This window comes from Citreicoccus inhibens (genome assembly GCF_019039035.1).
In the GTDB taxonomy this organism is placed as follows: domain Bacteria; phylum Myxococcota; class Myxococcia; order Myxococcales; family Myxococcaceae; genus Citreicoccus; species Citreicoccus inhibens.
In genome coordinates this window covers 342,119-393,359 of the sequence record NZ_JAHNZT010000005.1, presented here as the reverse complement: position 1 = coordinate 393,359, position 51,241 = coordinate 342,119, and the positions used below count along the sequence as shown (strand labels likewise).

General features: G+C 70.7%; 37 protein-coding genes and 2 pseudogenes (1 of these 39 only partly in view). 18 read left to right on the top strand and 21 right to left on the bottom strand.

The window, feature by feature from the left end; all coding sequences use genetic code 11:
• The 3 genes and pseudogenes from KRR26_RS09980 to KRR26_RS09970 form a co-directional block, all read right to left on the bottom strand.
• Nucleotides 1-335: pseudogene (locus KRR26_RS09980) on the bottom strand (extensin-like protein); the annotation flags it as partial.
• Nucleotides 336-346: 11 nt separating this feature from the next.
• Complete coding sequence (locus KRR26_RS09975) at nucleotides 347-1,300, bottom strand: ParA family protein (RefSeq protein WP_120204925.1); 954 nt, start codon at nucleotides 1,298-1,300, stop codon at nucleotides 347-349.
• Nucleotides 1,301-1,342: 42 nt separating this feature from the next.
• Nucleotides 1,343-3,463, bottom strand: a complete 2,121-nt coding sequence (locus tag KRR26_RS09970; protein WP_217079688.1) for a HEAT repeat domain-containing protein — start codon at nucleotides 3,461-3,463, stop codon at nucleotides 1,343-1,345.
• Between the two features lie 566 nt (nucleotides 3,464-4,029).
• Here KRR26_RS09970 and KRR26_RS09965 point away from each other — a divergent pair.
• The 3 genes from KRR26_RS09965 (at nucleotide 4,030) to KRR26_RS09955 (ending at nucleotide 6,330) form a co-directional block, all read left to right on the top strand.
• Complete coding sequence (locus KRR26_RS09965) at nucleotides 4,030-4,401, top strand: helix-turn-helix transcriptional regulator (protein WP_120204322.1); 372 nt, start codon at nucleotides 4,030-4,032, stop codon at nucleotides 4,399-4,401.
• Between the two features lie 199 nt (nucleotides 4,402-4,600).
• Nucleotides 4,601-5,503: a fatty acid desaturase family protein gene (locus KRR26_RS09960; protein ID WP_217079687.1), complete on the top strand. Its 903-nt coding sequence runs from the start codon at nucleotides 4,601-4,603 to the stop codon at nucleotides 5,501-5,503.
• A complete protein-coding gene (locus KRR26_RS09955) occupies nucleotides 5,443-6,330 on the top strand; it encodes a helix-turn-helix domain-containing protein (protein ID WP_328707101.1) in 888 nt (295 codons plus the stop codon). Before KRR26_RS09960 ends, KRR26_RS09955 begins: the two co-directional genes overlap by 61 nt.
• Before the next feature lie 18 nt (nucleotides 6,331-6,348).
• On the opposite strand, the gene KRR26_RS09950 is transcribed toward KRR26_RS09955, so the two are convergent.
• Nucleotides 6,349-7,707: a sensor histidine kinase gene (locus KRR26_RS09950; protein ID WP_328707100.1), complete on the bottom strand. Its 1,359-nt coding sequence runs from the start codon at nucleotides 7,705-7,707 to the stop codon at nucleotides 6,349-6,351.
• Nucleotides 7,708-7,824: 117 nt separating this feature from the next.
• Nucleotides 7,825-8,433, bottom strand: a complete 609-nt coding sequence (locus KRR26_RS09945; RefSeq protein WP_120204317.1) for a phospholipase D-like domain-containing protein — start codon at nucleotides 8,431-8,433, stop codon at nucleotides 7,825-7,827.
• A gap of 110 nt (nucleotides 8,434-8,543) precedes the next feature.
• Between KRR26_RS09945 and KRR26_RS09940 the strand changes: the two genes are divergently transcribed.
• From KRR26_RS09940 to KRR26_RS09925, 4 genes are all read left to right on the top strand, one after another.
• Nucleotides 8,544-9,227, top strand: coding sequence for a TetR/AcrR family transcriptional regulator (locus KRR26_RS09940; protein ID WP_120204315.1), 684 nt, complete (start codon nucleotides 8,544-8,546; stop codon nucleotides 9,225-9,227).
• A 12-nt stretch (nucleotides 9,228-9,239) separates the two neighbouring features.
• Nucleotides 9,240-10,706, top strand: a complete 1,467-nt coding sequence (locus tag KRR26_RS09935) for an aldehyde dehydrogenase family protein (RefSeq protein ID WP_120204313.1) — start codon at nucleotides 9,240-9,242, stop codon at nucleotides 10,704-10,706.
• Between the two features lie 60 nt (nucleotides 10,707-10,766).
• On the top strand, nucleotides 10,767-12,206 hold the full coding sequence (locus KRR26_RS09930) for an aldehyde dehydrogenase family protein (RefSeq protein WP_217079685.1): 1,440 nt from the start codon (nucleotides 10,767-10,769) through the stop codon (nucleotides 12,204-12,206).
• A gap of 129 nt (nucleotides 12,207-12,335) precedes the next feature.
• Nucleotides 12,336-12,590: a hypothetical protein gene (locus KRR26_RS09925; RefSeq protein WP_217079684.1), complete on the top strand. Its 255-nt coding sequence runs from the start codon at nucleotides 12,336-12,338 to the stop codon at nucleotides 12,588-12,590.
• A gap of 555 nt (nucleotides 12,591-13,145) precedes the next feature.
• Here KRR26_RS09925 and KRR26_RS37810 read toward each other — a convergent pair.
• The 3 genes and pseudogenes from KRR26_RS37810 to KRR26_RS09910 form a co-directional block, all read right to left on the bottom strand.
• Nucleotides 13,146-13,265 (bottom strand): annotated as a pseudogene (locus KRR26_RS37810) (hypothetical protein); the annotation flags it as partial.
• A gap of 1,644 nt (nucleotides 13,266-14,909) precedes the next feature.
• Nucleotides 14,910-16,532: an ABC-F family ATP-binding cassette domain-containing protein gene (locus tag KRR26_RS09915; RefSeq protein WP_120204306.1), complete on the bottom strand. Its 1,623-nt coding sequence runs from the start codon at nucleotides 16,530-16,532 to the stop codon at nucleotides 14,910-14,912.
• A gap of 143 nt (nucleotides 16,533-16,675) precedes the next feature.
• Nucleotides 16,676-17,038, bottom strand: a complete 363-nt coding sequence (locus tag KRR26_RS09910; RefSeq protein ID WP_120204305.1) for a cupin domain-containing protein — start codon at nucleotides 17,036-17,038, stop codon at nucleotides 16,676-16,678.
• 118 nt (nucleotides 17,039-17,156) lie between these two features.
• Between KRR26_RS09910 and KRR26_RS09905 the strand changes: the two genes are divergently transcribed.
• A complete protein-coding gene (locus KRR26_RS09905) occupies nucleotides 17,157-17,783 on the top strand; it encodes a phenylalanine--tRNA ligase beta subunit-related protein (protein ID WP_120204921.1) in 627 nt (208 codons plus the stop codon).
• Nucleotides 17,784-17,923: 140 nt separating this feature from the next.
• Here the strand turns inward: KRR26_RS09905 and ileS are convergent, their stop codons facing one another.
• Nucleotides 17,924-21,670: an isoleucine--tRNA ligase gene (ileS, locus tag KRR26_RS09900; RefSeq protein WP_217079683.1), complete on the bottom strand. Its 3,747-nt coding sequence runs from the start codon at nucleotides 21,668-21,670 to the stop codon at nucleotides 17,924-17,926.
• A gap of 105 nt (nucleotides 21,671-21,775) precedes the next feature.
• Between ileS and KRR26_RS09895 the strand changes: the two genes are divergently transcribed.
• Complete coding sequence (locus KRR26_RS09895) at nucleotides 21,776-22,132, top strand: PadR family transcriptional regulator (protein WP_233576767.1); 357 nt, start codon at nucleotides 21,776-21,778, stop codon at nucleotides 22,130-22,132.
• Between the two features lie 24 nt (nucleotides 22,133-22,156).
• Nucleotides 22,157-24,805 (top strand): ABC transporter permease, encoded by a 2,649-nt coding sequence (locus tag KRR26_RS09890; protein ID WP_120204301.1) that lies wholly within the window; start codon nucleotides 22,157-22,159, stop codon nucleotides 24,803-24,805.
• Nucleotides 24,806-24,859: 54 nt separating this feature from the next.
• On the opposite strand, the gene KRR26_RS09885 is transcribed toward KRR26_RS09890, so the two are convergent.
• Entirely contained in the window at nucleotides 24,860-25,357 is a 498-nt protein-coding gene (locus tag KRR26_RS09885) for a gluconokinase (protein ID WP_217079682.1), read from the bottom strand.
• Nucleotides 25,358-25,520: 163 nt separating this feature from the next.
• Between KRR26_RS09885 and KRR26_RS09880 the strand changes: the two genes are divergently transcribed.
• The 4 genes from KRR26_RS09880 to KRR26_RS09865 all read left to right on the top strand — a co-directional run bounded on the left by KRR26_RS09880 (nucleotide 25,521) and on the right by KRR26_RS09865 (nucleotide 30,611).
• A complete protein-coding gene (locus KRR26_RS09880) occupies nucleotides 25,521-26,600 on the top strand; it encodes a DNA ligase (protein WP_120204298.1) in 1,080 nt (359 codons plus the stop codon).
• A gap of 165 nt (nucleotides 26,601-26,765) precedes the next feature.
• Nucleotides 26,766-28,157 (top strand): serine/threonine-protein kinase, encoded by a 1,392-nt coding sequence (locus tag KRR26_RS09875; RefSeq protein WP_217079681.1) that lies wholly within the window; start codon nucleotides 26,766-26,768, stop codon nucleotides 28,155-28,157.
• A 126-nt stretch (nucleotides 28,158-28,283) separates the two neighbouring features.
• Nucleotides 28,284-29,426 carry a hypothetical protein gene (locus tag KRR26_RS09870; protein WP_217079680.1) on the top strand — a complete coding sequence of 381 codons (1,143 nt, stop codon included), beginning with the start codon at nucleotides 28,284-28,286 and terminating at the stop codon, nucleotides 29,424-29,426.
• Between the two features lie 24 nt (nucleotides 29,427-29,450).
• Nucleotides 29,451-30,611, top strand: coding sequence for a collagen-like protein (locus KRR26_RS09865; RefSeq protein ID WP_217079679.1), 1,161 nt, complete (start codon nucleotides 29,451-29,453; stop codon nucleotides 30,609-30,611).
• A gap of 3 nt (nucleotides 30,612-30,614) precedes the next feature.
• Here KRR26_RS09865 and KRR26_RS09860 read toward each other — a convergent pair whose 3' ends face one another.
• The 4 genes from KRR26_RS09860 to KRR26_RS09845 all read right to left on the bottom strand — a co-directional run bounded on the left by KRR26_RS09860 (nucleotide 30,615) and on the right by KRR26_RS09845 (nucleotide 37,558).
• Nucleotides 30,615-32,672, bottom strand: a complete 2,058-nt coding sequence (locus KRR26_RS09860) for a neutral/alkaline ceramidase (RefSeq protein ID WP_217079678.1) — start codon at nucleotides 32,670-32,672, stop codon at nucleotides 30,615-30,617.
• 153 nt (nucleotides 32,673-32,825) lie between these two features.
• The gene (locus KRR26_RS09855; protein ID WP_120204289.1) at nucleotides 32,826-34,967 is read right to left on the bottom strand and encodes a GAF domain-containing sensor histidine kinase; all 2,142 of its coding nucleotides are present in this window, start codon (nucleotides 34,965-34,967) and stop codon (nucleotides 32,826-32,828) included.
• 147 nt (nucleotides 34,968-35,114) lie between these two features.
• The gene (locus KRR26_RS09850) at nucleotides 35,115-35,774 is read right to left on the bottom strand and encodes an acyltransferase (protein WP_120204288.1); all 660 of its coding nucleotides are present in this window, start codon (nucleotides 35,772-35,774) and stop codon (nucleotides 35,115-35,117) included.
• 44 nt (nucleotides 35,775-35,818) lie between these two features.
• Nucleotides 35,819-37,558, bottom strand: coding sequence for a histone deacetylase family protein (locus KRR26_RS09845; protein WP_217079677.1), 1,740 nt, complete (start codon nucleotides 37,556-37,558; stop codon nucleotides 35,819-35,821).
• Nucleotides 37,559-37,786: 228 nt separating this feature from the next.
• On the opposite strand from KRR26_RS09845, the gene KRR26_RS09840 reads away from it, so the two are divergent.
• Nucleotides 37,787-38,716 carry an esterase/lipase family protein gene (locus tag KRR26_RS09840; RefSeq protein ID WP_217079676.1) on the top strand — a complete coding sequence of 310 codons (930 nt, stop codon included), beginning with the start codon at nucleotides 37,787-37,789 and terminating at the stop codon, nucleotides 38,714-38,716.
• Between the two features lie 82 nt (nucleotides 38,717-38,798).
• The gene (locus tag KRR26_RS09835; protein ID WP_328707099.1) at nucleotides 38,799-39,854 is read left to right on the top strand and encodes a lipase secretion chaperone; all 1,056 of its coding nucleotides are present in this window, start codon (nucleotides 38,799-38,801) and stop codon (nucleotides 39,852-39,854) included.
• Here KRR26_RS09835 and KRR26_RS09830 read toward each other — a convergent pair.
• The 6 genes from KRR26_RS09830 to KRR26_RS09805 form a co-directional block, all read right to left on the bottom strand.
• Nucleotides 39,778-40,503 (bottom strand): phosphatase PAP2 family protein, encoded by a 726-nt coding sequence (locus tag KRR26_RS09830; RefSeq protein WP_217079675.1) that lies wholly within the window; start codon nucleotides 40,501-40,503, stop codon nucleotides 39,778-39,780. The two genes, KRR26_RS09835 and KRR26_RS09830, sit on opposite strands and share 77 nt — an antisense overlap.
• A 174-nt stretch (nucleotides 40,504-40,677) precedes the next feature.
• A complete protein-coding gene (locus tag KRR26_RS09825) occupies nucleotides 40,678-41,418 on the bottom strand; it encodes a tetratricopeptide repeat protein (protein WP_217079674.1) in 741 nt (246 codons plus the stop codon).
• Nucleotides 41,415-43,487, bottom strand: coding sequence for a serine/threonine-protein kinase (locus KRR26_RS09820; protein WP_217079673.1), 2,073 nt, complete (start codon nucleotides 43,485-43,487; stop codon nucleotides 41,415-41,417). Before KRR26_RS09820 ends, KRR26_RS09825 begins: the two co-directional genes overlap by 4 nt.
• A gap of 48 nt (nucleotides 43,488-43,535) precedes the next feature.
• Entirely contained in the window at nucleotides 43,536-44,453 is a 918-nt protein-coding gene (locus KRR26_RS36705) for a hypothetical protein (RefSeq protein WP_236068442.1), read from the bottom strand.
• A gap of 93 nt (nucleotides 44,454-44,546) precedes the next feature.
• Entirely contained in the window at nucleotides 44,547-45,293 is a 747-nt protein-coding gene (locus tag KRR26_RS09810; protein WP_199723718.1) for a hypothetical protein, read from the bottom strand.
• Between the two features lie 218 nt (nucleotides 45,294-45,511).
• Entirely contained in the window at nucleotides 45,512-47,236 is a 1,725-nt protein-coding gene (locus KRR26_RS09805) for a sigma 54-interacting transcriptional regulator (RefSeq protein ID WP_217079672.1), read from the bottom strand.
• A gap of 138 nt (nucleotides 47,237-47,374) precedes the next feature.
• On the opposite strand from KRR26_RS09805, the gene KRR26_RS09800 reads away from it, so the two are divergent.
• Entirely contained in the window at nucleotides 47,375-48,784 is a 1,410-nt protein-coding gene (locus tag KRR26_RS09800; RefSeq protein WP_217079671.1) for an NAD-dependent succinate-semialdehyde dehydrogenase, read from the top strand.
• Between the two features lie 9 nt (nucleotides 48,785-48,793).
• Here KRR26_RS09800 and KRR26_RS09795 read toward each other — a convergent pair whose 3' ends face one another.
• Entirely contained in the window at nucleotides 48,794-49,906 is a 1,113-nt protein-coding gene (locus tag KRR26_RS09795; RefSeq protein WP_328707098.1) for an AAA family ATPase, read from the bottom strand.
• Nucleotides 49,907-50,062: 156 nt separating this feature from the next.
• On the opposite strand from KRR26_RS09795, the gene KRR26_RS09790 reads away from it, so the two are divergent.
• Nucleotides 50,063-51,241: the 5' portion of a sigma-54-dependent transcriptional regulator gene (locus tag KRR26_RS09790; RefSeq protein ID WP_217079670.1), read on the top strand. It continues 1,722 nt past the right edge of the window; only the first 1,179 of its 2,901 coding nucleotides appear in the window; its start codon is at nucleotides 50,063-50,065; the stop codon falls past the right edge of the window.

Below are 51,241 nucleotides of genomic sequence, written 5' to 3'. Positions count from 1 at the left end.
GTGGATAGTGTGTGGGTTATGGGTGTGGGTATTGTTGGTGTGGGGGTGGTGGGTTTGGTGGTTTGGGTCAGCAGGGCGGACGGCACGGCCGGCGCGCGCAGGGCGGCCTCCATCGCCTCGGCGGCGGTGGGGCGCGGGGCGCGGTTGCGCTCGATGCGGGCGCGCACCTCGGCGGAGAGGTCCGGCGCCTCGGCCACGGGCGGCGGGAGGACGGCGGCGACCTCGGGCTCGGGCTGCGCGGCCAGGGACTCCACCGGGTCGAGCGCACCGGTCAGCGCCCCCAGGCGGAGGCGCGGCTTGGCGCGGGACACGTTCTGTTCGAAGGCTTTCTTCATCACGGGAGGTCTCAGCCAGCGTGGGTGGCGCCGTTCTTCGCGGCGGCGCCCGCTACCAGGCGGGGAAGGACATTGTCGAGCATGGCCTGGATATCAGTCGCGCCCTTGGAAGTGGGGTCCGCGACGAATACCGGCCGTCCTTCGCTGGAGGCCTGGGCGAACTTGGTGCACTGCCGGATGATGGTCGGCAGCAGGTACTCCGGGTAGTGCGTCTGGAGGGCCTCCAGCGCTTCCTTGGCCAGCTTGAAGGTCGCGTTGAAGGCGTTGACCACGATGTAGACGTGGTCGAGCACGTGGTTCAGGTCCTCTTCCAGGCTCTGCACGGTCTCGAAGAGCAGCTTGAGGCCGTGGAAGGACAGGAAGTCCGCCAGCACCGGAACGAACAGGTCGTTCGCTGCCATCAGGGCGTTGAGGTTGAGCAGGCCGAAGGACGGCGGCGCGTCGAAGATGATGAAGTCGTACTGCGCCTCGACGTCCTTGAGCGCGTTGCGCAGCTTGAACTCGCGGCCGGCCATGGGCATCAGCGCGAGGTCCATGGTGGACATGCTGAGGTTGGACGGGACGAAGTCCAGGTTGGGCAGGGAGGACTTCTGGATGACCTGCACGAGCGGCGTCTTGCGGACCAGCACGTCCAGGAGCGTCTTCTCGAACTCGTCGCCCTCGTAGCCCAGGCACTTGGTGGCGTGGCCCTGGCTGTCGAGGTCGATGAGGAGGACCGCGTAGCCCAGCTCCGCGAGGCGCCAGGCGTAGGACGTGGAGAGGGACGTCTTGCCGGTGCCCCCCTTGAAGTTGAGGAAGAGCTGGCGGCGGTGGCCCACGCGGGGCGGGAAGCGGTCCAGCGTGGTCCGCAGCTCCCAGATGTCATCCGGACCGTACACGTCCTTCCGCATCCCCTCGGGAATCTCCTTGGGGGACACGCCGAGCATCTCGGCCACCTGCTTCGAGCTGTACGTCGGCGCTTCCATGGACGACCCTTCGGATGAGGTGCGCGGCACCTGCAACTTGCCTCAAGCGGCGAAGTATTTGTGCCCCCTTCGCACAATGGCCCCCCGTGCCACCAGCAGGGCGAGAGCCTCCTGCGTCAACTCCGCGGGCGAGGACAGGCCGCCCGCCAGCTCCACCAGCGAGCGTCCCCGGACGGCCACGCGGACCTCCGACAGCATCGCGGCGCAGAGCGATTCGACCGGGGACGGGCCCGGGCGGGACTCCGGAGCACGTGGCTCGGGAGCGGGAGCGCGCACCACGGGGGGCGTGGCCCCCATCGCGACGAGCGCCGCCTGAACGGGGGACAGCCGCGCGGCCGGCGACCGCTGTGCGCCACCCGACATCGGGACGGGCTGCGCGGGGGCGGGCGGCAGGGAGCTGCCAGCAACGGGAGGCCGCGCACCGGCGTTCGCGTGCGGAGGAACCGCGCCCGCCCGAGGTGCGCCCGGAGCAGCCACGGAGGGCGCCTGGGACATGACCGCATGCGAGCCCTGGGCAGGCATCCGGGCACCCACCGCCGCGCCCAGCATCCCCGCAGCGGGAGCCTGCACCGCACCTGCGACGTGCGCCCCCTGCGCATTCGCAACAGGAGTCTGCGCACCCACCGCATGAGCGCCCTGCATCATCGCAGCGGGCGCCTGTGCCGAAACCGCGTGCGCGCTCTGCACCATCGCAACGGGAGCCTGGGCTCCCACCGCGTGCGCGCCTGCGGGCACTGAGACAGTGGCCTGAGCCATGACCGCCTGCGCGGCAACCGGCCGCCCAGCGCCTCGCGCGGCCTCGGCCTGCGCGCTGGCAGGCGCCTCGACGCTCGCGGCGCCCTCGCTCACGCCCAGCGGAGCACGCTTCGCGATCAACGGCGCTTCGAGACGCGCGCGCACCGGGCGAATCGGCAGCGTCGCCAGCCGACGAATCTCCCGACGACGGTGGGCATCGTCCAGCGCGACCACGAAGGACACATCCTGGCCCAGGATGCGCGAGAGGCTCTGGGCGGCGGCCTTGCGCACGCGCGGCTCGGCGTCATCCAGCGCGCCCAGCAGGAGCACCCGGGCGTTCTCCCCTGCCCCCGCCCCCAGCGCGAGCGCGGCCAGCGAGCGCACTTCCGTGTCGGCGTCGTGGATCGCCTCTTCGCCCAGCCGCCGCGCCGTCTCGCCCTCCAGGCCCAGCGCCAGGAGCGACGCGCGACGACGCACCGAGCGATCCGGATCCTTCATCGCCTGCGCCAGATGAGGCGCGGCATCCCGGGGCGCCAGCGTGAGCATCGCCTTGAGCGCCGCGATGCGCACCTCCGGCACCGGCGACGACAGCAGCGGCGACACCACCGACGCGCCCTGCTCCTTGCACAGCCCCGCGAACGCCTGGAGCAACGCGACCTGAGCCGCGGGGTCCGTCTCGGCATGGAGCGCCGCGGCCAGCGCGGGCGCGGCGGCGGGCTGCGCCAGGGCCTTCAGGCGCTCAGCGGCACGAACCCGGGCGGCGCCGTCCGTCGCGGACAGCTCGCGCACCGAGAACCCGAACAACGTTTCATCAGAAGAACCCGCGAAGCCACCGTGCGCGCTCAGCTCGGCGAGCTGCTCCGCGCTCACCCGCAGCCGGCCTTCCTGCAACAGTCGCTGCGCCTCGCGAGCCACGGGCGACAGGGCCACCGCTGCGTTGCCGGATGCCGGCGCGGGCGCCACGGCATCAGGGACCGGGCCCCAGGGAACGGCCGCGCCCTTCGCGGCGGGCACGAGCACCGGCGCCGTCTCACCGCGCAGGATGGCCTCACTGCGAAGCTGCGAGATGAACGACGCGAGATCAAACCCCAGCTCGTCGTCCACGTCCCGCGACATGCCCGAGGCGTGGATGCGGCTGGCATCCAGCAGCTTGCCCATGAGCTGATCGCGCTCCAGGCGCAACGCCTGATTCAAGCGGGACAGCTCGTCGCGCTCGGCCTGCATGCGGCCCGTGCGCACTTCCAGTTCGGCCAGCTCGCGGCGCATCTCCAGGTCGCGCTGGCGCGCCTCGGCCAGCTCGCGCTTGAGGTGTTCAATCTCCTCGCGCGTGCCGTCGAGCTCCCCGTGGAGTTGCTCCGCACGGGCCTCGAAATAGACGATCTTTTCGAGTGCGCTCCTCAGCAGCGCGTCGGGACGCTCGTCACTCACGACCTGGACTGGCCTCCCCGCGAAGCGCCTCACGCGCCCCCGGTTCGCGTTGCCGGATGGGGCTCCGGACACCCGGCACACACCGGGGTTGGGCACCTTACGTCAGGGGGACGTGCGAGGTAAACCCCGGAAACACCAGGGGTTTTCCGTTCAGGCCCTCCGGAAAGATTGACAACGCGTCCCAGGCCGACTTTTCGGCCCCGCGCAGACCCGGTGGATCTCACGCCACCCCTGCACATCCCGCCCGCGCCACCCCACGCACGCCCGTCCCGGCGACAGCCGCCGCGCCACGGCTGGCCTGCCCGCGCACCCCACGCGATGCCCCGCCGCGCCTCCGCGCCGGACCTCGCCACGACTCCAGGAAGCCAAGAAACCCAGGTGCGACAGAAAGGGTCCGCGCACTGCGTTTTCACCGCGGTACGCACGCCTGCCCGCACGCGCCGAGATGTCAGACCCCGCTCGTAATGTCTGTGTCACGAGGTAGCGCACCACCTCCACTTCGCCCCGGAACCTCTCCGCTCTTTTCGCGGGGGGCGAAGGCCCTCTTTTCCCAGGTTTCCCACGCCATGGAACAACGACTGGCAACCATCATTGGAAACGCTGTTCGCGCGGCCCGTCAGCGATTGGAGCTGACCCAGGCGGACGTGGCTGAACGCGTTGGTATCGCGACCGAGGTGTATGGACGCCTCGAGCGCGGCCACATGCTGCCCAGCGTCCGCACGCTGCGGAAGCTGTGCCTCGTCCTCAACGCCTCGTCGGACGTGCTGCTCGGCTTGAGCGCGACGGCGACGGTCGAAGGCGGCGCGCCCCAGCTCGCGGAGGATCCGCCCGAGTACCGCGAGCGTCCCGAGGTGCGCCGGCTGATGCGCACCGTGCGAAAGCTCGATTCTCCCCGGCTGCGGCTGCTGGGTCAGGTGGCGCACGCACTGGAGCGATGAGCCCGCCCGCCGCCTTGCGACGCCCTCGCCGCGAGCCCTTCGTTCGCGCCGAGACAGCGCGGAAGAGACGCGCGCGGCGAGGGCAGGTCGTGAGCGCGACAAGACGGTCTGCGGGCGAAAAGAACGAGTTGCGCGCTGGCGCAATCGCTTGGCGTCCGGAGTGAAGCGAGCACCGCGGTGAGTCCGTACCCTGGAACGCATGCCGCGCGTCCGCTCGACCCCGCCTCGGTTTGACGTTCCTCAGCTCACGGCGCATGCGCTGTGGTGGCTGTGGTTCCTGGCCTTCACGGGAGGCTGGGCACGGCTGTCGTCGTCCGCGCGCGGGGGCCTGTGGCTCGTGGGCGTGGCGCTGGTGTTCTGGAACTACGCCGTGCTGCACAATCACATGCATGTGGCCATCGCCCGTCCACGCGCGGTGCGTTGGCTGGTGAGCCGGACGTTGGGGCTCGCGTGTGGCTTTCCCTATCGCGGCTACGTCATCCACCACCTCAACCATCATCGCTTCAGCGATGGCCCGGGGGATTGGGGCCAGCGGCGGCGCGGCGAGGGCGCGTTCGGCTATTGCGTGCGCTCGGTGTTCGCGCCGTGGCTGTGGCCGTTCGCGCTGATGAAAGCGGTGTGGCGCTCGGCCGCGCGGCACGGTCAGCGCGCGGAGCTGCTGCTCGACTTCGCGGTGGTGGATGGAACGCTGCTGGGGCTCATCATCTGGCGGCCAACGCTCGGCCTGTCCTTCTGGGCGCTGTTGCTCACGGGACAGATATGTATTCACTGGCTGAACCTCGCGGCCCACTTCGGGACGGACCCCACCTGCCGAGACGCCTTGGCGGTGACCTCCACGTCCCGGCTCTACAACCATGTGTTCTTCAATGCGGGGTACCATCAGGCGCACCACGTGAGACCTCATGTGCCGTGGTTCGAGCTGCCGTCATTCACTCGTGAACTCGCGTCGCGGGGGCAGGTTCGTCCAGGACTGGTAAGCCCGTTCGCGCCGATCCACCCGCGATGGGTGGCGCGCGTGGCAAAGCAGTATTCTGCTCGGCTGTGCGACGCGCGGACGGACTCGACGACTACTTCCGAAGCCCCCTCGGTCGATATCTCGTAGGGGACTGTTTCCTTCACTGGTATGCGGCGGCGGACCTCTGCGGGTTCGCGGTGTGGGGACGGCCGGGGGAGCAACAAGCCCAGCGCATCGTCCAGGCGCTGGACGTGGAGCTGGAGCCCGCGCTGCCGCACGACTCGCTCGTCGACTTGCGCCGCGTGGAGGGAATCGACGCGGACGCCTTCGGCGTGATGAAGGACTACATGCAAGCCCACGCCAGCCAGTTCGCGCGCACGGTGCGCCGGCAGGTGCTGCTGCGTCCGGACGGGCTCGCGGGCGCCATCGTCGGAGGCTTCTACGAACTGGTGCAGGGCGGCTATCCCCACAAGGTCTTCACCGACGCCGCCGAGGGGCTGAGCTGGCTGGGTCGCGACGCGGACATGATTGGTCCGCTGGTATCGCGCCTCAACGCGCTGGTGGCCGAGGCCACCGGCCAATCCCCGCTGCTGCGCGAGCTGCATCAGGTGCTGCGCGGAAAGCTGCCCGGCGCGAGCCTGGCGGACGTGGCGCGCACCCTGGGCATGTCGGAGCGCACCCTCCAGCGCCGGCTCAAGGAAGCGGACACGTCCTTCCAAACGGAGCTGAACACGGTGCAGGTGCGCACCGCGCAAGGGCTCCTGTTGGAGACGGACATGAAGCTCACCGCCGTCGCGGTGGAGGTGGGCTGCGCCTCGCTCCAGCACTTCAGCAGCTTGTTTCGCAAGTGGGTGGGCGAGACGCCCAGCGGCTGGCGCGAGCGGCACCGCGGGGGCCCCCCGACGCCGGAGGGCAGCGCGGCCCCCCGCGCGGCGGAAGAGGTCCCACCCCAGGGAGAGCGCCCGCGCACGTGATGGCCCACGCGAACGGGCTCACGCGTCCGCGCACGGAATCCCCGCGGGCGGCGTGACGGGCGTTGGCACGGCGTGCGGCAGGTGGAGGACGAAGCACGCGCCGCCCTCCGCGCGGTTCTCCGCGTCGAGCGCGCCGCCCACGCGCGCCACGTACTCGCGGCACAGCGCGAGCCCCAGGCCCGTGCCCTTGCCCGGGGGCTTGGTGGTGAAGAACGGCTCGAAGAGGCGCGCCCTCACGGACTCGGAGAGGCCAGGGCCGTTGTCCTGTACCTCCACGCGCACCGCCCCCGGCAGCCCACGCGCGCGGAGCAACACACGAGCGGGGCGCGGAGGACTCGCGGACTCCGTCGCGTCGGCGGCATTGAGCAAGAGGTTCACCAACACCTGGACCAGGTGACGCGGCGCCATGCGCACGCGCGGCAGACCGGGCTCCACGTCCTGCGTCACCTGGCCCAGGCTGCGCAGCCGGACCGAGGCGAGGCGCCGCGCCTCGTCCACGCCCTCCGCCACCGAGCACGCCTCCTCGCCCACCACCTCGTCGCGCGAGAAGCGCTTCAGGTCGGTGACGATCTGCTGGATGCGCAGCACGCCCTCCTGCGTCTCCTCCACCACCCGCCGGGCTTCTTCCGCGTCCAGCGCTCCTGGATGAAGCAGCTCCTGCTCCAGGTAGCCCAGGTTGGACTTCACATAGGCCAGCGGGTTGTTGACCTCGTGGGCCACGCCGGCCGCGAGCTGCCCCACCACCGCGAGCCGCTCCATGTCGGCGCGCTGGCGCTCGGCACGGGCGCGGCGGCGCTCGCTCTCCGCGAGCTTCTGCATCGCCTCCATGCGCTCGTGATGCGCGGCCTGCTCCGCATCGCGCAGCCGTCGGTACGTCTGCGCGCCGTACGCGGACACGAGCGCCACGATGGAGAACGACATCACCTGCGACACCAGCGTGCGCGTGTCCACGCGGCCCAGCACCCCGATGAGCCCCATGCAGGCCAGCGTCAGGACGATGGCCACCCAGACCGGGAGCCGGTCCTCCGGGGTGAACACCGCGACGATGAGCGGCAAGGTGTAGAGGACCGGGAAGAACGGGCTGGCGAGCCCACCGGTGAGGTGGATCTCCAGCGTGAGCAACACCAGGCTGCCCACCGTCGCCACCACGCCGCCCGCCGAGCCGCGCAGCCAGGACGCGCCCACCGCGACGCCGAGCGCGACGAAGACCGCGGCCCAGACGAGTTCGAGGATGGCGAGCGAGGGCGCGAACCGCCCGACGACCCACGGGTGCAGCAGCGGGCTCAGCGCGAGGATGCCACCACAGGAGAAGTAGATGCGCCGCTTGAGCCGCAGGGCCGCGGCGGACTCGGGCGGAGGAGAGACGGACAGGGGCACGGCGAACCCAACAGGTGCGGCGAGATGACCCACGGGGTGTGGGAACGGCCACCTCGCGCTCAGGGCATCAGGACGCGGGCACCAGCGGGAACGGGGTGTCTCATGCGCGAACTCCGGTCAGCGCCGCATGCGGCGGGACTTCCCCAGGCGGACGCCGTCTCGGGGTCTCCGCTTCTTCGCCTGTCCGACGCCAGCGGGCAAGATGGGGTCCGGGCACACCGACCGCAGCTTGCATGCCCTGCACTCGGCCCCGCTCCACACCGCCTCGTACAGCGCCGTCACGCGGTCGATGACGTCGAAGTCCTCGGTGGCGAAGCCCAGCTCGAAGTTGCGCGAGTCCTCGCCCTTCGCTCCCAGTCCGGCCCCCGTGAGGTTGGCGCTCCCCAGGTACGCCCACGCGCCATCCACCAGCACGGTCTTGAAGTGCACCCGGGGACAGACCTTCAGTGCCAATCCGCCCGACACCAGCCGCGCCCGCGCATCGAAGGCCGCGCGAAACGGGCGGCTCGGCAGCTCGGCGTGCAGGAGGCGCAGGGACACGCCGCGCGCCGCCAGCCCGTCCAGCACCTCCACCAGCGGCACGAACTTGCCCTTCTGCTCCACGTACATGGCCTTGACGTTGGCCGTGGCAATCCAGACGGACTCGCGCGCGTGGGCCAGCTTCTCCAGCACCACCTCCCGGTACAGCGCGCTGCCGGACAGCAACTCCGCGTCGATGGGGCGCATGACTCCGAGGAGCGTCCCACACAATCCTACAGTCCGCCAGTGCGCGCCCTGTCCAGAACTGACCTTCAGTCAGTTGACGACTGACCCGCGGTCACCTAGCTATATGACCCATGGTCAGCAACACGGCGGGCAAGGCGAGGCGGGCGGTGGCGCCCCAGCGGGCGCGCAAGGCCTCGGACAAGGAGGCGCGCAGGCGGCGCATCCTGGATGAAGCGCTCGCGCTCTACCGGAGCACCACCTACGCGGAAGTGAAGATGGCGGACGTGGCCGAGCGCTCGCGACTCGCCAAGGGCACGGTGTTCCTCTACTTCCCGACGAAGGAGGCGCTGTTCCTGGCGCTGCTGGAGGAGCAGCTCTTCTCCTGGTTCGAGCGACTGGACGCGCGGCTGACGCACGGCGAGGGGCGATGGACGGGCCCTCGCGTGGCGCGCACCGTGGCGGAGTCGCTCGAAGGCGAAGAGACGCTGACGCGACTCCTGGCGCTCTTGCAAACCGTGCTGGAGATGAACGTCACCCTGGAGCGCGTGCTCCAGTTCAAGGAGCGGCTGCTCGCGGCGATTGGACACACCGCGGAGCTGCTCGCGCGGCGCCTGCCCTTCCTCACGCTCGGGGACAGTCAACGCCTCATGCGTCACCTGTATGCATTGGTCACCGGGTTGCGGCAGATGGCGGACCTGGCGCCCGTGGCGCGCGAGGTGCTGGCCCAGCCGCACCTGGCCCCGTTGCGCGTGGATTTCTCGGCCGAGCTGACGGCCTCGTTGACCCACCTGTTGCGCGGGCTCGAAGCCCGCTGAAGGAGACGTGCCATGTCGCCCCAGAGCAGCAGCGCGCCTGTGATTGAGCTTCCTGTCGCCCACGCGCCGGACCTCGCGCGGATGCGCGCGGTGTTCGACGCCCAGCGCGCGCACCGCTGGACGATGTCTCGCACCACCGCGGCCGAGCGCATCGCGCGCCTGAAGAAGCTGCGCGAGGCGATTCTTGCTCGCCGTGAGCAGCTCGCGGACGCCATCCACCGCGACTTCAAGAAGCCCGCCGTGGAGGTGGAGCTGACGGAGATCCACCCCACGCTGGAGGAGCTGAACCACACGGTGAAGCACCTCAAGGGCTGGATGAAGCCGACCCGCGTGGGCCAGCCGATGCTGCTCGCGGGCGCGTCCAGCCACGTGCGCCATGAGGCGCGGGGCGTGGTGCTCATCCTGTCGCCGTGGAACTACCCGTTCCAGCTCCTGGCCGCGCCGCTCATCGCCGCCATCTCGGCGGGCAACTGCGTGGTGCTCAAGCCCAGCGAGAAGACGCCGAACACGTCTCGCTTCATCGCGCAGCTCATCCGCGACGTGTTCCCGGAGAACGAGGTCGCGGTGTTCGAGGGCGGCGCCGAGGTGGCGGAGGGCCTGCTCCAGCTCCCGTTCGACCACTTCTTCTTCACGGGCAACCCGCGCATCGGCCGCAAGGTGATGGAGGCCGCGGCGAAGCACCTGGCCAGCGTGACGCTGGAGCTGGGCGGCAAGTCACCGGTCATCATCGACGAGTCGGCGGACCTGGCCGCCACCGCCGAGCGCGTGGCGTGGGGCAAGTTCATCAACGCGGGCCAGACGTGCGTCGCGCCGGACTACATCTTCGTGCCCGCCTCGAAGGAGCGGGCGTTCCTGGACGCGCTCAAGGGCGTGCTCACGCGCTTCTACGGGGACACCGAGGCGGAGCGTCAGGCCAGCCCCGACCTCGCCCGGCTGGTGGACCCGGTCGCCTGGCGGCGGGTCAAGGACGTGCTCGACCGCTCGGTCGAGGCGGGAGCGAAGGTGGAGACGGGCGGGACGGCGGATGGGCCGTCGCGCTACCTGGCGCCCACGGTGCTGTCCGGGGTGACGCCGGACATGCCCATCATGGAGGGCGAGATTTTCGGGCCGGTGCTGCCGGTGATGACGTACCAGCGGCGCGAGGAGGTGTACGCCCACATCAACGGGGGCGAGAAGCCGCTCGCGCTCTACGTGTTCAGCCAGGACAAGCGCGCCGTGGAGGAGGTGTTCCAGCACACGACCTCCGGCGGGGCCGTGGTGAACAACGTGCTCATCCACGTGGCGAACCCGAACCTGCCGTTCGGCGGGGTGGGCATGAGCGGCTTGGGGAACTACCATGGGCACTTCGGCTTCAAGACCTTCAGCCATGAGCGAGCCGTGTCGGTTCAATGGATGAAGTCGCTCGTGGCGGTGTTCTACCCGCCGTACCGCGGAAAGACCCAGGAATGGGCCTCCCGCGCGACCCGGATGCTGGAGTAGGCAGGCGGCCGGGCTGGGAGCGCGCGCCCACGGTGGGCGCGCCTTCGCGGAGGAGCCGGCATGCGCGTGGTGAAACAGGAAGAAGCCCTGGTGCCGAGCGGACTTCAGGAGTCGTTCGACCGCCTGAGGGCCCATCGCTGGGAGCTGGCGCGCACCGGCGCTCGGGAGCGGCTGGCGCGGCTGGACACACTCAAGGCGCTCATCCTGGAGCGGCGCGAGGCCCTCGCGGACGCGCTGCACCAGGACCTCCGCAAGCCCGCCGCGGAGGTGGAGGCGACCGAGGTCCTCCCCGTCCTGCTGGAACTGGCGCACGTGCGCAGGCACCTCAAGGGCTGGATGAAGCCGCGCCGCGTGGCCGCGCCCCTGTTGCTGGCGGGGACGGTGAGCGAGGTGCACCGCGAGCCCAAGGGCGTGGTGCTGGTGCTCGCGCCCTGGAACTCGCCGTTCCCGCTGCTCATGTCGCCCGTGGTGGCGGCGGTGGCGGCGGGCAACGCCGTCCTCTGCAAGCCGAGCGAGAAGACGCCCCACACCTCGCGCTTCCTGGCCGAGCTGGTGCGCGATGCGTTTCCGCCCGAGGAAGTCACGCTGGTGGAGGGCGGCCCGGAGGTGGGCGAGGCGCTGCTGCGCCTGCCGTTCGACCATTTCTTCTTCACGGGCGGGACGCGCGTGGGGCAGCGGGTGATGGCTGCGGCGGCGCGGCACCTGGCGGGCGTGACGCTGGAGCTGGGCGGCAAGTCACCGGCCATCGTGGACGCGACCGCGGACGTGGAGACAGCCGCCGAGCGCATCATCTGGGGCAAGTTCCTCAACGGAGGGCAGACCTGCGTGGCGCCAGACCACGTGTTCGTGCACGCGTCGCGAGAGGAGGCGCTTCTGGACGCGATGAAGGCGGCGCTGGAGCGCTTCTACGGGAAGACCGAGGAGGCGCGGCGGATGTCGCCCGACCTCTGCCGGCTGGTGGATGACGCCGCGTTCACGCGCGTGCGCACGCTGCTGGACCAGGGCGTGGCGGCCGGGGCGAGGGTGGCGACGGGCGGGGTCGCGGACGCGGAGGCGCGCTATCTCGCCCCCACGTTGCTGACGGATGTGACGCCGAACTCACCCGTGATGGGCGAGGAGATACTGGGGCCCGTGCTGCCGGTGCTGCGCTTCGAGTCGCTCGACGAGGTGGTGTCCGAGGTTCGCGAGGGAGGCAAGCCGCTGGCCCTCTATGTCTTCAGCCAGGACGAGCAGACCGTGCAGCGCTTGCTCCAAGAGACGAGCGCGGGCGGCACGGTCATCAACAACGTGGCGCTGCACGCGGCGAACCCCAACCTGCCGTTCGGCGGTATCGGGCGCAGCGGCGTGGGCGCGTATCACGGGGAGACGGGCTTCCTGACCTTCAGTCACGAGCGCGCGGTGGTTCGACAGGGGCGGACCACGTTCCTGCATCTGTTCTTTCCCCCCTACCGAGGCAAGGCGCAGAAGCTGGCGCGGCTCGCGAGCAAGATGTTCGAGTAACTCCAGACATTCCAGAACAAGGCATCATCAGATTCGCGGAATCCAAGAGACACTTCCGGGGAAACGACGTGAGAGGCTTCACTCTCAAGGCGTGGCATCTCCCCTGGCGGGCGTGGTCACATTCACCCCATGCGATCTCTTCTCGTGTGTCTTCTGGCGATTCCGATGTTGGCGGCTTGTGGTGGGGATGACTCCGACAAGCCCGATTCCTGTGGCAACAACACCGCGCCCACGACGTACAAGGGCGGCGCGATGAAGAGCTGTTCGGGGACGGACAAGGATGCCGTCGCGTGCTGCGTGTACCTGGCCGACACCTGCGCGTACTCCGTCTGCCGCGAGAGCACCTGCGGCAAGTGGGAAGAGAAGGCCTGGAGCTGCGACTGATTGCAGTCTCGGATGAGCGCGGGAGCCGAAACTAGCGGCTCCCGCCGCTCTCCTGGAGCAGGGCGTCACACGCGTAGAGCGGAAAACAGACTTCCGCTCGAAGATTCACCAGACACTGGAAAGCCGGCGCGGAGACCGAACGCCGCCCAGGCCTTCTGCGCCTGTGCGGATGTCGCGCGAGCATTTTGCCGAGCCGCAGGATGGCCTCATCAACCCCAGCCACCGTCAGTCGGGTTGACATGCATACCCGAGACCATCCGTCTCATACACACATCGAAAGCCCGTCGGACAGTCGGCACTCGTCCAACACAAATATTCGCACGTCCTAGCAAACCCATACCCCACATCACCCACCTCTCTCGCGACCATCCCCCAAGACCAGACGCAATCCATCCCTTTCGGACACTCCCAATCAGACCAACACACCCCTTCAGACTTGGCCAATCGGTACGCGAAATAACCACCACACAATGAACCAGCAGCCCCCACAATCAGGATGGCTGCCCAAGCAACCCGTCTCACAGTTCACCCCTCTCGGCCCCATGGTCATAGGTCTCACTCAAGCGGTCCACGTCGAACCAGATCATCCTCCGTACCCATTCGACCATCGAACCCAGATGAGCGCACCTCGCCCTCTCCCGCATCAACCGTCAACCTGTACGAGTGCCTCCACGGGTCTGTCGGTACTCACTGGAACACACAGGGGTCGGGAGGACACGTCGGCTCAGACAAATCGCGAATGTCGCCAGGGTTCACACCTCTCCGAGCGCGATATCTGCTGGTGCCAATCATCAACTGGCACAAGTCACCCTCAGCCATCATCTGGCGTTTCCCGCACTCCGGAACGCACGCCATCTGCCCAAGAGCCACTCCCAACAATAGATTCATTGGCAGCCGCATTCGGGATGCCCTTCTAGATAGTGTTCTCGCAGCGGCTGCCTCCTGATTGTGCTCGGACTGCTGCTTCCAGCGTTCAGCGGCTCGGGCCTGCCCGCCGAGAGCCCCGAGAAAGAAGAACACCGCCTGACCGCGCCCTGAGCCCCACCGCCCTTCTCCGGCAGAACACCATCGAGCGCACCCCAGCGCACACCAATTCACATATCAACACCCGCTCAGCGATTGCGATCAACTTTACAGACAGGAACTACAGGACCATGGTCAGTGCTCGCACACCGATATCCCACAGAACAGTCCGAGTTTTTGCTACATGGCCGCTCACAGGTTCGATACGACGTTACGAGCGCCGAGATCCCGCCACCACTCCACTTCACTTCACGCATTGCTCGCCCTTCCCGCAGTTTGAATCAAAAACACAATCAGACTCCTGAATAACGCAACCACAAAAAGAGAGGCAAAAAACAAAGAAACCGATTCGCCCAGCAAACATGCGCCACCGCCCATTCAACAAACAAACGCCTCAATGAAAGAAGCTCCCAGCCACATCCACAGCCCATGGTCCGCCAAATTTCTCCGCGAAGGCATTGGGCGGTTCCAGCGCATAGGTCGAGTACTCCGTCTCATAGAACCCGCCTTCCTTCACCAGATACACTGACAAAGAACGCTGCTGGCCGAGTAGCCTCCATCCCAATTGGCACCTCGAACCATTGCGCAAGCAGCCCAAGCCCTCCTCCAATGTCCCGACTCCCACCAGGACGTGGATCACCCATTTGCGAGGTACCGCCACTGACGCAGTAGCAACAGCGAGCATCAGGCACGCAACGGCATCCAATAGCCGAGGGAGTCACAGCCACTGCACGTCACTGATAGCCCAGGCAAAGAACTGCCAGAGCACCAAGCCACACGCGCACCAGAAAACCCTGCCCACGCGCAATCGACGTGCTGCCCAAATCAAGCCGAGACAGGCGAGCGAGTGCAGTGCCAGCGACGAGGTAGAACGGTACGACTTTGGCTCCAGGGCGACTGCACCACGATTGCCAAAACCACCCCCACACCTGCCACCATCGGTGCCGCATGATGCCCCCACCGTCTGCTCGACGAATCGAGACGTTCGTTGGGTTCGCAGGTCTCCGTCAACCCATTCGCTCATCGAGTTCAATATCGCAGCCACAGTCACCGCATGGGCATCGGAATTCCCGTAGGGCGAGATCCGGTGCAATGACATTCGGGAGTCGAAAGTGGAGGCATCGCCAAGCTTGCAGTGGAGACACCGAATTCAGCTCGACCGTGCATGCATCTAGGTCCCTCCGACTGGGACACGTGAGCGGGATGCGCATGCAGGTGAGTGACCCGGCGCGGGCCTTGGGGTTCCGGAGACGGGCTCGGTGAACGTTGCCGAGCCCGCCTCGACGGAGGTCAATCTTAGCTGCGGAGGCCGGGGGCCTCGTGGCCCGTGCGCGCCACGTACTCCGTGTAGCCACCGCCGTACTTGTGGATGCCGTCCGGCGTCAGCTCCAACACCCGGTTCGACAACGCCGCCAGGAAGTGCCGGTCGTGCGAGACGAACAGCATCGTGCCCTCGTAGCGCGAGAGCGCCGTGATGAGCATCTCCTTCGTCGCCATGTCCAGGTGGTTCGTCGGCTCGTCCAGCACCAGGAAGTTCGGCGGATCGAACAGCATCTGCGCCATCACCAGACGCGCCTTCTCACCGCCCGACAGCACCCGGCACTTCTTGTCCACCTCGTCGCCGCTGAACCCGAAGCAGCCCGCCAGCGCTCGCAACGAGCCCTGACCCGCGCGCGGGAACGAGTCCGTCAGCGACTCGAACACCGTCCGCTCGCCGTTCAAGAGGTCCATGGCGTGCTGCGCGAAGTAACCCATCTTCACGCTGCCACCCAGCGCCACCGAGCCCTCGTCCGCCTGCGTCGAGCCCGTCACCAGCTTCAACAGCGTGGACTTGCCCGCGCCGTTCACGCCCATCACGCACCAGCGCTCCGTGCGCCGCACGAGGAAGTCCAAGCCCTCGTAGATGGTCCGCTTGCCGTAGCCCTTGTGCACGCCCTTCAGGCTCACCACGTCGTCACCCGAGCGCGGGGGCGGCTGGAACTCGAACAGCACCGTCTGGCGGCGCTTGGGCGGCTCCACCTTCTCGATCTTCTCCAGCTTCTTCACGCGGCTCTGCACCTGCGCCGCATGCGAGGCCCGCGCCTTGAACCGCTCGATGAACTTCAACTCCTTGGCGAGCATCGCCTGCTGGCGCTCGTACTGCGCTTGCTGCTGCGCCTCGTTCTGCGCGCGCTGCCCTTCGTAGAAGTCGTAGTTGCCCGAGTAGGTCGTCAGCGTGCCGCCGTCGATCTCCACCACCTTCGTCACGATGCGGTTCATGAACTCGCGATCGTGCGACGTCATCAGCAGCGCGCCCTCGTACCCCTTGAGGAAGCCTTCCAGCCAGATGAGCGACTCGAGGTCCAGGTGGTTGCTCGGCTCGTCCAGCAGCATCGCGTCCGGACGCATGAGCAGGATTCGCGCGAGCGCCACGCGCATCTTCCATCCACCGGAGAGCGCGCCGACGTCGCCGTCCATCATCTCCTCGGTGAACCCGAGGCCCGCGAGAATCTCCCGCGCGCGCCCCTCCAGGGCGTAGCCGCCCAGCTCCTCGAAGCGGCCCTGCACCAGGCCGTAGCGCTCGACGAGCTTCTCCATCTCGTCCGCCTTGTCCGGGTCGGCCATGTCGGCTTCGAGCGACTTCATCTCGGCGGCGACCTCGCTCACCGGACCCGCGCCGTTCATGACCTCGGCGACGGAGCTGCGGCCCTCCATCTCGCCCACGTCCTGGCTGAAGTAGCCAATGGTGACACCGCGATCGACGGCCACCTGGCCCTCGTCCGGGTGCTCCTGGCCCGTGATCATGCGGAAGACGGTCGTCTTGCCCGCGCCGTTCGGGCCCACCAACCCCACCTTCTCACCACGGTGGAGCGCGGCGGACGCCTCCACGAAGAGGAGCTGCTGACCGTGCTGCTTGCCGATGTTGTCGAGACGAATCATGTGGGTTCGTGGGGCCTGAAGCGTTCGGGGGCGCCCTTATGCCACGGGCGGCGTCCAGGCGGGACTGTTCCGAACCCACGGCGCCTCCCGGCCCTTTCACCCGGCCGGGCAGGCAGCCCCCTTTCGCCCTTCTCCGAGGGCCATCAGGCGTCCCGATGGACCGTTCCCGGAGAGAAGGCCGGCATGCAGATGGCGACGTACTCGGCGCCCTCTTCGTCCGGCGTGCTGTAGCGGACCCACTCTCCGGGCTCGCAGATGACCGCCTGTCCCGCCAGCACGTCGAGCGTCCCGCCCTTGTGCTCCACCCGCAGGAGGCCATCCAGCACCAGGGTGATTTCACGGAACTCGGGCGTCTGGCCGGGCTCCTCCCACCCACCTGGGCTGCGCATGTGGGCCACGCTGAGGTGGGTCGTCTTCGAGTTCCGCCGACCGATGTATTCGTCGATGAGCTTCGGCTTGTTGCCCACCGCCGTGACACGGGTGGGGGCTGGAATCAGCGTCGGCATGACTCACTCCGGAGACGGGATGTCTCGTCCTCCCGAGACCCTACCAGTGCCTCGGCTCGCCGAGCAGGGTGCGCTCGGCCCCGCTCGACGCCCATCGGGATGTCATAGAGTGCCGCGCGTGCTGACCGTCGATCCCCATCCGCTCCTCGACCTCGTCGCCTTCACCTCCACGTTCCCCGCCCCGCTGAGCGCCCTGCCCTCTCCCGAGTGGCTGGCGGCCCTCCTCAAGGGCGATGCGTCCGCGCCGCTCACATCCGATGACGCCGTGCGAGGTGCTGTGAGGGACCTGCTGCGCCACGGCGGCTACAAGCCCACCGGCCGAGGTAAACCCGCCTCCGAGTATCTGGTGCGCGCGGCGGGAGACGGCTCGCTGGGCTCCATCAACGCCGCGGTGGACGCGTGCAACGCCGTGTCACTGCACAGCGGATTGCCCATCAGCGTGGTGGACCTCGACCGAGCCCAAGCGCCCTTCCGGGTGGGCACCGCCATCACGGGTGACCAATACGTCTTCAACGCCTCGGGTCAGACCATCGACCTGGAGGGTCTGCTCTGTCTGTTCGATGCCGAGGGTCCCTGCGCCAACGCCGTCAAGGATGCGCAGCGCACCAAGACGAACGCGGACACGCGCCGCACGATGACGCTGCTCTGGGGCTCGAAGGAGCTGGGCAACCGCACCGAGCGCGCCTTCACGTGGTACCGCGAGCTGCTGGAGCGCCTGGGCGCCACCGTCGAACGGCTGCCCTGACGTCCCTCGCTGTATGCCTTTGATTGGGCTGAACCCCAGACCCAAACGCGCTCAGCCCGCCCAAAGCCTTCCGCAATGACTGACACGGGAGAGCGTCCGCGTGAACCCGACGCGAACGCTCTCCCTGCTTGTTCAACGACTCAGGCTCGCTCCACCCGGATTCGCGCGGGCAGGCCATTGAGGTTGAACTCCTCCTCCTGGCCCGTGAAGCCCTCGGGCCCCACGTGGATTTCGGCCGCGAGCGTCTCGGCCGCGATGAGGTCGTGGGACTCGCGCGTGACTCGCTTCACGCGCTCGTCGCCGTCCACCCACAGCCGGACCCGGTCCGCGTAGCCCAGGTTCATGTCCTTGCGCGCGGCCTGCACGCGGGCGAGCAGCTCGCGCACGAGCCCCTCGTCCACCAGCGCCTCGGTCAGCTCCGTGTGCAGCACCACCACGCCGACTCCCGCTCCCGCGGCGGCGTAGCCCGGGTTCGCCTCGACCAGCGTCTCCAGGTCGTCCCCCGAGAACGACAGCGACTCGTCCCCAAGCGTGATGACCACCTTGCCCGTGGTCAGCAGTTCGCGGTGCAGCGCCCGCGCGTCGCCCGTGTCGAACGCCTTGCGCACCGGCGCCAGCTTGGGCCCGAGCCGTCCACCCACCGCGCGCAGGTTGGGCCGCACCCGGAAGCGCACCACGTCCGCCTCCGCGCTCCCCGGCTCCACGAACTGCACCGCGTGCACGTTCAGCTCATCCGCGATGAGGTCCCGGTACACCGCCACGCGCTCGCGCAGCTCGCTCCGCGCCAGGATGACGTCCGCGCGCCCCAGCGGCTGGCGCACCTTCAGCCGGTTGTCCGTGCGCACCTTCAAGCCCAGCGACACCAGCTCGCGCACCGCGCCCATCTCCGACGCGAGCGCCTCGTCGATGAGGCTCGCGTCCACCTCCGGGAAGCGGGCGAGGTGCACGCTCTCCGGCTGCGCCGTGGGCCACGGCTTGCGCACCAGGTTCCCCCACATCTCGTCCGCGAAGAACGGGATGAAGGGCGCGGCCATGCCGGTAAGGGTCGTCAGCGCCTCGTACAGCGTGAAGTACGCGTCGCGCTTGTCCTGCTCGAAGCCCGGCGCCCAGAAGCGCGAGCGCCCCCGGCGCACGTACCAGTTGGACAGCGCGTCGACCAACGCCACCATCCGCTGGGCCGCGTCGTACACCTGATACGTGTCCAGCGCCTTGGTCACCTCGCGCAGCGTCAGGTGGACCTCGGAGAGAATCCAGCGGTCCAACACCGGCCGCGCCTTCACCTCGCGCCAACCCTGGCTGCGCGCCAATGCCTTCCACGGCATGTCCGCCGCGTCCGCGTTGCCCGCCGCCGGGTTGAAGCCATCCAGGTTCGCGTAGATGGTGAAGAATGAATAGACGTTGCGCAGCTTGACCTGGAAGTCCTTCTGCAACATGCGCACGTTCGACAGCGAGTGGCGCGTGTTCGACCACGTAGGGCTCGCCGCGTAGAAGAACCACCGGAACGCGTCCGCGCCCGGCGCCGTGCTGGCCGGGTCCTGCATCGTCACGCGCTCGGAGGCCGCCAGCCGGGGCACCTCCACCGGCATGACGTCCGCCCCGCGCTTCGACGGCGCCACGCTCAGCGCCGTCAGCTCGGCCGGGGCCAGCAACGCCACGCGGCGCTTGAGCTTCTTGTGCACCTTCACCGTCACGGAGACGGCGACGTCCGGCCGGTCCGGGCGGAACAACTTCACCCGCGCGCCCTCCTGGAGGTCCAGGCCCTCCAGGTCCTCGCGCGCGATGAGCGCCACGCCGGCCTCGCCCTGCGCGCCAACCTCGGCGGCGGACAGCACCGCGAAGTCCATCCGCACGTCATCCAGGATGATTTCCGGCGGCGTGTAGTTGCCCTTGGACTTGGACTCCTTCTTGCCCTCCTTGTCCGAGACGTGGCCGAGCACGATGCAGCTCTTGTAAGGAATCGGCAGGTCGCGCGGCGGCGTCACGCCGATGCGCTCCTGCGTCTCCTTGTCGAAGAGCAGCGTGCTGACCATGAGCAGCGAATAGAACCAGCCGCGCGTCTGGTCGATGGCCTCGGAGATGAAGTCCGCGGGGAACGCGCGGTTGAACGCCTCGCGCGAGCCCGGCGCGTGCGGGAAGCCCCACTGCGCGAAAGGCATACAGCCCGAGTCAAACCAGACGTCCACCACCTCGGGCACGCGCTGGAAGCGCCCCGGCGTGCCCGGCTTCTCGTACGTCACCTTGTCGATCCACGGCTTGTGGACGATGAGGTGCTCGGCGTTGGACTCGTGCGGCTTGTCCTTCAGGAACGCGTGCAGCTCGGCCTCGACCGCCGCCAGGTTGTTGCCCGGCTTCGAGCGCAGCTCCTGGAGCGAGGGAATGGACTCCACCTCGCCCGTCTCCGAGTGGATCCACAGCGGCAGCGTGGTGCCCCAGTAGCGCTCGCGCGACAGGGCCCAGTCCACGTTGTGCGCCAGGAAGTCGCCGAAGCGGCCCTCCTTGATGTGCTCCGGGACCCAGTTGACCTGGCGGTTGTTGGCCTTGGCCTCCTCAATCACAGACGTGGTCCGGATGTACCAGGCGGGCCGCGCGTACTGGATGAGCGGATCCTCGTCCGCGCGCCAGCAGAACGGATACTCGTGCCGGTACTGCTCGGCGAGCACCAGCAGGCCGCGCTCCTTCAGGTTGCGCTGCAGGTCCTTGTCCGCGTCCTTCACGAAGCGGCCCGTGACGAGCGGCACCTCCTCGGAGAAGGTGCCGTCCGGCTTCACCGCGCAGAACAGCTCCGCGTCATCCGGCTGGACGAAGCGCGCGCGGTCCTTGCGGAAGGCGTCGTAGTCGTCCTCGCCGAACGCGGGCGCCGTGTGCACGATGCCCGTGCCGCTGCCCAGCGTGACGAAGTCCGCGCCCACCACGCGCCACGCCCGCGCGTCCGAGCCCCCATCCTTCAGCGGCAACATCACGTCGCCGAAGCGCTGGAAGTACACGTCCGGGAACGGCGGCACGTAGCGCACACCCACCAGCGCGCTGCCCTTCTGCGTGGCCAGGATGGGCAGGTCCTTCTTCAGCTTCTTGGCCAGTTCGTCACGCTGACCGGCCGCGACGATGAGCTTGCGGTCTCCCGCGTCCACCGTGACGTAGTCGAGCGACGGGTTGACGGCCGCGTACATGTTGGACGGCAGCGTCCAGGGCGTGGTCGTCCAGATGAGCAGCGCGGTGTCCGGCGTGTCGCGCAGCGGGAAGGCCACGTAGACGCTCGGGTCGTCCACCGTCTTGTAGCCCAGGCCCACCTCGGCGGCGCTGAGCGCGGTGCCGCCGCGCGGCCACCACCACACCACCTTGTGGCCCTGATACAGCAAGCCCTTGCGGAACAGCTCCGCCAGCGCCCACCACACGCTCTCCACGAAGCTGCGGTGATAGGTGACGTAGGCCGTCTTCAGGTCCACCCAGAAGCCGATGCGCTCCGTCAGCCGCTCCCACTCGGTCGTGTAACGGAAGACGGACTCGATGCAGCGCTCGGTGAACGGCTCCACGCCGTAGCGCTCGATCTCCGCCTTGCCGTGGATGCGCAGCTCCTTCTCGACCTCCACCTCCACGGGCAGGCCGTGGGTGTCCCAGCCGGCCTTCCGGGGCACCTGGAAGCCCCGCATGGTCTGGAACCGGGGGAACAGGTCCTTGATGACGCGGGTGAGGACGTGGCCGTTGTGGGGCAGGCCGTTCGCGGTAGGCGGGCCCTCGTAGAACACGAAGGAGGGGGCTCCCTGACGGGCCTCGAGCGAGCGCTCGAAGATGCGGCGGTCCTTCCAGAACGCGAGGATTCGGCGCTCCTCGGCGGGGAAGTCCATCTCCACGGGCACCGTGTTGAACAGGGGCGGGGACGAGTCAGGCATGGGGTGTTGATACCACCCGGAGCACCCGTTTCCACCCTCTCCGAGCCCCCACGTCCACCAGTGCTCCTGTTGACCGCTGACAGGAGAGCCGCCAGACTCCTGTCAGTGACTGACACCAAGAGCCGGCCCGACATCCCCATCGACCGCATCCCAGGCACGGTCGACATGCTCATCCTCCAGACGTTGACGGTGGGGGCGAAGCATGGCTGGGGCATCTCGCACCACATCCGCGAGACGTCGCGGGACATCCTCCAGCTCAACCAGGGGGCGCTCTACCCGGCGCTGCACCGGCTGGAGGACCGGGGGTGGATCCACGCGAAGTGGGGCGTGTCCGAGAACAACCGCCGCGCGCGCTTCTACACGCTGAGCGCCGAGGGGCGCCGGCAGTTGGAGCGAGAGACCGCGGGCTGGCTGGAGTTCGTGAAGGCCGTACAGCGCGTGATGCAGCTCTCTCCCACCTGACTCACCCCGCTCGCGAGCCTGTCCATGTCCGACCTGTCCAATCTGAGACACCGATTGACGCGCCGCCTGCGTGCCCTCTTCGACCGGGGGGCGCTGGAGCGCGAACTGGATGACGAGCTGCGCTTCCACCTCGAGATGGAGGTGGAGCACCTGATGCGCCAGGGGCTGTCGCCCGAGGCGGCCCGCGCCAAGGCCCAGCGCGAGTTCGGCGGCGAGGCCCGCGCCAAGGAGGCGGCGCGCGACGCTCGCGGCCTGCGGGTGCTGGAGGACGCGGCCCGGGATGTGCGGCTGGCGCTCCGGTCGCTGCGGCGCAGCCCTGCGTATACGGCCGTGGCGCTCCTCACGCTCGCGCTGGGCATCGGGGCGACCGTGGCCGTGTTCTCGGGCGTGGACGCCGCGCTGCTGCGCTCCCTGCCCTTCCCGGATGCGGGGCAGCTGGTGATGCTCCACGAGACCAACCGGAAGTACCCCGAGATGCACTTCGCGGGCGCCAACTTCCGCGAGGTGGAGGAGCACGGCACGGGGCTCTCCTCCGTGGCGTACTACGGGGAAGACACCGTCACGGTGCTGGGCGGCCTGGAGCCACGGCGCTCGCCCTCCGCGCTGGTGAGCCCGCGCTTCTTCGACGTGATGGGCGTCCGCCCGCTGCTGGGGCGCGGCTTCACCTCCGACGAGGGCGCCAAGGGCCAGCCTCCCGCCGCCGTGGTGAGCCACCGCTTCTGGCAGCAGGTTCTCGGGGGAGATCCGAGCTGGGTGGGGCGCACGCTGCGGCTCGGCTCGGGCGACACGCGCGTCGTGGGCGTGATGCCGCAGGGCTTCCAGTTCCCCGCGGGGGTGGACGTGTGGCTGGCCTACGTGGACACCAATCCGCATCGCACCGCGCACAACTGGAGCGTGGTGGGCCGCCTGCGTCATGGCGTCACCCCGGAGCGGCTGGGGGTAGAGCTGGCGGCGCGCTTCGCGAGCCTGAAGGCCGAGCTGGGAACAGCGATGGACGCGGAGGGCGTCATCGTCACGCCGCTCCAGACGTTCCTGTCCCGCGACAGCCGCACGCCGCTGCTCGTGCTCCTGGGCTCGGTGGGGCTGGTGCTGCTCGTGGCGTGCGTCAACCTGACGAGCGCGGGGCTGGCGCGGGCGCAGGCGCGGCAACGCGAGCTGGCCATCCGCTCGGCGCTGGGCGCAGGACGCGGGCGGCTGCTGCGCCAGCTGTTGGTGGAGAGTCTGGTGTTGTCCTTCGCGGGCGGAGCGCTGGGCGTGGGGATCGCGGTGGGGCTGTTGCACCTGCTCGGCACGGGGGCCTCTCCGCTGTCCACCCTGGCCGCGCCGACGCTGGATGCGCGCGTGCTCGGCTTCGCGCTGGCGGTGTCGCTGCTGACGGGGCTCGCGGTAGGGAGCGCGCCCGCGCTGCACGTCACGCGTGACCTGCGCGGCGCCATGGCGCAGGGAGCGACGGGGACAGGGGGCGGCCGGCTGCGAGGGCGCGCGTTGCTCATCAGCGCGGAGGTGGCGCTGGCGTTGATGCTGCTCGTGGGCGCGGGGCTCCTGCTCAAGAGCTTGCATGCGCTGCTCGGCGAGGACCCGGGCTTCCATCCCGAGCGCGTGCTCATGGCGGAGATCTCCTTGCCCGAGTCCCGCTATGGCAAGGAGGGCAGCCACTACGGTGACGGCGACCGCGTGCGTGGCTTCTACGAGCGGCTGACGCGGGAGCTGCGCGAGCTGCCCGGCGTGGAGTCCGTGGGCGTCATCAACCAGGTCCCGCTCAGCGGGATGTCCATGACGTCGGGCTTCATGGTGGATGACGGGACGGTCACCGTGGGTTCGGCGGGCTACCACATCGTGGACACGAACGCGTTCGCCACGCTGGGCGTGCCGCTCTTGCGCGGCCGGGCCCTGAGCGAGGAGGAGGACCGCGCGGGCTCACCCCATGTCACGCTCATCAATCGCGCCATGGCGGAGCGCTACTGGCCGGGCTCCGACCCGCTCGGGCATCGCATCCGATTGCCCGGCATGGACGCGCACAAGAGCGAGTGGATGACCGTGGTGGGCGTCGTGGGTGACGTGCGCCAGGACGGGCTCGATGCCGCGCCCAAGCCGCAGCTCTTCGTCCCGCAGTCACAGCGCCCCGAGCGACTGATGGCCGGCGCCACCGTGCTCGTGCGCGCCTCGGGTCCGCTGTCCGAGCTGGGGCCTCGCGTGCGCGCCGTGGTGCGCGCGACCGACCCGGACGCGCCCGTGGAGGTGTCGTTCATGGCCGACCTGGTGACGGGCTCGGTGGCTTCGCGCCGGTTGCTCGCGGTGCTGATTGCAGGCTTCGCGTCGCTGGCGCTGTTCCTCGCGGCCGTGGGCATCTACGGCGTGCTGGCGTACTCGGTGGCGCAGCGTCAGCGTGAACTGGGCATCCGCATGGCGTTGGGCGCGAGGCCCGGGGCGGTGCGCGCCATGGTGCTGCGCGACGCGATGCGGGCGGTGCTGCCGGGCGTGGGCGTGGGACTCGTGGGCGCCTTGGTGCTGACGCGCCTTCTGCGCGGACTGCTCTACGGCGTGAGCGAGACGGATCCAACCACGTTCGTCGGCGTGGCGCTCGCGCTGACCGCCGTCGCGCTGGCGGCGAGCTGGATTCCATCGCGGCGCGCCACCCAGGTGGATCCGCTCCTCGCCATCAAGGGAGATTGAGGCCCCGAGGCAGCACGAACGGTTGAGGCCTCCGAGGCGTCACGGTGGATTGACTCATGGATGGGGCACGAGCTTCAGGCCATCGATGATGGCCTTCGCGACGTCGTCGGGCGGCGGCGTGACATCGATGACCAGCGCGTCCGCCGGTGCCTCCAGCAGCGCGAGCTGACTGTCCAGGAGCGCGGGCGGCATGAAGTGGCCCGTGCGCTCGAACAACCGCTTCACGATGACCTCGCGCGGCGCATACAGCGACACCCAACGTTGCCGCGCGGAGTCCACCGTGAGACGCGAGCGGTAGGACGCTCGCAGCGCCGAGCACGCCAGCACCAGGTCCTCCCCACTGCTCAGCGCGTCCGTCACCCGGGCCGTCACCCGGGCCAGCCAGGGCCCCCGGTCCTCATCCGTCAGCGGCTGACCCGAGGCCATCTTCCGCACATTCTCGGGTGGGTGCAGGTCATCCGCGTCCACGAAGCGCCACCCCAGGCGCTGCGCGAGCACGCGCCCCACCGTCGTCTTCCCCGAGCCCGAGACGCCCATGAGGGTGACCACCATGCCGGCCTGCCTCCCGAAAGCCGCGTCCGCGGCCCGCCGTAGGGTGGCGCGCCTCGCCCGCGACCGCCACCCCCCGCGCACTCGGAGTGCCAGGGGAAGGTCAGACGTGCTTGGTAATCTTTCTTCCATCGCCGCGAGGGACGCGGCACGGAGGGGAGACGCCATGGCGGACATCACGGACGGTGAGCAGCACTTGATGCAGGGCTCGGGGTCGAAGCCGTATGTCCTGAAGAACACCGGAGGGGTGTACTCCTGCTCGTGCCCCGCGTGGCGCAACCAGTCCATCGCCATCGAGCGGCGCACCTGCAAGCATTTGCGGAAGCTGCGCGGCAACGCTGAAGAGGACGCTCGGGTGGGCGCGCCCGCGTCGCCCGCGCCCCGCCCGAGCGCCTCCGCTTCGGGGGACGCGGAGGAGTCCTCGGACAAGGCCCCACCCCTCCTGCTGGCGCACGCCTGGCAGAACGATGTGGACCTCACCGGCTGGTGGATGAGCGAGAAGCTCGACGGCGTGCGGGCGTACTGGGACGGCAAGAAGCTCTGGTCGCGCCTGGGCAACGAGTTCCACGCGCCTGAGTGGTTCACCGCGAAGCTGCCGGACTTCCCACTCGATGGGGAGCTGTTCGGCGGGCGCAAGCGCTTCCAGCGCACGGTGAGCATCGCGCGGCGGCAGGACAAGAGCGACGACTGGAAGGAATTGACCTTCGTGGTCTTCGATGCGCCCTCGGAGGAGGGCGTCTTCGAGGCCCGCCTGGAGCGCTGCCGCCAGTGGATGGAGAAGCACGCACCGCCCTACGCCTCGTGGCACAAGCACGAGCCTTGCCGCGGCACGGAGCAGCTTCGTCAGGAGCTGGCGCGCGTGGAGGCGCTGGGCGGAGAAGGGCTCATGCTGCGTCAGCCCGGCTCGCGCTACGAGGCGGGTCGCTCGCACACGCTGCTCAAGGTGAAGAGCTTCCACGACGACGAGGCGCGCGTGGTGGCGCACCTGCCCGGAGCCGGCCGACACAAGGGCCGCCTGGGCGCGCTGGACGTGGAGCTGCGCAATGGCAAGCGCTTCTCCGTGGGCACCGGCTTGTCGGACGCCGAGCGACGCGACCCGCCGCCCGTGGGCACCGTCATCACGTTCCGCTACCAGGAGCTGTCCAACGACGGCGTGCCCCGCTTCCCTTCCTACGTGGGCGTGCGCATCGACGCGGCGCCCTTCCCCGCCAGCACGGCGACGGACCGCAAAGCCTCGCGAGCCTGAGCACCCCCCGGAGGGGTGTGCGGTATTCGTCATCGCAATCCCGCGAACTCTCGACTGCGACCGCGGGCCGGCCGCGCTCCGCCCCGCGCGCGGTCTAGAGAACGACGGTACGCAACCCGTGGATGCACCTGGGTTCGCGTGTCCTGGTGTCTGCTCGGGGGGACCATGCACTGCGAACTGTGTCTGTCCGAGCATGCCGAGGACGTGGTGTGCAGCCACGTGGCGTGGCCTCAGGTCGGCGCGAGCGCACCCGTGTCCGCCGAGGCGCCGCCTGCATCCGCCTCGCCCGCGACCGAGCCGACACCGGAGCCGGTGGACCTGACCGGCCGCACGCTCGGGCACTACCGGCTGGTGCGGCGACTGGGCGTGGGCGGGATGGGCGCGGTCTATCTGGGCGAGCAGACGCTCATCGGCGCGCGGGTGGCGGTGAAGGTGATGCACCCGCACCTGAGCTCGGACGAATGGCTGTGCGCGCGCTTCTACGCGGAGGCCCGCACGGTCAACGTGGTGGGGCACCCCAACATCGTCCGCATCTTCGACATCAGCGAGGAGCCGGGCGGCATCCACTACTTCGTCATGGAGTACCTGGAGGGTGTGCCGCTGTCTCAGTGCGCGCGGCCCATGCCGGCCGCGGCGCTGGTGCCGTTGCTCGCGCAGGCGTGTGACGCGCTGGATGCGGCCCACCGGCAGGGCGTGGTGCACCGCGACCTCAAGCCCGACAACCTCTTCGTCGTGACGCAGGCCCAGGCGCCTCCCGCGCTGAAGGTGCTCGACTTCGGCGTGGCCAAGGCGCGGCGCGCGTCGGCCGGAGACGAGACGGCCGCGGGCATGGTGCTGGGAACGCCCGCGTACATGGCGCCGGAGCAGTGGGCGGGCCAACCCGTGGATGGGCGCGCGGACATCTACGCGCTCGCCGTCACCGCCTACTACATGGCCACGGGCCAGCTTCCCTTCGAGCGTGGGCAGATGGCGGAGCTGATGCTGGCCACCGGTCCGGTGGCGCCGCTGGCCCCGCACGAGCTGGCGCCCCAGGTCTCCGAGGCGCTGTCCCATGCCCTGCTGCGCGCGTTGGCGCGCCGGCCCGAGGACCGGTTCGACTCGGCGCTCGACTTCAAGCACGCACTGCTCGCCGCGGCCCAGGACCCTGCTTCCTCCACCCACCTCCCCGAGGCCGACATGCTCATGGACACCCCGTCACTGCTGACGCCTCCGCTCACGTGGAGCGCCCGGGTGAGCCGCCCCACCGGCCCCGGCGCGGTGGACGTGGCCTGCACGGCGCTCAGCAAGGGCGGCCTCTTCATGTGCTGCGCCGAGCCCTTCCCGCTGCTGTTCACCCGCCTGGAGTTCACGCTCCTGCTGGAGGGCGAGGAGGTGCCCTGCGCCGGAGAGGTGGTGCGCCACGTGGACGCGCGCCAGGCGCGAGCGTGGGGCATGTCCTCGGGCGTGGGCGTGCAATTCATCAATCCCTCCGAGCACCTGCGCACGCTCATCCACCGCGCGCGCACACCCCGCCCCGGCTCCCTCATGCGAGGCCGGGCGCGCGAGGCGAGGCCCTGACAGCCATTCCGGATGGGAGGGACTCGCGCGCCGAAACCCTCCACCGTGCAAGCAATGGATTGGGTTCCGGGAAGATTTCGGAGGGATTCCGTACCCCCACCGCAGTCCATCCCTGGAGCCACATCAATGACGTCGCGGATGCTACCGCGGTACCTCGTCGTGCCTTTTCTCGGACTCGGTCTCACCTTCGCCGCGCCGGTGTTCGCGGCCTCGGGAGGCGGTACGGGAGGCGGCACCACCCAGCCCCCCATCACCATCTCCCACGCCAACCAGCTTCCCTTCTCCGGCACCATCGCCGGACAGGCCAATGGCAGCGTCAGCCTGACGTTCCGGCTGTATGACAGCCCCACGGTGGGCTCAGGCAGCGTCCTCTTCCAGGAGACGCAATCCGTCACGGTGGCCTCTCAGGCGTTCACCGTGAAGCTGGGCGCCAACACCAGCGGCGGCATCGAGCCGGCGGCCCTGGCGGGGTTCTCCAACGTCTACGTCGCGTTCACCCTCAACGGCAGCACCACGGAGATTGGCACTCGCACACCGCTCAACGCCGCGGCCTTCGCCCTCACGCTGGCGCCGGGCGCGACCGTCGCGGGACAGAGCAGCGCGCCCACCCTGGAGCTGGTGGGAGACCAGGCCTATGGCGCCACGGGCATCCCCACCGGCCTCAGCCCGGCCCTCTCGGTCACGGAGAACGCCGCGGGCGCCTCCGCCGCCACCTTCGCCAGCACATCCACGACCGCGACCAAGCCCACGGTGAGCGCCACCACGGCCAGCACCCAGGGACGCGCGCTGCTCGCCCACGCCACGGCCACCTCCGGCGCCACCGCGGGTGTCGAGGGGCGCTCCGCCTCCGCCAGCGGCACGGGCGGCCTCTTCGTCAACACGGGCGGTGGCGACCTGCTCCAGGCAGGAACCACCGTGGGCGGCACGCCCGCCTTCCGCGTCACCAACAGCGGCGATGTCTTCGTCAACGGGACCCAGATTGGACTGCCCGGTCCCCCGGGCCACGAGGGCAAGCCGGGCGGCAACGGCGCCGATGGCGCCGACGGCGCGAAGGGCAAGGATGGCCCGCCGGGCGGACCGGGCCCCTCAGGCTTCAGCAGCATCTTCGCCGCATGCGTCGACAACGCGCCGTCGGCCTGTGGCGTGGCCTGCGGAAACCTGGGCGCCGTGATGGCGGCCATGCAGGGCTACTGCCACGTCGCCCTCCCCAACACCACGGGCTGCGAATACGCCGGCACCAACGGCGGCTGCTGCATCTGCCGGCAGTGAGTCCGCGTCCCACGGAGGAATGTCATGAGACTCTCTCGCGCCTTCATCCTCGGACTCGGACTGGTCCTCGCCCCCCCTGCGCTCGCCGCCTCCGGCGACCCGGGAGGCGGAACGACCACGCCGCCCCCCTTCACCCTGTCCAACGCCAACATGGTGCCCTTCTCCGGGAGCTACCCCGGACAGGCCAATGGCACCGTCTCGCTCGTCTTTCGCCTGTATGACTCGCCCACGGTGGGCGCGGGCAGCGTCCTCTTCCAGGAGACGCAGTCCGTCGTGGTCACGTCACAGACCTTCGCCGTCAAGTTGGGGGCCAACACCAGCGGAGGCATCGCTCCCAACGTCCTCGCGGGGCGCGCCAATGTCTATGTCGCGTTCCTGCCCAACGGGGGCACCGCGGAGGTGGGCACTCGCACGCCCCTGCATGCCTCCGCCTTCGCGCTGACGCTGGCACCGCTCGCCAGCGTCGTGGGTACCAGCGACGCGCCCAGCCTCACCCTCGTGGGAGACCAGGCCCACAGCGACCTGGGCCTTCCCATCGGAGACCAGCCGGCGCTCAACGTGATTGGCAACGGGTTGGCGTCCGCGGCCACCTTCTCCAGCGCGTCCACGACGACGACCCGGCCCATCGTCAGCGTCACCACGCCCAGCACCGCGGGCAAGGCCGTCCTCGCCAGCGCCAGCGCGACCTCCGGCGCCGCCGCGGGCATCGAGGGCCGCGCCGCCTCCGCCGCGGGCACGGGAGGACTGTTCATCAACACGGGCGGAGGTGACCTGCTGCGCGCCTCCAGCGTCGTAGGGGGCTCGGCCCGGTTCCGCGTGGCCAACACCGGCGACGTCTTCGTCAACGGCGCGCAGGTCCCCCTCCAGGGACCCGAGGGCCCCCAAGGACCGGATGGGCCCCGCGGCGCGGATGGCCACAATGGTGCCGAGGGGCCTATCGGCAACCAGGGCCCTCCGGGCCAGCGGGGTTCGGACTCCCCCGACGCGTTCGGCCGCTTCGCGGTCTGCAAGCAGCTCCCCGCCGCCCCGGCTGGCGCAAGCTGCGCCACCTACTGCGGAAAGGCCGGCGTGAAGGCCCAGACCCTCTCCAATCCCGATGGCTGTCAAATCACATCCAACCAAGGGACCGTCATGTATTGCGAGTACCTGGGCACCGACGGCATCTGCTGTCTGTGCGAGCCCTGAGGCTCAGCGCACGGTGAACGAGCGGGACGTGCCGGTGTAGGGCCGCACGCGCCCGTCCCATCCCGACTTCCAATCCCCCTCGTGCATGAGCCGGTAGATGCCCGGCGCCGTGTCGAGGGGGATGCGCCAACTCACGGTGACGCGGGAGCAGCCCAGCGTGGGCACGCAGTTCTCGCGTTCCCAGTGGTACTTCGTCTCCCAATCCCAGTCATAGGCCACGTCCACCCAGGTGCCGTCATACATGCGGCGCTGCACCCGCATGTACGTGCCACCGAGCTTCAGGTCGTTGCGCGGGTGGCCGCCCCAGAACGTGACGGTCACCGTGTCTCCCCGCGTCGCGGCGGGCTTCGCATCCGTGATGACCTGACCGAAGTCCACCCACAGGAGCTTGTCGTCGAACATCACCCCGGGCTGGAGCCCCACCACCGCGGCGCGCAGGTCGCGCGGCGTGGGCCCGGGCGCCAGCGTCCGGCTGTCGCGCAGCGCGGAGGCCAGCCCGTCAAAGCCCTGCTGCAAGGCCGCCAGCGTCCACGGGCCAAAGTGCGTGGAGGCGCCCTCGTAGTCCTGCCGCGCGTACTCCTCCCGCGTGGCGACGTAGCCCGAGTACGCGTTCGACAACCCCGCGATGACGACCTCGGTCACTCCCATCGGAGCCAGCCGCGCCGCCACCGTCTGTCGCAGCCGGCGTCCCGACATGGTCGTCAGCTCGAAAGGCACCGCCACCAGCGCCACGTTGCCCAAGGTGACCAACTGCAAGGGCAACACCTCGGGCGTCCAGGGGTAGGGCCGCATGCTGCCCATCTCCAACACGATGGGCTTCTCCGCCTGACAGGGCGTGGTCACGGCCGCGCAGGTGAACTGACTCCACAGCGCGTGCACGGTGGCGCAGGACGCGCCCTCGCTGCCGAAGCCCGGGCCGTCCTCGGCGCCCGCGAGCATGGACAGCCCGATGGCGGCCGGACACGTGCGATGCGGCGTGCCATCCGCGAACGCTGGCGCCACGTCCACCGCATCCATCTTCACGTGCACGTGCCGGTAGTCCACGCCTCCGGTGACGGGCGTGCGCGCCTCCAGCCACAGCCGCAAGGCGAAGTCGTGCTGCTTGCGCGCGGACAGCTCCGTGTCCTCGAAGTCGTCCGCGCCACCACCGTGGGTGCCGCCCAGCACGTTGGGCGAGGAGTCTCCTTCGTTGGCGTTGGCGAACGCGGCGACGAACGAGTCCGAGTCCGGCGTGTAGCGCGTGCCTCGCTCCAACTCGAAGAGGTACGAGGCCAGCCCCTTGTTGTCCCCGCTGATGAAGTGGTTCTCGTTGCCCATGGACGTGGCGTGCACGGCGAACCAGTCGATGAGCCCCACCTCCTTGCCGTCCGTCCGCGTCAGGCGCAGCAGCGTCATGCGCGTGTCCACATCCGTGGTGTAGCGCTCGCGCTCCTCGGGCGGGTTGAGCTGGTAGGCCAGCGGGGAGCGGTTGCGACTGGCCCCGAGCAACTCCCCCGCCGCCAGCCGCAGCGTGCCGGGGGCCAGCCGCGCGTGCGCGCGGGAGATGGAGTCCACGATGCCCGAGACGATGGCCTCGAAGTTCTGCGGCACGAAGCCGAACGTGGTGAGGTTGTAGAGCGTGTAGTGCGAGTAGCCACCCGGCCCCGAATGCGTGTGCGTGGCGCTCAAGAGGACGTTGTCCTCCGTGTACAGGTCCCCGAAGCGCGCGCGCAGCCGCTCCACCACTTGCTGCTTCACCGCCTGGAACACCATCCCCAGGTCCGCGCTGACGAACACCACGCGCTTGCCATTGCACGGCGACGCGATGACGAACGCGCGAGAGCGCAGGCGGATGTGGATGCCCGCCGTCTTCTGGGCCACCTGCGCGTAGCCCATCATCCCCACCTCCGCGGCCGGGCCGGTGATGTCGGAGAGGGCGGCGCCCACGAGGAACTGCGTCGAGCCCGCGCACGGCGACTCCGCGGGGCCCGACGACGTGAGCGGCGCGGCATGGCTCACGGCCGCCAGCCCGCAGAGCAGGAGACTGAGCGCCGGGCAGAGTCCGACGAAGTGTGTGCGCATGGCATCCTCCGGGGCCAGGGGGACGGCCCCTTCGTCGCACGCGAAGGTGGCCACGGAGGATCTGCTCGGACAGGGGCGCGCGCGCCACGCGTCGTGAGCGTCACAATGACCCGGCCCCCGAGGGCGCGGCCCCGGTGCGACCGCGGGTGACGGCTACGCCACGCGCACGGCGTGAGACGCGGCGGACTCCAGCACCACGCGGAAAGTCGTGCCCACTCCGAGCGCGGACTCCACCGTGATGAGGCCGCCCAACGCGCGGACGATGGTGTCGCAGATGGACAGGCCCAGGCCCGTGCCCAACCCCGGGGCCTTGGTGGTGAAGAAGGGGTCGAAGATGCGGCGCAGGTGCTCGGGCGCGATGCCCCGGCCCGTGTCGCGCACGTCCACCAGCACCCGGCCCTGCGCGTCCTCGCGGGTGACGAGGCGAATCTCGTTCGCCTCCATCCGCCCCTCGTCGATGGAGTGCGCCGCGTTGATGACGAGGTTGAGGAACACCTGGAACAGCTTGCCCTCGTTGCCCCGCACGGGCGGCACCGCGCCGTACTCCTTCACCAGCCGCGCGCGCGGGCGAATCTCGCTGGCCGCCATCTGCGTCACCGAGTCCAGCACGCGGTGCACGTCCACCGGCTCCTCGTGCGCGTCGTCCACGCGCGAGAAGACCTTGAGCTGGCGGACAATCTGCCGCATGCGCTCGGCGCCGTCGCGCGCGTCGTCCAGCACCTGGCGGCACTCCACCAGGTCCTCCACCGCCAGCGCGCGGGGAAGTCCCCCGAGGGCCCGGTTGAGGAACTCCAGGTTGGACAGCACGTAGGCCAGCGGGTTGTTCAGCTCGTGCGCGATGCCCGCCGCGAGCATGCCCATGGAGGCCATGCGGTCCCCCAGCATGAGCTGGGCCTGCACGCGCTTGCGCTCGGTGAAGTCGCGCGCGACGGTGACGCGAGCGGGCGCGCCGTCGAAGAGCACGCCCAGCGTCACCAGGTCCGCCACCACCACCGAGCCATCCCGGCACTGCAGCGGCACTTCCTGCGCGCGGGCCGCCAGCGAGCCGTCCTGCGCCTCGCTCAAGTGGCGCCGCGCCGCCTCGCGGTCCTCGGGGCGCACCAGCTCCAGCAGGTTGCGGCCGAGTAGCTCCGCCGGATCCTGATAGCCCAGGTAGAGCACCATGGCCGGATTGGCGGACAAGAGCGTACCGCCCGCCGCGTGCACGACCACCGGATCCGGGAAGCCCTCGATGAGCAGGTGGAAGCCCGCTTCGGTCCGGCGCAGGGTGGCCTCGGTGCGCACGCGCAACGCGTCCGCGGTACGCTGCTCCAGGGCCAGCGACAGCGCGCCGGCCGCGCCGGACAGGAGGTTGACCTCCATGGGCGACCACGCGCGCCCGCCGTCGCAGTTGTCAAAGCCGATGAAGCCAAACAGCTCGCCGTGCACCCACAGGGGTAGAATCAGCAGCGATTGAATGCCCTGCTCCGCCAACACCGGCGCGATGCCGGGCGCGAAGTCCCAGGGCACGCCCTGCACCGCCTCGCCGCGCCACAGCCGCACGGACTGCTCGGCGCGGAAGGACTCGTCCACGGGGAAGTTCTGCGTGTCCGGATTGTCCAGCTCGCGCGAGATGCCCGGGGCGCACCACTCGGCGCGCTGGGACTGGAGCAGGCGGCCCTGGTTGTCGCGGTGGAACTCGAAGACATAGGCCCGGCTGGCCCCGGAGACCTGGCCCAGCGGCTCCAGGATGGCGTCATACAGCGCGCCGGAGGGCTCGGGCGCGAGCAGGCGCCGCTGCACCTCCACCACGGCCTCCAGGTAGCGCTCTCGGGTGGTGGCGGCGTCCTCGGCGCGGCGGCGCGCGGTGACATCCACCAGGGTGCCCACCACGTCGCCCGCGCCCCCGGGCACGCCCGTGGCGGACAGCTCCACCCAGCGCACGCCCACGCCGCCGTCCAGGCGCAGCTCGCGGCGCACCGGCAGCGGGGCGCGCGTGCGCGCCGCCTCCAGCAACGCGCGCGCCGTGTCGCGGTCCTCCGGGTCGAAAATCTCCACCAGCGGCCGGCCCTGCCAGAGCGCCGCGGGCGAGCCCACCAGGTGCTCCCAGGGAATGCCGACGAAGCCCAGCCGCCCGTCGCCATCCAGTTCGAAGATGACCTCGCGCAGCAGCGCCGAGGATAAGTGGGCGCGAACTCGCGCCGCGGGCTCATTCAAGGCATCAGGCGCGACAGCGCGCGCACAGCCCGTGCAAAAAGGCTCCGGCCTATCGCCGGACGACTCGAAGCGCCCTGTCTCGCGCTGCTCCTGCGACACCGCGGTCTCCTCCCCTGGGCCTGGGATGCGAAATCCCACTTCCGCCCGTCACCGTCGGCCTACACAGGCCGTGTTCCCCGTCCCGAGAAACCTCGCCCGAAGCATAAGTCCCGCGAATGTTGCCAAGTCAATGGATGGGGGGGTGGTTCACTTGCCGTCGGGCGGTTCCCACCCTCCAGGGGCCCCGGAACGGGGCAGGTCGCGCCGGTCTCCCAGCACCCGCGCCGGCACGCCCCCCACGATGGCCCACTCCGGCACATCCCGCGTGACGATGGCGCCCATGCCCACCACCGCGTGGTCTCCCACGGTGACGCCATCCGTGATTCCCGCGTTCGCGCCCACCCAGACGTCCGAGCCGATCACGATGCCGCGCGAGGTGACGGGCTGCTCGCGCACGGGCCGGTCCGGCGCCATGCCGTGGTCGAAGGCGTAGAGCGTCGCCCCGGTGGCGATGCGCGAGCCCGCGCCGATGCGGATGCCCGCCGCGCCGCCATCCAGGCTCGCCCGCGCGTTGATGCTCACGCCGGGGCCCAGCTCCACCGGCCCATGCACGAACGCCTCCGCCGCGATACTGCACCCGGGTGCCAGGCGCACCGTGCGCCCCAGCTCGGCGAAGATGCGCGCCTGGGGCGCGATGAAACACCCCTCGGCGATCTCCACCGTCTCCATCTCGCGCAGGTGGTCCTGCACCTCGCGCTGCCACGCCTCGGCCCACCCGCGGTGGCGCGGCTTGAGGACGAAGTACAGCCAGGGCATCCAGGACAGCCGCTGCTTGTGCTGCTCACGTCGGCGCGCATCGAGGTCCACGCGGCCTGCCTACCATGGCGCTCGCGGCGCGGGACACGCCGCCGTCAGTCCCCGGCCTCCACTGTGAAGTGGCAGCGCTCGCGCTCGGCGGCGATGGTGGCGCTGTCGTCCTGCCCGGGCATGAGCCGGGACACCATGTCGTCCGGCTCCCAGAGGTACGGCTCGCCCAACAGGCGCACCCGCCCCTCCGCCAGCGCCCGCGTGGCCTCCACCAGCGGCAGGGTTCTCAGGTCGCGCTGGAGCGCCTCGAAGCGCCCCTGGCGCGCGGAGTCCAGGAAGCGGAAGCGGGCGCGCGCCACCACGGCCAGGTGGAACCACATGGGGCGGAACGCCACGCCCGCCAACCCCAGCCGCGTCGCCATGGTGAGCAGCATCTCCGTCGCCTCGCGGCCCAGCCCCAGGCCCGGCACCTCCTGGCCGGGGAGCTGGGGACGCAGATCGCTGAAGCGGGCGCGCGGGTGGCGCAGGCTCAGCCAGTTGACGAAGAGGAAGTCCTCGCCGCCCAAGCGCCGGCGCTCCAGCACGCAGTCCGTCAGCAGGTGCTCCTGGCCCGCCGCGTACCCCAGCACCTTGATGCGGTCACCCGCGCCCGTCGCGCTCACGTCAACGCGCAGCCGGCGGTAGCCCAAGCGCTCCACGTGCGACAAGAGGCCATAGCGGAACAGCGCGTACTCCACCGCCTGCGCCGTGTAGTAGCCGAGCACGCGGGGCCGCGTGTCCGTCGCGACGCCGAGCGAGCCCTCCAAATCCTCCAGCGTCAGCGGCTCCTCCATCGGCGTGCTGCCTTCCTGCGTCAGCAGGTGGGCGATGCGCTGGAAGCGCGCGCTCAGCGGGTCATAGCGCGCGGTGATGCGCCGGCTCGCCAGCCCCGACAACACCAGCACCGTCCCGGCGAACACCTTCCACGACTCGGCGTGGTAACCGCCTCCGGGCAGCCACACGCTGGGGCGCCCTCGCAGCGCGGTCGCCAGCGCCACGTCTCGCTTGCGCGCGCCCTCGAGGGTCAGCCCCACCCGGCCGAAGCGATCTCCCGCGAGCACGTCCCCGCCCGCGATGACGAAGGTCAGGTCCGAGCGCGGCATGCGCGACAGCAGCCGCTCCACCAGCGAGACATAGGTCGCGTCGTCACACGGCTCCGGCACCCGGGTCTCGTCCACGCCCACGGGCAGCGCGCCCCAATCACTGCCCGACACCGAGCCCAGCCACACGCGCTCGTGTCCCGCCAGACACGCGGCCGTTCCATCCGGTGGGTGCGCGTCCAGGTCCAGCACCGCCACGCGCCCGTCGAAGCCCTCCGCGCGCAGCTCCGCGAGCGCCACCGCGATGTCATTGACGGCGCAGAAGCCCCCACCCCGGTCCGGGCCCGCGTGGTGGAAGCCGCCCGCCATGTTCACCGCGGGACCTCGGCGCAGCAGCGCCAGCCGCGCGGCGCCCAGCGTGCCGCCACACACCCGGCGCACGTTGTCGAGCAGCGTGTCCACCGGCACCTCGGACGGGTCCGCCGCGTAGATGCGCGCCAGCGTCTCCGCCTGCCCAAGCGACTCCAGGTAGCGCGCCTCGTGCACCCGCGCGAGTTGCCCGTAGGACACCGGCTCCGGATGGTGCACGTCCGCGGCGCGCACCACGCCCGACTCCAGGAGGTACCACGTGGTGAAGTCCACGCCGCGCGGCTCGATGCCCACGGTGGACTCCACCGCGGACAACGGCAGCCGGTAGGCCTCGTCGTAGAAGACAGGCACCCGCTCGCGTCCCACGCCCAGCCGCGCCAGCCAATCCCGAATCATTCAGGCCTCGTCCCCGGCGAGGCTGCCGGACCCGGACGAGACGAACCAGGAGAAACACCGCAAACGGAGGGGAGGGGCACGCGGATGGAGGTCCTGTCCGGAGAAAGCGGAATGGAGGGTTCTTTACAGATTTTCTGGCTGTTCCGTTGATTTCCGAGTCAAACCCAGAGTAACCCATGCGCCCGGCAGGACCGCTCTGCTGGCGGCCTGCACACCCAGGAGGTAGCCATGCACGCCGTTCGCAGCCTCTGTGTCGCTGTCGCCGCGCTGTTGTTCGTCTCCATCCCGGCGCACGCCGCGGATACGTATACGAAGACCCGGTATCCCATCGTGCTCGCGCACGGCATGGCGGGCTTCGATTCGCTCTTCGGAGTGGTGGACTACTTCTACGGCATCAACTCGGGGCTCGCCTCGGGTGGAGCGAGCGTCTACGTGACGCACGTGCCGTCGTTCAACTCGAGCGAGGCGCGCGGCGAGGCGCTGCTGGCGCAGGTGCAGGACATCGTGGCCCGCACGGGCTGCGGCAAGGTGAACCTGGTGGGTCACAGCCACGGCGGCCTGGACGTGCGCTACGTGGCGGCGGTGCGCCCGGACCTGGTGGCGTCCGTGACGACGGTGGGCACGCCGCACAAGGGCGCGGACCTGGCCACGTACCTGCGGGCCAACGTGAAGGGCGGCAGCTTCAGCGAGTCCGTGCTGGCCTACTTCGCCAACAGCCTGGGCACGGTGCTGGGGCTGCTGTCGGGACACACGTCGCCGCAGGACGCGGTGAAGGGCCTGGACGCGCTGACCCAGGCGGGCACCGCGGCGTACAACGCGAAGTTCCCCGCGGGCATCCCGGCCGCTTCCTGCGGACAGGGCGCGGCCACGGGCACCAACGGCCAGCGCTACTACTCGTGGTCCGGCACGTCGGTGCTGACCAACGTGCTGGACGTGGGTGACGGCTCGCTGGGGCTCTCGGCGTTCTTCTACAGCGAGAGCAACGACGGCCTCGTGGGCCGGTGCAGCTCGCACTTCGGCACGGTGCTGCGCGACAACTACGGCATGAACCACCTGGACGAGGTGAACCAGGTGCTCGGGCTCACCAACCTGTTCGAGTCGAGCCCGGTGTCCGTGTTCCGCGCGCACGCCAACCGCCTGAAGGCCGCGGGCCTGTAATCCGCTTCCGCCGTGGGGCGCGGCGCGGGAGCATGCCCGCCGCGCCCGCCTTCTCTTCCGCGCAGCCCGGGGAGCGACCACCGTGAAGCCTCGCGCCATGCTCGTGGGAGGTGCGCTCATCGTCCTCGCGGGCGCCGCCACGCTGCTGCTGCGCACCGCGCCGCCCGCGCAGGTGCGAGAGCCGGTCGAGTCCGCGCCGGGCCCGAGCGGGCTTCCCTCCTCGACCGTGGGGCGCCCCGCGCGTCCGGGGGCTGCCGCTCCGATGGGTGCGGTGACTGGAGCGGGTGAGCCCTTGGCGCCGCCGGTTCCCGGCTCGCTCCAGGACACCACGGAGGACGGGGCGCTGCGCGTGGATGCCTCGGGCCACCTGGTGCTGTCCGCGGACGTGCGGCGGCTGTTCGACTACTACCTCTCCGCCACCGGGGAGGAGTCCCCCGAGTCGCTGCGCGCGCGCATCATCGCGTCGATGCGGGCGAAGCTGCCGGCCAGCGCCCTGGATGAAGCCCTGCGGGTGCTGGACGACTATCTGGCGTATCGGCAGGCCGCGCGCACGCTGGAGGTCCCCGCGGGCAGCGGGCCGGAGGACGTCGCCGGACGCCTGGATGCCGTGCGCCGCTTGCGCCGCGAACACCTGGGCACCGAGGTCGCGGACGCGTTCTTCGCCGAGGACGAGCAGCACGACGCCGTGGCGCTCCAGCGCATGCGACTGGAGAAGGACACGACGCTGTCTTCGGAGGAGCGCGCGCGACGCATCGAGGCCCTGGAGGAGACGCTCCCCGCCGACCTTCGCGCGCTCCGCCAGGAGGCCCTGCATCCCTTGAAGCAACAGGCCGCGGAGCGGGAGTTGGTCGCCGCGGGCGCCAGCGCCGAGGACCTGCATCAGTACCGGCTCTCCACCGAGGGACCGGAGGCCACCGCGCGACTGGAGGCGCTCGACCAGGAGCGCGCGGAGTGGCAGCGCAAGCTCACGGCGTTTCGCGCGAAGCGACAGGCGCTGACGGCGAGCATCGCGGACCCCACCGAGCGGGCCGCCGCGGCGCAGCGGCTCCTGGTGGACTCGTTCAGCCCCGAGGAGCGCGTGCGGGTTCAGGCCCTGGATGCGATGGACGCCGCGCAGGCCCAGCAGCCCACGCCCTGAGCGCCAGCATCCACGCGAATCCAGCCAGCCACCCGCCCAACACGTCCGATGGGTAGTGCACGCCCAGGAACACGCGCGTGACGCCGATGAGCAGGCACAGCCCGAGCGCCACCCCGTGGAGGTAGGCGCGCGGACGCGAGTCCTCGGCGCGAGGCAGCAGGACCCAGGCCAACGTCAGGTACACGATGACGGACATCATCGCGTGGCCGCTCGGGAAGCTGAACGACCTCACCTCCGCGAGGTGCGGCACCACGGAGGGACGGGCTCGCCCCACCGCGAACTTGAACACGGTGTTGAGGCCCCAGCCCAACAACACCCCGCCCCCCAGCCACACCGCATCGCGCCGTCGCCGCGAGCTCCACAGGAAGCCGCACGCGCCCACCGTGACGAGCATCAGGACCGGCGCTCCGCCCAGGGACGTCACATCGCGAGCGGCATCCGCCAGCCCTCGCGGCCCCCGAGGGACCGCCACATCCTCCGGGCGACGCAAGGCCAGGACCGCGCGCTCGTCGAGCGCTTGCGTCGCCCCCAGTGACACCGCGGACGCAATGGCCAGGAAGCCCAGCGCGCAGACGACGACGCCCGCCCATCCCGCGCCGCGCCGCGCTCGCTCCTCGCTGCCACCGGACACACCCTGCCGCCGCTCCATGCGCGCGGACACTGGCGCCCATGAGGTCCGTCTGTCCATCGGAACGGCGCGCGAGGTGTGCGGCGCACGGCGCCCGACACCTGACGCCCGCGCGGCGTGGCGCACGCATGACGCTCGGACACGGAGCACGCGCTCGGCGCCCTGCCCCGCCTGATTCGATTCGAGCTGTGAGGCTCAGGGCGTGGGCGGCGACGGTTCCAGCAACATCCCGTCCACGACACCGTAGGCATAGGCGGCCAGGAAGGCGTATGCCCCCGCGACCCAGGCCACGTTGAGCGCGCGGGCCGTGGATGCCTCCGCCGCGCTGTAGCGACCATCTGGCCCGCGCATCGCCAGCGCCGTGCCCAATGACGCTCCCGACACCGCCAGGCACACGCCCTGCGTCACCGCCAGGGCCGTGCCCGCCGCGGGCCGCCCGTGTCGGAAGTGCCCCACGCCCAACGGCGCCAGATACCACGCGCGCGACGGGGCTGGCATCGCGGCGGGCGTGACGCCCTTCGGGCTCGTGGCGCCATTCGCGGCGCTCGCGACAGGGCGCGACTCGGGGATGAGGCGAGGACGGCGCTCCACCGCGAGGGCCGCGATGCGCTCGGCCTGCGCGGTCCGCACACGCTCGACGAAGGCGATGAAGTCGGGCGGGTACTGGAGTGGATCCAAGCGCACGGGCCCCTCCACGGCCGCCAGTCCGCGCACCACCTCGTTCTCCGCGCGCCTCGGGTCCTCTTGCGCGTGATAGGTGGCGGCCAGGAGCAGATGGGCCTCGGCCTCCAGCGCGTCGCCCTCCAGGCTCAGGGGATAGAGCAGGGCCTCCAATTGCGTGCGCGCCTGCGCGAGGTCTCCGGACTCGTAGGCGGCTCGCGCCAGGTCGAGCACCGACGCGGCCAGGAGCACCGCCACCACGGGCAGCCCCATCATGGCGCCCCCTCCAACACCACCTCGGTGCGCTGCCCCGCCACGCCCTCCACCTCGCGCTGCACCGGGGCCTCTCCCGCACTGCGAGCCGTGATGAGGTGACGGCCGTGTTCGACTCGGAGCGGCGCGGGCAGGGGCGCGGTCCCCACCTCCTCGCCGTCCACGAACACGCGCGCGCCCGGGCGAGCCTTCACGAGCACTTCCGCCTTGCGCACCGGCAGCACCACTTCTCGCGCGACCGTCTCGCCCGCGCCGAGCGTGACCGAGACCTCCACCGCGTCACAGAGCGGATTCACGAACCGGAGATGATGCGTGCCTGGAGGCAACGACAGCTCTCGAACGCGGGGCGTGTAGCCTCGGCTTTGACCTTCCACGAAGACTTCGGCCCAGGGGCGCGTCGTCACTCGCAAGGTGGCTCGGGCGGCCTCGGAGGTCGGCGCTTCGGAGGGTGACGAGCGCTCCGGGGCGGGGTTCGCAGGCGCCGCATCGTGGGCGGTCGCGTGAACCGCGACGCTGCCGCTCGCGGGCTGAACTCCCGCGGGGCCTGAAGCCAGTTGGACAGGCGCGGCTGTTTCAGTCTGCGCTCGCGAGCCCACCACGCTCCCAGCAGCGGGCACGCCGCCGACAGCCACTGTCCCCACGGATGACTTGGACTCAGGGACAGCGCCCCGCCCACTCGGAACACGTTCGGTCGGAGGCGGACCTCGAACATCGCGCGCACCCGTCTGCACGGAGTTCGCGGGTGTCACGGGAGAGGAGCCCGCCGCGGCGAGCGGCCCGGTCCCATTCACGCCGCCACTCGGAGCCGTGGTCCCTGCCGCCCCATCGCCCCCTGGGACTGGCGGAGCGAGCGAACCACGCTTCGACGTGGGGTGACGGGCTGCCTCGGTGGATGCCATGTCGCGTCCGGACGACGCGGGGGCCGAGACATTCAGTGCCGCGTCATGAGCCGACGACGCGACCAGCCACCCGCCCACTCCCGCCACGCACACGCCCGCGCCCAGCGCCACGCCCTTCCACGGCCCCCACGCGCGGCTCGGCCCTCGCCGTCCTCGCAGCAGGGACACCACCTCCGGCGAACCAGGGCGCAGGGCCATCGCCGCGTTGAGCACCCTGGCGGCCTTCGCGCCTTCTCCTCGGTCCAGGAGCGCGCGGCCCTCCACCAACAGGGACGCGAAGCGCGCGGACCGCCACGCCTCGGAGCGCTGGGCCGGCGCCAGGAAGAACGACCGGGACATCTCCGCCGGCGGGCCCACCTGACGGGCGAGGAGCTCCGCCAGCGCCTCCGCCAACGCGTCTCCACCCACCGGGCGCTCGCGCGCATCGCGCGCCAGACACCTCGCCACCAGCTCCACCACGGGCGCGGGCGTCCCCGGCGCGACGTCCGCGAGCGACGGCGCGTCCTTCGTCATCACCGCCGCCACGAGCTGGGCCGTGCCCTGCCCCGCGTGCGGAAGCGTCCCCGCGCACAGCTCGAACAGGATGACGCCCACCGCATACACATCCGAGGCCGGCGAGAACGCGCCCGTGTCGATGCGCTCCGGCGCCATGTACGGCAGCGAGCCGGTAATCCCTCCCGTGCTGGTCAGCCGCTCCTGGTCCGCCAGCGCGGCGATGCCGAAGTCCGCCAGCTTCAGCGGCCCACCGTCCGCCACCAGCACGTTCTCCGGCTTCACATCCCGGTGGACGATGTCCCGCGCGTGCGCTGCCCCCAGCGCCCGTGCCAGCTCCCAGGCCAACACCAGCGCGGCCTCCACCGGGACCGGCGCCAGGGACTCGGCCAGGGCTCGCAGGTGCTGACCCTGCACCCACTCACAGACGAGGTACGGGCCTTGCGCCGCGTCCTCGCCGTAGTCGTGGACCTCCAGGACGTTGGGGTGCTTGAGCGAGGCCACCAGCTCCGCCTCGCGACGGAAGCGCTCCGCTCGCCGCCCGTCCCCGCCAGAATGCATCCGCTTGACGGCCACCGGTCGCGACAGGCGCAGGTCGGTGGCCAGATACACCGTCGCCATGCCGCCCCGGCCCAGCTCACGCTCCAGGCGGTAGCGGCCCGCCAGCACTTCACCCGTCATCGCGGCGCCATTCTCCGGGAGCGCCCCCCGTCAGGCAACCCGGGACGGCTACGGCTTGCAGGCCTTGGTGGTCCCCACCACCTCACAGGCCCCCAGCGCCCCTCCCGGACAGTCCCGGTCCAGCGCGCACCGCTGCCGGCACCGCAAGACGCCCCCCGCCTCCCCAGACGGCAAGCACGCCCCACACCGCGCGCAGTCCAGCGAGCTTTCGCATGTCAGCCCCAGCGTCTCCGGGGCCTCCATGCAGCTCTCCACGCAGACCCCGTCCGCCGCGCACCGGTACCCCGCCGCGCACGTGGACGCATTCGGATTGCAGGTCTGCTCGCACCGCTCCCGCTCGGAGTTGCAGAACACGTTGACCGGGCACGTGAACGTGTCCGTGCAGTGTCCGCCAATGCGCTTCCCGGGCTCGCAGAAGCCGTGCAGGCCGCAGCGCTCATCCAGCGGGCACGTGAAGTCCGTGGTGCAGCTGTCCCCCTGGCCTCCATCGACCTCCGTGCCGCCATCGGTCGCCGGTCCCCCGTCCGGCTTCGTGCCCCCGTCGCTCCCAGTCCCGCCATCCGTCCGGACCGAAGGCAGACACGCGAACAGCGGACCGGTGCGATTGGGCACCTGCCCGCACGCATAGCCCGCGCGCGTGCAATCCGAGCCACATGCGCGCAAGCACTGCCCCAGATCCAGCGCGCACACGCTCCCCTCCGGGCACCCCTGCGCCGCCGAGCAGCGCATCAGGCAATAGCCACCCGGGAATCCCCCGCCACAGTCCATGCCCGCGCCACAGTCCGCATCCACGCCGCACGCGGCGCCCACGCGCGCGTCGCGCACCGCCACGCAGCCCCCCGCCACGCACGCCTCCCCTTCCGAGCAGGGAGCGTCATCGTCGCAGCGGACGCGGATGTCGAGCGGACAGCCCACCGCCAGGAGCAGCGCGGGGGCCAGGACGAGGAGCAGAGCGAGACGAGGCATTGGAGCAGGGACCGACTCTACGCGGGCAGACGAGGAAGGGCAGCCTCGTGACACGAGACCGCCCTCCCCCTCACGCGTCGCGGTGAGCGCGCGTTACATGCACACGCCGGGCATGTTCGGCATGCCCTGCATGCACTGCTTGCTGAGGCACTGGTCGTTGTTCATGCACGGGAAGCCCGTCGAGCCCATGCTGCACATGCCCAGCACCTGATTCGCCGCGAACTTCACGCAGCTCCACTTGGCGGGGCAGTTCGAGTCCGTCTTGCAGACGCCCGGCATGCAGAAGCGGCCCTTCGCGGGGATGAAGCCATCGTTGCACACCGAGCCGGACAGGCCCGTGGGGCACACGCCGTCCGCGGGGCACGCCGGGAAGGTGGCGCAGTAGGGCTTCTTGGAGCCCTCGTCGTCCGGGTCCGTGCAGACGGAGTACTTGTCACACCCGTCGTTGAACGTGTTCGTGTCCACGGTGCACGCGGCGGGGGCCTCGGGCGGCTTCAGGCTGCACAGGCCCTCAAAGCAGAACTGGTTGGACTGGCACTGGCTGTCAGAGGTGCACGTCGGCACCACCTTGTTCTTGCAGTAGGACACGCCGCCCCCATCCGACGTGTCGCAGTACTGGTCCGCCGCGCAGTTGGCGTTGGACTGACAGCCAATGGCGCAAATGCCGTTGAAACAGAACTGGCCGGCGGGGCACGCGTTGGTCGCGCTGCACAGCCCGCCGCCCTGCTGCGAGGGGTTGTCCTTTTCTCCCCCACCACCGCCCTTGCCTCCACCTTCGGAGCTGTCCCCGCAACCCACGACCGCCAACGCCAGGAACAGGCTCACCACCATGTGCTTCATGACCGGACTCTCCTTGAGGAATCGTTCGTGATGCGTCCGGCGCGATGCCGTCGCATACCGGGGCACCCCCTTCGCAACCCGCGTGCCCACCGCCGCTCACGGCTGGGCCGCGTGCGATATCGCGGAGTTACGCGGGCGGACGCGCGCTTCGGGCGCTGGGGCTCGGAGGAAACGTGCCAGGGTTGGCACGCGCGAGCGCGCTCCCTGTGGGCGGCGTGTCAGTCCCCCTCACCCAGGTAGCGGAACAGCGAGCGCAGGCCGATGCCCAGCGCCGCCGCCGCGTCCTTCTTGCTGCCCCCGCTGCGCGCGATGGCCTCGCGCACGTAGCGCTGCACGAAGGCGTCGCGCGCGTCCTCCAGCGGAACCATGGGCGAGCCATCCGCGCCCAGCTCCAGGTCCTCGGGCCCCAACAGCTCCCCCGAGGCGAGCACCGCGGCGCGCCGCACCCGCGAGATGAGCTCGCGCACGTTGCCCGGGAAGGGGTGGCCCCGCAGCGCCTCGGTGGCCTTCTGCGTGAAGCCCCGCGCCTTGCGCCCCTCCTGGCTCAGCACGTGGTGCGCGAGCAGCAACACGTCCTCGCCGCGCTCGCGCAGGGGCGGCACGTCCACGCGGACTTCCTCCAGGCGGAAGAGGAGGTCCGCGCGGAAGGTGCCTCGCTCCACCGCGGCCTTCAGGGGCGCGTGCGTGGCGGACACCACGCGCATGTCCACGGGCCTCGGCTTGTGCTCCCCCAGCCGCGTCACCTCGCGCTCCTGCACCACGCGCAAGAGCCGCGACTGGAGCGCCCATGGCATGTCCCCGATTTCATCCAGGAAGAGCGTGCCGCCATCCGCCGCCTCCACCAGCCCCGCGCGGTCCGCGCCCGCCCCCGAGAAGGCGCCGCGCGCGTGGCCGAACAGCTCGCGCTCGATGAGCGTCTCCGGGAGCGCCGCGCAGTTGACCGCCACCAGCCGCCCGCGCCGCCCGCTGTGCCGATGCAGCGCCCGCGCGACCAACTCCTTGCCCGTGCCCGTCTCGCCCTGGATGAGCACGTGCAGCGACGTGGGCCCCAGCCGCTCCACCTGCCGGTACAGCGCGCGCATGGCGGGGGACTCGCCGATGAGGCCCTCGAAGGTGGCCGCCGCGATGCGCCGGGTGAGGCCCTCCACCTGCGCCCGCAGCTCGGTCAGCTCGCGCGAGGTGGCCAGGAGCAGCGCCGCCAGCGAGGACACCGCGAGCGCCTCCTCCAGCTCCTCGGCCGTGAACGCGGGGGCGCCCACGCACCGCCCCAGGTACACCACGGCCTGAGGCGCGGACTCGGCGCGCAAGGGCAGCACCAGCGCGGACACCAACCGCAGCGCCACCACGCTCGGGGCTCCGGCCAACGCCGCGTCCGCCGCGATGTCCGCCACCCGCACGGGCGCCCCGGACGCCAGCACCCGGTCCACCAGGCTGTCCGCCACGGCGGCCTCCGGCACGGGCCCCGTGGCGCACAGCACGCGGCGCTCGCGCCCCTCGGGGACCACCAGGAACGCGACGTCCGCGCCCACCGCCTCCACCAGCCCGCGCATCACCGCGTCGAGCAACTCCCCCGCCGGACGGCGAGCCAGCAGCAGCGACGCGAACCCCGCCATCACCTCCACGGGCCGAGCGCGCGAGCGGACCGGCGTGCCCTGCGTGACGGGCGCGGCCTCGGCCAGCGCCACGGTCACCGGGCCCACCGTGAAGCTGTCTCCGGCCGCGAGTTGCGCCACGTCCACGCGGCGGCCTCGCACCTTCACCTCGCAGCCCTTGCCCGCGGGCGACACGCTCCAGCCGCGCGCCTCGCGGAACAGCAGCGCGTGACTGGGCTTCACCCCCGCCGCGTCGAGCACCACGTCGCACGCGGCATCGGAGCCCACCGAGAGCACCGACTTGTCCAGAGGGCGACGGCGGCCGTCAGGCAGGATGAGGACCAGGGACATGCCGCCCCACGTATAGAAGATGTGACACCTCTGGGGCGAGGCGTGCGCGCCTGGACTTCCGGCCTCGCGCGGCGTTGTCTCGCCCCGCGAGACTGCTATCACCCGGCTCCCCCCTTTCCCGAGCCCGAGGACGCCCCCATGGCCATCGCCACCATCGACCCGACGACGGGCCAGACGTTGCGCACCTTCGCCCCCCACACGGACGCCGAGGTCGAGCAGCGCCTGCGGCTCGCGGCGGAGACGTTCCCCTCCTACCGGCGCACCTCCGTGGTCGAGCGCGCGAGCTGGCTCCAGCGCGCCGCGGAGCTGCTGGAAGAGAACGCGGACCGCTACGGCCGCATCATGACGCTGGAGATGGGCAAGCCGCTGGAGTCCGCCCGCGCGGAGGCTCGCAAGTGCGCCACCGCCTGTCGCTACTACGTGGCGCGCGGCGAGGCCCTGCTGCGCGACGAGCCCATCGACATGGGGAGCGGACAGGCCTTCATCCACTACCAGCCGCTGGGCGCCGTGCTGGCCGTGATGCCGTGGAACTTCCCCTTCTGGCAGGTGGTGCGCTTCGCCGCGCCCGCGCTCATGGTGGGCAACGTGGCGCTGCTCAAGCACGCGGACAGCGTGCCCCAGTGCGCGCAGGCGCTGGAGGAGCTGTTCCACGAGGCGGGCTTCCCGCGCGGCGCGTTCCAGGTGCTGCGCGTGGAGGTGCCCCAGGTCGCCGGCATCATCGAGGACCCACGCGTGGCGGCCGTCACGCTCACCGGCAGCGAGCGCGCGGGCCGCTCCGTGGGCGGCACCGCGGGCCGAGCCCTCAAGAAGGTCGTGCTGGAGCTGGGCGGAAGCGACCCGTTCATCGTCATGCCGAGCGCGGACCTGGACCGCGCCGTGGAGACCGCCGTCACCGCGCGCCTCATCAACAACGGCCAGTCCTGCATCGCGGCCAAGCGCTTCATCATCGCCGAGTCGATCGCCCCCGAGTTCGAGCGCCGCTTCCTGGAGCGCATGGCCCGCGTGGTGGTGGGTGACCCGACGGATCCAAAGGTGGAGGTGGGGCCGCTGGCCACGCTCTCCATCCTCGAAGGGCTGCGCGCGCAGGTGGACGCGAGCGTGAAGGCCGGCGCGCGGCTGCTGCTCGGCGGCGCGCCGCTGGAGCGCCCCGGATACTTCTACCCGCCCACGGTCCTGGCGGATCCCCCGCCGACGTCGCCCGCGTTCCGCGAGGAGCTGTTCGGCCCGGTGGCCACGCTGCTGCGCGCAAGAGACATCGACCACGCCCTCCAGCTCGCCAACGCGACCCCCTTCGGCCTGGGCGCCAGCGTGTGGACGCGCAACGCGCAGGAGCAGCAGCAGTTCATCGACGGCATTGAAGCGGGCCAGGTGTTCGTCAACGAGATGGTGGCCTCGGATCCCCGCCTGCCCTTCGGCGGCGTCAAGCACTCGGGCCACGGGCGCGAGCTGGCCACGCTGGGGCTGCGCGAGTTCATGAACGCCAAGTCGGTGCGCCTGGGAGGCGGCGGCTCGGCGCGCGGGCCCTCCGCGGGCGCCGCCACCGAGTAGCCCGCCACGTCAGCGCGTGCGGACCCGGCCGCCCGAGGGTCCGCCGTGGACATCCTCCAGGGCCTCGGTGACGGCCTGCACTTCCGCGCCGAGCTGATCCACGCTCTGGCGCAGCCCCGCGCCCGCCACGTCCGCGCCCGACGCATCCGCCGAGCGCACGCGCAGCACCTGCGCGTAGAGGTTCTCCAGCGTGTACGCCAGCCGCGTGTACTCGGCCTCCAGCCGGTCCGCGTCGATGCGCAGGTCCTCCCGCTGGCGGCGCTGCGCGTCCAGCGCGTTCAGCGCGCCTTGGAGCCGCGCCCGCACCACCTCGTCCATCTCGGCGGCGAGTCGCGCCGTCAGCCGCTCGCGGTCCGCCGCCAGCCGCTCGGCGTCCTCGGGCGTGAGGAGGGCGCGCAGCTCGTGCTCGCGGCGCACCAGCGCGTGGCAACCCTCGCGCAGCGCCTGCACCGTGCGCTCGGGCGCGTGCACCACCTCGCGCAGCACGTCGGGCGCCGCGCGCAGCTCAGCGAGCAGTTTGTCGCAGGTGGCATCCACGCGCGCCAGACGCGGGTCCGCGGCCTTCGGGCCGGACGTCGTGACGGGAGGGGCGACCGGCGGGGACTTCACGACGACAGGCGCGGGCGGCGCGACGACCGGTGCCGCCTTCGCATCGACCGGCTCCTGCGTTGGCGTGGGCAGCGCGTCCTGCTTCGACTCGGGCGTGGCCTCTCCCGTGGGCTCGGGCACGGGGTCCGGCAGGTGCTTCGCGGCGCGGAGGAACAGGCCGAGCGCCACGAAGATGAGCCAGAACATGTCCCGGTTGCGCACCGCCATCAGCACGCACACCACCGCGACGACCGTCAGCGCCCCAGCGACCAGCGGCTCCCGCTTCACGGGCTTGGACAGCGCGCTGCGCTCGGCCCGGCGCGCGTCGCGCTTGGCCTGAACGCGCCACTTCTTGTCCCAGCGACGGCGCTCCTTGGTGGTGGGCAACCGGCCCATCTGGCGCACCCACGCCTCCAGGGCCGCGTCCTGCCGGGCCTGCCCTTCCCGCAGCGCCGTTTCCAGGCGGGCCAGCCGCTCATCCTGTGTCGTCGAGGGAGAGTTGGAAGATGGCTCGGAAGGCGAAGACGGAGGCACGCGGTGACGCTAACAACTCTCCGAGGTGTTGAGGGAGTGATTCGCTCGGAGCCCCGCCCGCCCGGCATGCATGTCCATTCGTTTGCAATCCCGCGGGGGAGAACACATTGAAGGGCGCGCGGCCGGGGGACGCGCAAGGGGACTGCCGTGGAGACCATGGACAAGCAGGAAGCGGGGCTGGCTCCAGCGGCCATTCGCACATTGCGGGGCGAGCTGAGCCGCGCGGCCTTCGCTCGCCGCCTGGGCGTCACCCCGCTCACCGTCTACCGTTGGGAGCTCCCCCCCGAGGCACCCCAGGCCCGCCGCCCACGCGGGCAGGTGGCCCAAGCCCTGCGCCGACTCGCCGACGGGGGTGCGCCTGAGCCCCACCCTGGCTCCATTCGCCAGCCGCTGAGCGCTGAGGAGTCCGCGCGCCTGGCGCCGTGCCTGCTGCGACTCACCCGGGCGGAGTGGCGCCCGGCCGAGGAGGAGCTGCTCACCCTGCTCGCCTCGGGGGCGCTGGGGACGGCGGGCGCGCGCGCGCAGGCGGCGGTGGCGCTGGCCTACCTCCAGCGCTGGGGACGCGAGGACAGCCGTGGCGCCTTCGCCACGCTGCTGCCCCACCTTGCTGACGCCCACGCGGGGGTGCTGCCCGAGGCCGTGGAGGCACAGGTCCACGCGCTCGCGGCGAACCTGTACGCCTCGCCCGACGGGAAGCTGTTCGACGCGGACAAGGTGCAGGCCCACGTGGCGCGCGCCGAGGCGCTGCTGTCACCTCAGGGCGACGCGGAGCTGCGGTGCCAGTTGCGCATGGCGGAGCTGGCGTGCGCCTTCTACCTGGGCGAAGCGGAGCGCGTGGCGCGGCAATCCGGCCGCGTCTCCGAGTGCCTGCCCGAGCTGGCGGACCCCACGCTGCGCCTCATCGCGGCGGATGCGTGTGGGCACGAGTCCCAGATTCACGGCGAGGGCTCGCACGCCACGCGACGTTTCCGCGAGACGGCGCAGGGCGCCGCGCGCCTGGGCTATGCCTTCTTGGAGGCGCGCAACCTCGCCTTCCTCGCGCAGCGGAGGTTGGAGGAAGCGGGCGCTCCGGACGAGGCCCTCCGGATGGTGGGCCGCGCGCGCGACACCGCGTACGGCGGGCGCATGGCGCGGGGCTTCTCCTTCGTCTTCTGCGGACGCGCCGAGGCCGAGGCCCTGCTGCGGCTGGCGCGCTTCTCCGAGGCACGCGCGGTGCTCGACGAAGCGGACGCGGTGCTGGAGGAGCTGAGCTGGACGCCGTCGCTCCTCGCCGTGCAGCGCGCGCGCCTGGGCTGCCTCACGGGACGCGCCTCGGACGTGCGTCGGCTGGCGGGC

What these genes read in the sequence shown, in the direction of transcription:
- KRR26_RS09975 (WP_120204925.1), bottom strand. Translation starts at nt 1,300, where the DNA reads ATGGAAGCGCCGACGTACAGCTCGAAGCAGGTGGCCGAGATGCTCGGC.
- KRR26_RS09965 (WP_120204322.1), top strand. Translation starts at nt 4,030, where the DNA reads ATGGAACAACGACTGGCAACCATCATTGGAAACGCTGTTCGCGCGGCC.
- KRR26_RS09960 (WP_217079687.1), top strand. Translation starts at nt 4,601, where the DNA reads ATGCCGCGCGTCCGCTCGACCCCGCCTCGGTTTGACGTTCCTCAGCTC.
- KRR26_RS09945 (WP_120204317.1), bottom strand. Translation starts at nt 8,433, where the DNA reads ATGCGCCCCATCGACGCGGAGTTGCTGTCCGGCAGCGCGCTGTACCGG.
- KRR26_RS09940 (WP_120204315.1), top strand. Translation starts at nt 8,544, where the DNA reads ATGGTCAGCAACACGGCGGGCAAGGCGAGGCGGGCGGTGGCGCCCCAG.
- KRR26_RS09935 (WP_120204313.1), top strand. Translation starts at nt 9,240, where the DNA reads ATGTCGCCCCAGAGCAGCAGCGCGCCTGTGATTGAGCTTCCTGTCGCC.
- KRR26_RS09930 (WP_217079685.1), top strand. Translation starts at nt 10,767, where the DNA reads ATGCGCGTGGTGAAACAGGAAGAAGCCCTGGTGCCGAGCGGACTTCAG.
- KRR26_RS09925 (WP_217079684.1), top strand. Translation starts at nt 12,336, where the DNA reads ATGCGATCTCTTCTCGTGTGTCTTCTGGCGATTCCGATGTTGGCGGCT.
- KRR26_RS09915 (WP_120204306.1), bottom strand. Translation starts at nt 16,532, where the DNA reads ATGATTCGTCTCGACAACATCGGCAAGCAGCACGGTCAGCAGCTCCTC.
- KRR26_RS09910 (WP_120204305.1), bottom strand. Translation starts at nt 17,038, where the DNA reads ATGCCGACGCTGATTCCAGCCCCCACCCGTGTCACGGCGGTGGGCAAC.
- ileS (WP_217079683.1), bottom strand. Translation starts at nt 21,670, where the DNA reads ATGCCTGACTCGTCCCCGCCCCTGTTCAACACGGTGCCCGTGGAGATG.
- KRR26_RS09890 (WP_120204301.1), top strand. Translation starts at nt 22,157, where the DNA reads ATGTCCGACCTGTCCAATCTGAGACACCGATTGACGCGCCGCCTGCGT.
- KRR26_RS09885 (WP_217079682.1), bottom strand. Translation starts at nt 25,357, where the DNA reads ATGGTGGTCACCCTCATGGGCGTCTCGGGCTCGGGGAAGACGACGGTG.
- KRR26_RS09880 (WP_120204298.1), top strand. Translation starts at nt 25,521, where the DNA reads ATGGCGGACATCACGGACGGTGAGCAGCACTTGATGCAGGGCTCGGGG.
- KRR26_RS09875 (WP_217079681.1), top strand. Translation starts at nt 26,766, where the DNA reads ATGCACTGCGAACTGTGTCTGTCCGAGCATGCCGAGGACGTGGTGTGC.
- KRR26_RS09870 (WP_217079680.1), top strand. Translation starts at nt 28,284, where the DNA reads ATGACGTCGCGGATGCTACCGCGGTACCTCGTCGTGCCTTTTCTCGGA.
- KRR26_RS09865 (WP_217079679.1), top strand. Translation starts at nt 29,451, where the DNA reads ATGAGACTCTCTCGCGCCTTCATCCTCGGACTCGGACTGGTCCTCGCC.
- KRR26_RS09860 (WP_217079678.1), bottom strand. Translation starts at nt 32,672, where the DNA reads ATGCGCACACACTTCGTCGGACTCTGCCCGGCGCTCAGTCTCCTGCTC.
- KRR26_RS09845 (WP_217079677.1), bottom strand. Translation starts at nt 37,558, where the DNA reads ATGATTCGGGATTGGCTGGCGCGGCTGGGCGTGGGACGCGAGCGGGTG.
- KRR26_RS09840 (WP_217079676.1), top strand. Translation starts at nt 37,787, where the DNA reads ATGCACGCCGTTCGCAGCCTCTGTGTCGCTGTCGCCGCGCTGTTGTTC.
- KRR26_RS09830 (WP_217079675.1), bottom strand. Translation starts at nt 40,503, where the DNA reads ATGGAGCGGCGGCAGGGTGTGTCCGGTGGCAGCGAGGAGCGAGCGCGG.
- KRR26_RS09825 (WP_217079674.1), bottom strand. Translation starts at nt 41,418, where the DNA reads ATGATGGGGCTGCCCGTGGTGGCGGTGCTCCTGGCCGCGTCGGTGCTC.
- KRR26_RS09820 (WP_217079673.1), bottom strand. Translation starts at nt 43,487, where the DNA reads ATGACGGGTGAAGTGCTGGCGGGCCGCTACCGCCTGGAGCGTGAGCTG.
- KRR26_RS36705 (WP_236068442.1), bottom strand. Translation starts at nt 44,453, where the DNA reads ATGCCTCGTCTCGCTCTGCTCCTCGTCCTGGCCCCCGCGCTGCTCCTG.
- KRR26_RS09810 (WP_199723718.1), bottom strand. Translation starts at nt 45,293, where the DNA reads ATGAAGCACATGGTGGTGAGCCTGTTCCTGGCGTTGGCGGTCGTGGGT.
- KRR26_RS09805 (WP_217079672.1), bottom strand. Translation starts at nt 47,236, where the DNA reads ATGTCCCTGGTCCTCATCCTGCCTGACGGCCGCCGTCGCCCTCTGGAC.
- KRR26_RS09800 (WP_217079671.1), top strand. Translation starts at nt 47,375, where the DNA reads ATGGCCATCGCCACCATCGACCCGACGACGGGCCAGACGTTGCGCACC.